This window comes from Phosphitispora fastidiosa (assembly GCF_019008365.1).
GTDB classification, from domain to species: Bacteria; Bacillota; Thermincolia; order Thermincolales; family UBA2595; genus Phosphitispora; species Phosphitispora fastidiosa.
The window spans coordinates 115,343-173,013 of record NZ_JAHHUL010000004.1; the positions used below are offsets into that span (position 1 = coordinate 115,343).

At 47.0% G+C, this 57,671-nt stretch carries 49 protein-coding genes (1 of these 49 cut by a window edge); 4 read left to right on the forward strand and 45 right to left on the reverse strand.

Annotated features, from left to right (window positions below):
- The 10 genes from Ga0451573_RS05880 to Ga0451573_RS05925 all read right to left on the reverse strand — a co-directional run.
- Nucleotides 1-57, reverse strand: partial view of a bifunctional phosphoglucose/phosphomannose isomerase gene (locus tag Ga0451573_RS05880; protein WP_231682954.1) — the beginning only. It extends 1,017 nt beyond the left edge of the window; 57 of the gene's 1,074 nt are visible here — the first part of the coding sequence; the start codon lies at nucleotides 55-57; the stop codon falls past the left edge of the window.
- Nucleotides 54-2,045, reverse strand: a complete 1,992-nt coding sequence (locus tag Ga0451573_RS05885) for an amylo-alpha-1,6-glucosidase (protein ID WP_231682955.1) — start codon at nucleotides 2,043-2,045, stop codon at nucleotides 54-56. Before Ga0451573_RS05885 ends, Ga0451573_RS05880 begins: the two co-directional genes overlap by 4 nt.
- A gap of 42 nt (nucleotides 2,046-2,087) precedes the next feature.
- Nucleotides 2,088-4,040 carry a glycoside hydrolase family 15 protein gene (locus tag Ga0451573_RS20005; protein WP_231682956.1) on the reverse strand — a complete coding sequence of 651 codons (1,953 nt, stop codon included), beginning with the start codon at nucleotides 4,038-4,040 and terminating at the stop codon, nucleotides 2,088-2,090.
- Between the two features lie 13 nt (nucleotides 4,041-4,053).
- Complete coding sequence (locus Ga0451573_RS05895; RefSeq protein ID WP_231682957.1) at nucleotides 4,054-4,953, reverse strand: glucodextranase DOMON-like domain-containing protein; 900 nt, start codon at nucleotides 4,951-4,953, stop codon at nucleotides 4,054-4,056.
- Nucleotides 4,954-5,257: 304 nt separating this feature from the next.
- Complete coding sequence (locus tag Ga0451573_RS05900) at nucleotides 5,258-6,067, reverse strand: Cof-type HAD-IIB family hydrolase (RefSeq protein ID WP_231682958.1); 810 nt, start codon at nucleotides 6,065-6,067, stop codon at nucleotides 5,258-5,260.
- 53 nt (nucleotides 6,068-6,120) lie between these two features.
- Nucleotides 6,121-6,489, reverse strand: coding sequence for a phage holin family protein (locus Ga0451573_RS05905; protein WP_231682959.1), 369 nt, complete (start codon nucleotides 6,487-6,489; stop codon nucleotides 6,121-6,123).
- 279 nt (nucleotides 6,490-6,768) lie between these two features.
- On the reverse strand, nucleotides 6,769-8,682 hold the full coding sequence (uvrC, locus tag Ga0451573_RS05910) for an excinuclease ABC subunit UvrC (RefSeq protein ID WP_269438133.1): 1,914 nt from the start codon (nucleotides 8,680-8,682) through the stop codon (nucleotides 6,769-6,771).
- Entirely contained in the window at nucleotides 8,672-11,515 is a 2,844-nt protein-coding gene (gene uvrA / locus Ga0451573_RS05915) for an excinuclease ABC subunit UvrA (RefSeq protein WP_231682961.1), read from the reverse strand. Before uvrA ends, uvrC begins: the two co-directional genes overlap by 11 nt.
- Nucleotides 11,516-11,517: 2 nt before the next feature.
- Entirely contained in the window at nucleotides 11,518-13,506 is a 1,989-nt protein-coding gene (gene uvrB / locus Ga0451573_RS05920; protein WP_231682962.1) for an excinuclease ABC subunit UvrB, read from the reverse strand.
- Between the two features lie 192 nt (nucleotides 13,507-13,698).
- Nucleotides 13,699-14,646, reverse strand: coding sequence for a magnesium transporter CorA family protein (locus Ga0451573_RS05925; protein WP_231682963.1), 948 nt, complete (start codon nucleotides 14,644-14,646; stop codon nucleotides 13,699-13,701).
- 149 nt (nucleotides 14,647-14,795) lie between these two features.
- Here Ga0451573_RS05925 and mgtE point away from each other — a divergent pair, with 149 nt between their 5' ends.
- Nucleotides 14,796-16,154, forward strand: a complete 1,359-nt coding sequence (mgtE, locus tag Ga0451573_RS05930) for a magnesium transporter (protein WP_231682964.1) — start codon at nucleotides 14,796-14,798, stop codon at nucleotides 16,152-16,154.
- A gap of 525 nt (nucleotides 16,155-16,679) precedes the next feature.
- Nucleotides 16,680-17,369 (forward strand): diadenylate cyclase, encoded by a 690-nt coding sequence (locus Ga0451573_RS05935; protein ID WP_231682965.1) that lies wholly within the window; start codon nucleotides 16,680-16,682, stop codon nucleotides 17,367-17,369.
- 24 nt (nucleotides 17,370-17,393) lie between these two features.
- Here Ga0451573_RS05935 and Ga0451573_RS05940 read toward each other — a convergent pair whose 3' ends face one another.
- From Ga0451573_RS05940 to Ga0451573_RS05985, 10 genes are all read right to left on the reverse strand, one after another.
- Nucleotides 17,394-17,987 (reverse strand): uracil-DNA glycosylase, encoded by a 594-nt coding sequence (locus Ga0451573_RS05940; protein WP_231682966.1) that lies wholly within the window; start codon nucleotides 17,985-17,987, stop codon nucleotides 17,394-17,396.
- A 105-nt stretch (nucleotides 17,988-18,092) separates the two neighbouring features.
- Entirely contained in the window at nucleotides 18,093-18,275 is a 183-nt protein-coding gene (locus Ga0451573_RS05945; protein WP_231682967.1) for a YrzR-like zinc ribbon domain, read from the reverse strand.
- Between the two features lie 131 nt (nucleotides 18,276-18,406).
- A complete protein-coding gene (locus Ga0451573_RS05950) occupies nucleotides 18,407-19,645 on the reverse strand; it encodes a PDZ domain-containing protein (protein WP_231682968.1) in 1,239 nt (412 codons plus the stop codon).
- A 73-nt stretch (nucleotides 19,646-19,718) separates the two neighbouring features.
- Nucleotides 19,719-20,882 carry a S41 family peptidase gene (locus Ga0451573_RS05955; RefSeq protein WP_231682969.1) on the reverse strand — a complete coding sequence of 388 codons (1,164 nt, stop codon included), beginning with the start codon at nucleotides 20,880-20,882 and terminating at the stop codon, nucleotides 19,719-19,721.
- A gap of 341 nt (nucleotides 20,883-21,223) precedes the next feature.
- Complete coding sequence (locus Ga0451573_RS05960) at nucleotides 21,224-21,544, reverse strand: hypothetical protein (RefSeq protein ID WP_231682970.1); 321 nt, start codon at nucleotides 21,542-21,544, stop codon at nucleotides 21,224-21,226.
- Entirely contained in the window at nucleotides 21,541-22,197 is a 657-nt protein-coding gene (locus Ga0451573_RS05965) for a hypothetical protein (RefSeq protein ID WP_231682971.1), read from the reverse strand. The genes Ga0451573_RS05960 and Ga0451573_RS05965 overlap by 4 nt, the downstream gene beginning before the upstream one ends.
- A complete protein-coding gene (locus Ga0451573_RS05970; RefSeq protein ID WP_231682972.1) occupies nucleotides 22,163-23,287 on the reverse strand; it encodes an FtsK/SpoIIIE domain-containing protein in 1,125 nt (374 codons plus the stop codon). The genes Ga0451573_RS05965 and Ga0451573_RS05970 overlap by 35 nt, the downstream gene beginning before the upstream one ends.
- A gap of 289 nt (nucleotides 23,288-23,576) precedes the next feature.
- On the reverse strand, nucleotides 23,577-23,864 hold the full coding sequence (locus Ga0451573_RS05975) for a hypothetical protein (protein WP_231682973.1): 288 nt from the start codon (nucleotides 23,862-23,864) through the stop codon (nucleotides 23,577-23,579).
- A 117-nt stretch (nucleotides 23,865-23,981) separates the two neighbouring features.
- On the reverse strand, nucleotides 23,982-25,271 hold the full coding sequence (locus tag Ga0451573_RS05980) for an N-acetylmuramoyl-L-alanine amidase (protein WP_231682974.1): 1,290 nt from the start codon (nucleotides 25,269-25,271) through the stop codon (nucleotides 23,982-23,984).
- An 18-nt stretch (nucleotides 25,272-25,289) separates the two neighbouring features.
- Nucleotides 25,290-25,517, reverse strand: coding sequence for a hypothetical protein (locus Ga0451573_RS05985; RefSeq protein WP_231682975.1), 228 nt, complete (start codon nucleotides 25,515-25,517; stop codon nucleotides 25,290-25,292).
- Nucleotides 25,518-25,638: 121 nt separating this feature from the next.
- On the opposite strand from Ga0451573_RS05985, the gene Ga0451573_RS05990 reads away from it, so the two are divergent.
- Complete coding sequence (locus Ga0451573_RS05990; protein ID WP_231682976.1) at nucleotides 25,639-25,902, forward strand: hypothetical protein; 264 nt, start codon at nucleotides 25,639-25,641, stop codon at nucleotides 25,900-25,902.
- A 44-nt stretch (nucleotides 25,903-25,946) separates the two neighbouring features.
- On the opposite strand, the gene Ga0451573_RS05995 is transcribed toward Ga0451573_RS05990, so the two are convergent.
- The 11 genes from Ga0451573_RS05995 to Ga0451573_RS06040 all read right to left on the reverse strand — a co-directional run bounded on the left by Ga0451573_RS05995 (nucleotide 25,947) and on the right by Ga0451573_RS06040 (nucleotide 45,134).
- The gene (locus Ga0451573_RS05995) at nucleotides 25,947-36,947 is read right to left on the reverse strand and encodes a strawberry notch-like NTP hydrolase domain-containing protein (protein WP_231682977.1); all 11,001 of its coding nucleotides are present in this window, start codon (nucleotides 36,945-36,947) and stop codon (nucleotides 25,947-25,949) included.
- 18 nt (nucleotides 36,948-36,965) lie between these two features.
- Nucleotides 36,966-37,244: an aggregation-promoting factor C-terminal-like domain-containing protein gene (locus Ga0451573_RS20235; protein ID WP_353740065.1), complete on the reverse strand. Its 279-nt coding sequence runs from the start codon at nucleotides 37,242-37,244 to the stop codon at nucleotides 36,966-36,968.
- Between the two features lie 65 nt (nucleotides 37,245-37,309).
- On the reverse strand, nucleotides 37,310-38,104 hold the full coding sequence (locus Ga0451573_RS06000) for a hypothetical protein (protein ID WP_231682978.1): 795 nt from the start codon (nucleotides 38,102-38,104) through the stop codon (nucleotides 37,310-37,312).
- A 14-nt stretch (nucleotides 38,105-38,118) separates the two neighbouring features.
- Nucleotides 38,119-39,210, reverse strand: coding sequence for a hypothetical protein (locus tag Ga0451573_RS06005; protein WP_231682979.1), 1,092 nt, complete (start codon nucleotides 39,208-39,210; stop codon nucleotides 38,119-38,121).
- Nucleotides 39,211-39,561 carry a hypothetical protein gene (locus Ga0451573_RS06010; protein WP_231682980.1) on the reverse strand — a complete coding sequence of 117 codons (351 nt, stop codon included), beginning with the start codon at nucleotides 39,559-39,561 and terminating at the stop codon, nucleotides 39,211-39,213.
- A 1-nt stretch (nucleotide 39,562) separates the two neighbouring features.
- On the reverse strand, nucleotides 39,563-40,024 hold the full coding sequence (locus Ga0451573_RS06015) for a hypothetical protein (RefSeq protein ID WP_231682981.1): 462 nt from the start codon (nucleotides 40,022-40,024) through the stop codon (nucleotides 39,563-39,565).
- A gap of 18 nt (nucleotides 40,025-40,042) precedes the next feature.
- On the reverse strand, nucleotides 40,043-40,891 hold the full coding sequence (locus Ga0451573_RS06020) for a hypothetical protein (RefSeq protein ID WP_231682982.1): 849 nt from the start codon (nucleotides 40,889-40,891) through the stop codon (nucleotides 40,043-40,045).
- A gap of 52 nt (nucleotides 40,892-40,943) precedes the next feature.
- Nucleotides 40,944-42,731 carry a right-handed parallel beta-helix repeat-containing protein gene (locus Ga0451573_RS06025; RefSeq protein WP_231682983.1) on the reverse strand — a complete coding sequence of 596 codons (1,788 nt, stop codon included), beginning with the start codon at nucleotides 42,729-42,731 and terminating at the stop codon, nucleotides 40,944-40,946.
- A 13-nt stretch (nucleotides 42,732-42,744) separates the two neighbouring features.
- Nucleotides 42,745-44,142 carry a hypothetical protein gene (locus Ga0451573_RS06030; RefSeq protein WP_231682984.1) on the reverse strand — a complete coding sequence of 466 codons (1,398 nt, stop codon included), beginning with the start codon at nucleotides 44,140-44,142 and terminating at the stop codon, nucleotides 42,745-42,747.
- Complete coding sequence (locus Ga0451573_RS06035) at nucleotides 44,142-44,711, reverse strand: phage adaptor protein (protein WP_231682985.1); 570 nt, start codon at nucleotides 44,709-44,711, stop codon at nucleotides 44,142-44,144. Before Ga0451573_RS06035 ends, Ga0451573_RS06030 begins: the two co-directional genes overlap by 1 nt.
- 18 nt (nucleotides 44,712-44,729) lie before the next feature.
- Entirely contained in the window at nucleotides 44,730-45,134 is a 405-nt protein-coding gene (locus Ga0451573_RS06040; protein ID WP_231682986.1) for a hypothetical protein, read from the reverse strand.
- Nucleotides 45,135-45,265: 131 nt separating this feature from the next.
- Between Ga0451573_RS06040 and Ga0451573_RS06045 the strand changes: the two genes are divergently transcribed.
- Nucleotides 45,266-45,844, forward strand: coding sequence for an acyltransferase (locus Ga0451573_RS06045; protein WP_231682987.1), 579 nt, complete (start codon nucleotides 45,266-45,268; stop codon nucleotides 45,842-45,844).
- Here the strand turns inward: Ga0451573_RS06045 and Ga0451573_RS06050 are convergent, their stop codons facing one another.
- From Ga0451573_RS06050 to Ga0451573_RS06110, 14 genes are all read right to left on the reverse strand, one after another.
- On the reverse strand, nucleotides 45,845-46,999 hold the full coding sequence (locus tag Ga0451573_RS06050; protein WP_231682988.1) for a hypothetical protein: 1,155 nt from the start codon (nucleotides 46,997-46,999) through the stop codon (nucleotides 45,845-45,847).
- 98 nt (nucleotides 47,000-47,097) lie between these two features.
- Nucleotides 47,098-47,220, reverse strand: a complete 123-nt coding sequence (locus Ga0451573_RS19720) for a hypothetical protein (RefSeq protein ID WP_269438134.1) — start codon at nucleotides 47,218-47,220, stop codon at nucleotides 47,098-47,100.
- Entirely contained in the window at nucleotides 47,220-48,503 is a 1,284-nt protein-coding gene (locus Ga0451573_RS06055) for a hypothetical protein (protein WP_231682989.1), read from the reverse strand. Before Ga0451573_RS06055 ends, Ga0451573_RS19720 begins: the two co-directional genes overlap by 1 nt.
- Before the next feature lie 215 nt (nucleotides 48,504-48,718).
- Nucleotides 48,719-49,723: a hypothetical protein gene (locus Ga0451573_RS06060; protein ID WP_231682990.1), complete on the reverse strand. Its 1,005-nt coding sequence runs from the start codon at nucleotides 49,721-49,723 to the stop codon at nucleotides 48,719-48,721.
- An 87-nt stretch (nucleotides 49,724-49,810) separates the two neighbouring features.
- Complete coding sequence (locus Ga0451573_RS06065) at nucleotides 49,811-50,986, reverse strand: phage major capsid protein (RefSeq protein ID WP_231682991.1); 1,176 nt, start codon at nucleotides 50,984-50,986, stop codon at nucleotides 49,811-49,813.
- A gap of 29 nt (nucleotides 50,987-51,015) precedes the next feature.
- Complete coding sequence (locus Ga0451573_RS06070) at nucleotides 51,016-52,278, reverse strand: hypothetical protein (protein ID WP_231682992.1); 1,263 nt, start codon at nucleotides 52,276-52,278, stop codon at nucleotides 51,016-51,018.
- An 87-nt stretch (nucleotides 52,279-52,365) separates the two neighbouring features.
- The gene (locus tag Ga0451573_RS06075; protein WP_231682993.1) at nucleotides 52,366-54,468 is read right to left on the reverse strand and encodes a portal protein; all 2,103 of its coding nucleotides are present in this window, start codon (nucleotides 54,466-54,468) and stop codon (nucleotides 52,366-52,368) included.
- A complete protein-coding gene (locus tag Ga0451573_RS06080) occupies nucleotides 54,465-54,701 on the reverse strand; it encodes a hypothetical protein (RefSeq protein ID WP_231682994.1) in 237 nt (78 codons plus the stop codon). Before Ga0451573_RS06080 ends, Ga0451573_RS06075 begins: the two co-directional genes overlap by 4 nt.
- Nucleotides 54,702-54,707: 6 nt before the next feature.
- Nucleotides 54,708-55,241, reverse strand: coding sequence for a hypothetical protein (locus tag Ga0451573_RS06085; RefSeq protein ID WP_231682995.1), 534 nt, complete (start codon nucleotides 55,239-55,241; stop codon nucleotides 54,708-54,710).
- Nucleotides 55,241-55,678, reverse strand: coding sequence for a DUF2829 domain-containing protein (locus Ga0451573_RS06090; protein ID WP_231682996.1), 438 nt, complete (start codon nucleotides 55,676-55,678; stop codon nucleotides 55,241-55,243). Before Ga0451573_RS06090 ends, Ga0451573_RS06085 begins: the two co-directional genes overlap by 1 nt.
- Nucleotides 55,679-56,090: 412 nt before the next feature.
- Nucleotides 56,091-56,453 (reverse strand): hypothetical protein, encoded by a 363-nt coding sequence (locus tag Ga0451573_RS06095; protein ID WP_231682997.1) that lies wholly within the window; start codon nucleotides 56,451-56,453, stop codon nucleotides 56,091-56,093.
- A gap of 2 nt (nucleotides 56,454-56,455) precedes the next feature.
- Complete coding sequence (locus Ga0451573_RS06100; protein ID WP_231682998.1) at nucleotides 56,456-56,833, reverse strand: hypothetical protein; 378 nt, start codon at nucleotides 56,831-56,833, stop codon at nucleotides 56,456-56,458.
- Nucleotides 56,834-56,842: 9 nt separating this feature from the next.
- Complete coding sequence (locus tag Ga0451573_RS06105) at nucleotides 56,843-57,094, reverse strand: hypothetical protein (RefSeq protein WP_231682999.1); 252 nt, start codon at nucleotides 57,092-57,094, stop codon at nucleotides 56,843-56,845.
- Between the two features lie 395 nt (nucleotides 57,095-57,489).
- Nucleotides 57,490-57,663, reverse strand: coding sequence for a hypothetical protein (locus Ga0451573_RS06110; RefSeq protein ID WP_231683000.1), 174 nt, complete (start codon nucleotides 57,661-57,663; stop codon nucleotides 57,490-57,492).
- Nucleotides 57,664-57,671 lie beyond the last annotated feature (8 nt).

Sequence of the window (57,671 nt, forward strand, 5' to 3'; positions counted from 1 at the left end):
ACCGGGGTCATTGGCTTTAATCTGTTCCAGCCTGTTCAGGTCATTCAGGTTGTTCATAAAATTCGTCCCCCTTCATTCGGTAACTTCATCAATATATCCTCAACATAAGCACGCAGCACCTCAGCAACACTCCATGCCTGGGAAAAACAGCCCCTGGGGTGATGCGGCGGGTCGCCGTCAAACACTTCTGATATCGTGCCAACCCCATGTTCCCTAAGGTGTGCCTTAAAGGGCACAATAAACCGTTCTGCAATCACCTTGCTCTCGGGTGAATAATCATGAACCTTTCGGAAGGCAGTTATAAATGGGCCGGCCAGCCAGCCCCATCCCGTTCCCCGGTGATACGCCGAATCCCTCTGGACGACATCACCCTGGTATTTTCCATGGTACTCGCCATCAGCAGCTGACAGACTCCTCAAGCCATAGGAGAAATACAGCTCGCGCCATACAGTGTTCACCACATGAACCTGTTTCCCGTGGTCCAGCGGCGAAAAAGGCAGGGAAACCGCAAAAATCTGATTGGGCCGGATTGACTCATCTTTATTGCTGCCGGTAATCACATCATAAAGACACTTTTTCTCCGGATTCCAGAACCGGTTTACAAAACTGTTCCTCACCCTGGCAGCCAATGAGTCAAAATCGACATCGTTATCACGATATTCACCGGCCAGACGAAGTAGTACTTCAAGGGCGTTATACCAAAGGGCATTAATCTCAACCGGTTTCCCGTGTCTTGGGGTCACTACCCAGTCACCAACCTTGGCATCCATCCAGGTTAGCTGAATACCATGCTCCCCGGCATAAATCAGGCCGTCATCATCCATACCAATATTAAAGGCCATACCCTGGCGGTAATTTATGATTATTTCCTTGAGTACCGGGTAAATCTCTTTTTTTATAAACTCATGATCACCTGTATATTGGAGGTACTTGTAAACAGAGTTAAAAAACCAAAGTGAAGCATCAACCGTATTGTATAGCGGCTCTCCCCCCTGATCAGGAAACATATTGGGAATCAGGCCATCTGCGCAGTATTTGGCAAAGGTCTGCAGGATCTCCCTGGCCTCGGCAAACCTGCGGGTCACCAGGGTCAGTCCCGGTAGAGCTATCATTGTATCCCGGCCCCAGTCGGTGAACCACGGGTATCCGGCGATAACTGTCCCGGCCCCGGTTGACTCCCTCCGGACAATAAATGTATCTGCAGCCAGGACCAGCCGGTTAACGAACTCCTCCTGAAATCCCAGCTCTTCAACAATTCCGGCCAGGCGGCGTTCGGCGCTCACCTGTTCCAGCAGTGGATTGGTAATACCTCTTTCTCCTGCCACGGAGGCGATGATGCTGAAGGATTCCCCGTCAGATACCGCCGTTTCAAAACTACCCGGCATAAAATGGTCTTCCCAGGGATCAAGGCCTCTGTCCTCCTCCTGGGCATAAAACATCCCTTCAAACCAATACCCGGAACCTCTGTTATATACAGCCCGGTCCGAATACAGATGCAGCTTCGGCGCTTCCGGATATGCCTCAATGACCACAGACCTCTGCTCTGTTTCCTGGCTGAAGGGCCAGTCATTTTTCCTTATGGTATGGTGGTAATGCCTGCAGTTTACCAAAGGAGTCACCCTTACCCTTACCGGGTTAGCGCTGCCGGAATAGACAGTATACCTGACAATGGTAATATTGGCCTCGCGAATCATAAAGACGGTTTTTTCCAGGATGACATTTTTGAATGCATAAGTATATGTCGGAAAAGGCCGCAGTTCAAAACTTTGCAGGTAAGTATACCCTTTGGGGTAAATACCTGTTCCCGTATGGTTACAGCCCAACAGATAAGTCTCGCCCTCAATCTCCACTTCTTCCTCAAGCTTAGCCAACAGCAGGGTCCGCTCCACAGGAGGCTTCAGTGATGCAAAAAGCAGCCCATGATATTTGCTGGTATTCGCACCAATCACAGTTGATGAGGCAAACCCCCCCAAACCGTTGGCAGCCAGCCACTGCCTGCCGGCATTATGTTCATACTCCCCCAGTTCATTACGGCCAAAAATCATCTTTCATCCTCCAATCAGAGTCAAAACCTGACCAGTGTTAATTTACCAGGCTAAATGCGAAGTCTGCCCGGCTTCGGCAAACATGTTCACCAGAAGTAAGAACATCGCATGGGACCATGCCAGAGGCACAACCCAGGCAGTCTGTCCCGTATTGCGGTCCACCTGTTCCGGAAGGAAACCAAGTGATGTTTGGTGTTCCAGAGCCCAACGGGCAAATCCGGCTGCTTTTTCCCAGTTCCCCCTGGATGCGTAATACATCCCCAGCCAGAGGGTCGTCAATACCCAGGGGTTCCCCCCGATATAACAATCCGCAGCATATCTTCGGATTCCGCCAATATCCGGGACAGCCAGGGCCGCCTCCAGGTGTTCCGCTGTTTTAATCATCTTGTCATCTTCCGGCAGTACTACTCCAAAAGGAACTGTCAGCCCCAAAAGACTGGCATCGGCAGTATCATCACCGAAGTACTCATAGGAAATATATCCCTTATGGCCGATGACCTCTCTCACCTGTAAACCGTTATCTCTCTTACAGGCAAATTCCTCCCAGCCGGCAGCCATCCATCCCGACCTGATAAATCTCTCCCGCTCCGAATCCCAGAAGTATTTCGCCATATTCTCTCCAAAGACCTTTGCCGCTTCCAGCCACCTGAGAGCGGTATCAAACTCTCCAAACGTTTTGGCCAGCAATCCTGCTGCCTTAAGTCCGCCATAGACCGCGGCACATGAATAGGCATGCTCGCCGAAGCGTTCTTCCCAAAGATCCCACGACATCCTGGATAAATCCGATTCTTCACTCACCCACTTCTGCAAAAAATCCCCTGACCGCATCACCGCAGGCCAGGCTTCCCCCAAAAAATCATTATCCCATGTTTCCTTACAGTACTGGTAGATACCCCAGATTACCGCCCCGGTGGAATCAATCTGGTCTCCCCAGCCCGGAGCCAAACTCCCGGAGGTATATTGTCTCTGGGGCCATTCACCTGTCGGTAACTGGTTCCTGACGGCCCAGCGGTAAAAATCCCTGGCATAACCGGGGTATCCGGCCTTCAGCATGGCATGTGCAATCATGGCGGCATCCCGCCCCCATACATACGCATAACCGCCGCACCGGGTATAACACTCGTCAAATTCGGGTGCTGCTATAATGCCCCCGGTATCCCGGTTCATTAAAAGCCGACACACCATAACTGAGCGCTGGTACAATTTTATCACTTCAGGGCCTGCACCTGCCGGTATATATGCCTGCCCCAGATAATGTTCCCAAAACCCGGTCGTTTCTTGCAGCAAATTGTGCCACCCGGCTTCCCGGGCATATCTTATATTATCCTCTGCTTCCTGCCTGTTATGCCCTGCCGCGATAAAAACAGCCAGATTTCTCGTCTCTCCCGGCTCCAGCGCTCTCAGGTTCCATGCCTGGCCCCCGTCGGGAGACATGGCCACACTGTTGCCGTCAAAATTGCCGGACAAGGCATATTCGCTGCCGATGCCGCACTGATAGTCATCTGTTTCCCGGTCACCGGCAATAGCAAACCACGTGTCCTGGCGGTAATGAAATAAAATATCCCTTTCATTATCAAACCTGGTGGAGTTATACTGTGTGCTCTCATTAATGTGCATTGAAGCATAAAAAAGAAACACTACCGGCAGCGGCCTGTCGGAACAGTTTTTAATCTCGAAGCAGCGGCAGACAAGATCCCGGTCCGGGCAGGCAAAGTCAAGGGTAGTAACCTGCAGTCCGCCCCGTTTCGACCCTGCTGTTGTTTGCAAAACTCCGATATTATTCACATAATCCTGAGAGTAAACCCAGCTCCCCTCATCATCAAGCCTGACCGCCCGGTCACCAAACGCCGGGGTTAAAAGCGCCGCCCAGGTATGGTTAAGATGCTGGGCATTATCTATCTGCGGCCAGAAGAACCGGTGCAGTCCGCCTTTGGAACTGAGCGCCGCCAGTATTCTCCCATTTCCGATAATTGCTGTGTTGATTAGTGGTTTCACGTTCCGCCCCCTTTTAGAGCTTTACCTTCATTTTTTGCAAAAATACTATAACCTTATCCAAGATGTTTTCCCACCTGGTTGGCACGATTTTTGAGGGCCCCACAGGTTCTATTACCGCTAGCTGCCGCCGGGAGGCATCATATGAGCCCAGCAGCTTCTGCTGTTTACCCGGGGATGCCAGCAGGTCAATAACATTAGGGTCATAATCAGTATCCGTGCCGCCGCCAAATACCCAGCGATTGGCAGTGGCATTAACTTTCCTGAAATTGTCCGGCCCCAGGCCGTCCTGAGCACCTACGAGAACATAATACCGCCAGTTGGACGGGTCACCGGGCAGCAGGGCTTTGGGTATAGTTACCTTCACTGTGCTTCCGTCTGGCTGAAGCCGGGCCGCAACGCCGCTGTCTCTGCCCTCAGCTCCCTCATAATCGTCAGCGTAATATACAGCAGTCTTGTTAAAACTGACTACCTTGATAAAATAATGCCACGGATGGCGGGGGTCAAAAATAACATTGGCTCCCTCTCTGAAGGTCTCGATTCTGCCTCTGTCCGGGTCATCGGATATGTATACCTGGACCATGGCATGGCTAAACCCTTCCGATGCGCCCCAGGGATTGGTTACCCTGGGAAAAACCAGATCAAAATAATATGTATTTCTCAGTGCGGAAACCGAAAATTCATGCAGATCAAAATGTTCTTTTTTGGGGTCAAAAATTGAATCCGTAGGATACTCATAGGTCCCCGGTCCAAAATCATCACCGGCAGGGTCTTCCATAGCAAAAATGACCCGCTCCCGGTTAAACCTTTCTTTGGCCTGACCGGCGGTAAAAGCGGCTGTCCCCAAACCTGCCAGGACAAAAAAAAGCAGCAATGTCCCTGTGATGACCAGTATTCTGTGCTTTCCTCCGCTCACTTCGGTATCCCCCTAAATTAGTTAGTTTTTTGTTTTGGGTTGGCTCCGGAAATGACCGTGGAATATGGTGAGGTGTTGTACAAGATTTTCCTGGCACTGACGCCGTGAGAAATATTACCGCAGTTCCGCTTAGCGAAGTCCGGGACGCGGGCCACGGACGGCCCGCGCCGCCACTGAGGCAGGAAGCCGAATTGGCGGTGTTCCCGGGCTTCGCCAGGAACAAGGTTAGATTTCCCCGGCGTCAGTGCGGAAAATTGGTACAATGGCTCACCATGTTACATTCCCGGTCATTTCCGAGAGCCAACTAATACTCCAAAAACCGCTCCAAAGCCTTGGCCACCCCGTCCCTGTTATTGGTATCTGTCACATAATCAGCTTTTCCCCTAACCTCGGCAGGGGCATTCCTCATAGCCACACCCATACCCGCCCACTCTATCATGTCCAGGTCGTTGTAGCTGTCACCAAAAACGATAATTTCTTCCCGGGAAATATCAAAACTTCGGGCCAGGTTTTCAAGGGCATGTTTCTTAGTTGCCAGTGGGTGCATAAATTCCAGGTAGTTTGGTTTTGACTTGGTAATATAGAGGCTGTCGCCAAATTTTGCCTCCAGGTCACCCTTCAGCGAATCCAGCAGTTCCGGTTCGGCAATATACAGAATCTTGGTTGGATCGACCCGTGCTGCCCCAAGGTATTGAACCAGGCTGCCCACCGGATGCTGCTTAACTCCGGCCAGCAGCGCATAGCCCGTACCTGCTGCGGTCAGACTGTCCACATAGAGACAGTCATCAAAATAAAGGTTCATGTGAACACTGGCCCGGTATCCTTCAGCCAGCACCTCTCCTGCCAGACTTAAAGGCAGCGGTGTTTCTGCCAGCACCTCTCCGGAACAGGCGTTTTTCACCAAAGCGCCCTGGTAGGTGATAATAGGGACCTCGATTCCCAGGTCAAGGGCCACCGGACAGGCTGAACGGTACATCCTTCCGGTGGCTATGGTAACCACACTTCCCTTTTCAGCCGCTATATTTAGTACCCTTCTGGTCCTGGATGAAATCTGCAGGTTATCATCAAGAAGAGTATCATCAAGATCTGTTGCAATGAGTCTGAATCTCCCCACAATAGCCGGAACCCCCGTTACAGTTATCTTATATCTCTGTTTACCGGTTACAGTTATCTATTTCTCTTTTTACCGTTGTTGTCATCAATAACGGCACGGCTTAAAACACCACTGATGATGGTGATGATAATTGAGCCAAAAAATGCTGCCCAGAAGCCGGAAACTGAAAAGCCGTCAACTGCAGATGCAGTTATCAGGAGCATTACCGCATTTATTACCAGCGTAAACAGCCCAAGAGTCACAATGGTCAGAGGCAGGGTGAAAAACAGGATTACCGGTCGAATGATGGCATTCACAATACCCAGCACCAGGGCAGTAATTAAGGCCGCTCCAAAGCCATCCAACCCAATTCCCGGCATCAGCCACGCCGTCGCCAGCAGCGCCAGCGCATTCAACACCCAGCGTATAATCAGGCCCCTCATTTGATAACCCCCTTCCCTTTATCTATATAATACCATAGCGCGGCTTACAGCCGCAACCAAAGTAGTCAGGAGTCAGAATTCAGAATTCAGAATGCTCTTAGAATATGCTTCCAGCAATTTACTTACCTCTTGCAAAAGGAGCTTAGTTTCAGTAGTATCATGATGACTGACGCTATGAAAAAGACTTCATAATTGTCTGCTAACAGGCTGTTTTTGAGACAATAAACTTAGCTCTCATTCTGACTCCTGACTACTGAATTCTGACTCCCACTAAAAAAGTCATTCCTCTTCCTGCTGAAAAAACTCATATACGGCTTCGGCCACCGGACGCGTTATCCCCGGCGCCTCTGCCAGTTGGTCAACAGTCGCATTTTTCAGGCGGGCCATGGACCTGAAGTGTTCCACCAGGGCCTTGCGCCTTTTGGCCCCTACTCCGGGGATATCATCCAGGACAGATTTTAGGGAACGTTTGCCCCTCAGCTTACGGTGATAGGTGATGGCAAACCGGTGGGCCTCATCTCGAATGCGCTGGACCAGATAAAGGCTCTCCGAATTGCGCGGCAGTATCACCGGTTCCGGGCTGCCCTCGCCAAACAGGTGCTCCTGCTCCTTAGCAAGGCCGTATGTGGCAATAGGGTCCACCTGCAGTTCTTTCATAATCTCCCGGGCTGCGCTCAGCTGTCCCTTACCCCCGTCAATAATGACCAGATCCGGCATTTCGGCAAATTTCGCCTTTTCTCCGTCCAGCTTCCCTAATGCAATTTCATCGAGCTCACGAAGCCCCCGGGTAAACCTCCGTTTGAGGACCTCCTGCATACTGGCGAAGTCATTGGGGCCCTCGACAGTTTTAATGCGGAAACGCCGGTAAAGGTCATTGCGCGGCTTGCCGCCCACAAAAACCACCATAGACCCAACCGACTCCGTTCCCTGGATATTAGAAATATCATAACACTCTATCCGCCTAGGAATCCTGGTTAGTTCCAGGTAATCCTTTAACCCCAGCAGCGCCCCCTCCAGCTTAGCCCGGGCTTGTTCCTCCCGGGCCCGGTGCTGGGCCAGTTCCTCTGCGGCATTTTTCTGAGCCATTTCCACCAGTTTAGCCTTTTCTCCCCGCCGGGGGACCCTGAGATAGACCCGGGCGCCTCTCTTCTCCTCCAGCCACGTATTAATAACCTCAGTTTCTGTCAGTTCCAGAGGAAGCAGGATATCCCTCGGGACATACTCCACCTTGAAATAATACTGCTCCACAAAAGAGGTCAGAATCTCACCGTCATCCATTTCCGAGGTCTCATCAATGATAAAGTTTTCCCGGCCCATTAACTTACCGCCCCTGACGAAAAACACTACTACACCTGAAAGCTCACCCTCCCTGGCCAAGGCAATAACATCCTGGTCTGTGGGGTCAGCAGAAACAATCTTTTGTTTTTCGACGACCTTTTCGATATCCCTGATCCGATCCCTAAGCTCTGCCGCCTGTTCAAAGTCCAGGTTTTCCGAAGCTTTATCCATCCGGGCTGCCAGGGCTTTTACCAGTTCCTCATGCCTGCCCTCAAGAAACAGGCAGACACTTCTTATCATTTCAAGATATTTCATCCCGCTTACTTCCCCCTGACAGGGGGCCAGGCAGCGCCTGATATGGTAATTGAGGCAGGGCCGCTTCTGCCTGGCCACCGACCTCTGACGGCACTGCCTCAGGGGAAATACCTTTTTCAACAGCCTAAGGGTTTCCCTTAAGGCCCCGGCATCGGTGTACGGACCATAATAGCGAGCCCCGTCCCTAACTACATTTCTGGTCATAAAAACCCTGGGAAAGTCCTCATTCAGAGTTACCTTTACATAGGGGTAGCTCTTGTCATCAACCAATCTCACATTATACCTGGGGCGATGTTTCTTGATCAGGTTGCATTCCAGGATAAGTGCTTCTACCTCGGAATCGGTGAGGATATATTCAATATCCGCCACCTGGCTGACCAGGCTGATAACCTTGGGGCTGTGGTTCTTGGATGATTGAAAATAAGACCTGACCCGGTTCTTCAGAGACACGGCCTTACCCACATAGATTATTTCCCCGGAAGAGTTTTTCATAATATAAACTCCCGGTTGCTGAGGAAAATGCTTTAATTTTTCCGCCAGATCCAAACTATCCACGCTCCCCTGCTCACACCTCGTCAACCGGCCCTGTTCACGCCCCATTGACTACCAAGGCCTTTTCCCGCTCCAAAAGCTGTTTCAGATACTGTCCTGTATAGGATTCGGACACTGCAGCGACTTCTTCGGGAGTTCCCGAAGCTAACACCCTTCCTCCCCGGTCACCACCCTCAGGTCCCAGGTCAATCAGATAGTCCGCAGTTTTAATGACATCAAGATTATGCTCAATCACCAGAACCGTGTCCCCTGCCTCCACCAGGCGGTCGAGGACACCCAGGAGCTTGTGAATATCCGCTATGTGCAGCCCTGTGGTGGGCTCATCAAGGATATAGAGGGTTTTCCCATTGCTCCTGCGGCTCAGTTCGGTTGCCAGCTTGACCCGCTGGGCCTCCCCCCCTGACAGGGTGGTCGCCGGCTGGCCCAGCCTGATATAACCCAGCCCCACATCCTGAATGGTCTTCAGTTTGCGGTGTATCTTGGGAATGTTCTTAAAGAAATCGGCAGCCTCATCAACTATCATGTCCAGGACATCTGAAATTGTTTTACCCTTATATTTTACCTCCAGGGTCTCCCGGTTATATCGTTTGCTCTTACATACTTCACACGGGACATAGACATCAGGAAGGAAATGCATCTCTATTTTAATAATCCCGTCACCGCGACAGGCCTCACAGCGCCCGCCCCGAACATTAAAACTGAACCGCCCCGGCTTATACCCGCGCATCTTGGCTTCCGGGGTCTGGGAAAATATCTCCCGGATACCGTCAAAAAGCCCGGTATAAGTAGCCGGGTTGGACCGCGGGGTCCGTCCTATCGGTGACTGGTCAATATTGATAACCTTGTCCAGGAGGTGCAGTCCCCTGATTTCCCCGTGTTCCCCCGGTTTGGCCTTAGCCCGGTGCAGGTCATGGGCCAGTTTCTTGTACAATATTTCATTAACCAAAGTACTCTTCCCACTCCCGGAGACACCGGTGACACAAACAAATACCCCCATGGGAATGTGTACATTAATATTTTTCAGATTGTTCTCACTGGCATTAATAACCTCCAGCCAGTTGCCATTAGGCTTACTCCTGAAGGCAGGTACAGGTATCCTCTTGTTGCCGCTGAGGTACTGCCCGGTAATGGATTTTTTCTCAGCAATAATATCTTTCAGGGTTCCTTCAGCCACCACATGTCCCCCATGCTCACCGGCGCCGGGCCCGATATCAATGATATGGTCGGCAGCCAGCATGGTATCTTCATCATGCTCCACCACAATAAGGGTATTTCCCAGGTCACGCAAATGTTCCAGGGTCTGAATCAGTCTCCTGTTATCTCTCTGGTGCAGGCCGATACTAGGCTCGTCAAGGATGTAGAGTACCCCAACCAGGCTGGAACCAATCTGGGTTGCCAGCCTGATACGCTGTGATTCCCCGCCTGACAATGTGCCGGCGGCTCTGTCCAGGGTCAGGTAGTCCAGTCCCACATTGACCAGAAAACCGAGCCGCTCCCTGATTTCTTTCATCACCTGGCGGCTGATGGTATTTTCACGTTCGGAAAGTACCAATCTCTCAAAAAACTTCAGGGATTTCTGTACCGTCAGTCTGGTGACCTCATAAATAGACTTGTCTCCAACTTTTACCGCAAGGGTTTCCGGTTTCAGCCTGGCCCCATTACATTTGGGGCAGGGATGTGTACTCATATATGACTCAATTTCCTCTCTCATCCACTCGGAGTTGGTCTCCTTGTGCCTACGGGAGAGGTTGTTGACAACTCCCTCAAAGGGCGCATCAAAAATATGGCTTCGGCCCTCTTTCTCGAAACGGTAATTTATCTTGGTATTTCCCGTGCCATACAGAATGGCTTTTAACTGCTTATCAGTCAACTGCCCGACAGGTGTATGGACATCAAATCCGTATGCCTTCCCCAGGCTCTCCAGGGACTGGAAGTACCAGGCAGCATTGGAACTCCAGGGTACCAGAGCCCCCTGGGCAATGGATTTACTCTTGTCAGGAATAACCAGATCAGGGTCGATTTCCATTTTGTTCCCCAGTCCGCTGCACTCGGGACAGGCTCCGTAAGGATTGTTAAAGGAAAACATCCTGGGGGATATCTCCTCCATACTGATGCCGCATTCGGCACAGGCAAAGTTCTGGCTGAAGACCAGTTCTTCGCTGTCGATAACATCTACCAGGACCGTGCCTCCCGAGAGATTCAAAGCCAGTTCCAGCGAATCAGCCAAACGGCCCCCGCCGTCAGGACGGATTACAATCCGGTCCACAACCGCCTCAATGGAGTGCTTTTTATTCTTGTCCAGCATAATCTCATCAGTAACCTCTAACATTTCCCCATTTACGCGCACCCGTACATAACCGTTTTTGCGGATATCTTCAAAGACCTTGGCATGCTCACCCTTACGTCCTTTGACCAATGGCGCCAGGACTTGGATTTTGGTCCCCTCAGGCAGACCCAGAAGGTTATCAACAATCTGTTCCACCGTCTGCTGTGATACCGGCCTGCCGCACTCCGGACAGTGAGGATGGCCAATCCTGGCAAAGAGCAGCCTCAGGTAATCATAAACCTCGGTCACCGTACCCACCGTGGAGCGGGGGTTGCGGCTGGTAGTCTTCTGGTCAATGGAAATTGCCGGGGACAGTCCTTCAATGTATTCCACATCAGGTTTGTCCATCTGGCCCAGGAACTGCCTGGCATAGGCCGAGAGAGACTCCACATACCTTCTCTGTCCTTCTGCATATATGGTATCAAAAGCCAGGGAGGATTTCCCGGAACCGCTGAGACCGGTAATGACCACAAACTTGTCCCTGGGAATAGCTACATCAATATTCTTCAGGTTGTGTACCCTGGCGCCCTTTACAATTATTTTGTCCTTTGCCATATTTACTGTTTCCCCCTTGCTTGGGCTCTTAATTCAATAAGCAGGTCCCTCAGCTGTGCCGCTTTCTCAAATTCGAGATGCTTGGCCGCTTCCCGCATGTCTTTCTCCAGCCCGGCGATAAACTTATTCATATCGCGGCGTGACATTTTCTCTGTCCTGGGACCGGCTGTCCGGTAAACCGCTTCCGCCTCAGCCACCCTGGTAGCTTCTATGACATCCCGTACCGCCTTCTTAATGGTCTGTGGCGTGATATGGTGTTTTTTGTTATGCTCCATCTGTATCTGGCGGCGGCGGTTGGTCTCATTGAGGGCCTTGGCCATGGAATCTGTGATTTTATCACCATACATGATCACCTGGCCTCCGGCATTCCTCGCCGCCCGGCCGATGGTCTGGATCAGGGAGCGCTCTGACCTCAGGAACCCCTCCTTGTCGGCATCAAGAATAGTTACCAGAGATACCTCCGGAATATCCAAGCCCTCCCGGAGCAGGTTAATTCCCACCAAGACATCAAAAATACCCAGGCGCAGTTCCCTGATGATTTCCATCCGCTCCAGTGTTTTGATATCTGAATGCAGGTATCTTACCTTGATTCCAGTTTCCTTGAGATAATCTGTCAGGTCTTCTGCCATTTTCTTGGTCAGGGTTGTTACCAGTACCCGCTCACCCTTTTCCACCCGAATCCTGACCTCATCGAGAAGGTCATCAATCTGGCCTTTGACCGGCCTGACATGAATCTCGGGGTCCAGAAGCCCGGTAGGTCTGATAATCTGTTCGACAACCTGCCGGCTGTGCTCCTGCTCATATGCCCCCGGAGTTGCCGAAGTATAGATAATCTGACTCATATGTTCCTCAAACTCCCCAAACCTCAGGGGTCTGTTGTCCAGGGCTGATGGCAGCCGGAACCCGTGCTCAATGAGAGCGCTCTTTCGCGAACGGTCACCTTCATACATGCCCCGGACCTGAGGCAGGGTCACATGTGATTCATCAACAATAATCAGGTAATCCTCAGGGAAATAGTCCATCAGGGTATAGGGGGGTTCCCCCTGGTTCCTCCCGGTGATGTGCCGCGAATAGTTTTCTATTCCGGAACAGTAACCCATTTCCCGCATCATTTCGATATCAAAATTTGTCCTCTGTTCCAGGCGCTGCGCTTCCAGGAGTTTTCCCTGCTCCCTAAGTTCAGCCAGCCGCCATTCCAGCTCTTGCTCTATATTGGCGACAGCCCGGTCCAGCTTTTCCTTTGAAGTGGCGAAGTGGCTGGCAGGGAAAACAGAAACATGGCTCCTTTCTCCCAGTACCTCTCCCGTGAGGGTGTCAATTTCCATTATCCGCTCAACCTCATCGCCAAAGAAATCCACCCTGATGGCCTGTTCACCATGGGAAGCCGGAAATATTTCCACAACATCCCCTCTTACCCTGAAAGTCCCCCGGATAAAATTCATATCATTCCTGCTGTACTGAATATCCACCAATTTCCGCAGCATGGCATCCCTGCCGATTTCCGCGCCCTTACGCAAAGAAAGGACCAAGTCACGGTATTCTGTGGGGTCACCCAGGCCGTAAATACAGGATACACTGGCCACAATGATAACATCACGGCGCTCAAACAGGGCAGCTGTGGCCGAGTGCCTCAGCTTGTCTATCTCCTCATTAATGGAAGCATCTTTTTCGATATACGTATCAGTCTGCGGGATATAAGCCTCCGGCTGGTAATAGTCATAATAGCTCACAAAGTATTCCACCGCATTGTCAGGGAAAAACTCCTTGAACTCCCCGCACAACTGGGCAGCCAGTGTCTTGTTATGGGCTATGACAAGGGTGGGCTTCTTTACCTGTGCAATCACATTAGCCATGGTAAAGGTCTTGCCGGAACCGGTAACTCCCAGCAGAGTCTGGTGTTTCAGACCTTCTCCCAATCCCCTGACCAGCTTTTCTATAGCCAGCGGCTGATCCCCGGCAGGTCCGTATTCTGATTGCAGTTTAAAGTCCATATTGCTCCTCCACCATTGGCGCGGAAAAATTTTCCATCCCCGGCCATTTCCGAGCCAACGAACAAAAGTAATATTTAAATTTTGTAACATTATATTATAACACATTTACGCCTAATGAAAAACAGCCGGGACTGCCTGAAAAATACTCCAGGACAGCCCCGGCTTTAATCCATGCAATCAGCTCTCTGCTGATCAAAACATTCTCCGCTTAGCCAGCAGCAGAGTGGCAAAAAATGATCCGCCCAGGGAAATGAGAATAATCAGCGGGAAAGCGTAAGGGTTCGCCGTGTCAAAGCCAAAGGGCAGCCTGACATTCATCCCGAAAAAGCTGGCTACCATAGTCGGTATAGAGAGGACAATAGTGATTGAAGTAAGGAATTTCATCACAATGTTCAGGTTGTTAGAAATAACTGAAGCAAAGGCATTCATCATACCACTGAGGATGTTGCTGTATATATGGGCCATTTCGATGGCCTGTTTGTTTTCGATAATGGCATCCTCCATAATATCCTCATCCTCCGGATACATTTTCAGCCATCTGGATTTCAGGAGTTTCTCCATTACAGCTTCATTTGACCTCAGGGAAGTGGTAAAGTACACCAAACTCTTTTCCATGCTCAGCAGGGAAAAGAGTTCCTGGTTTTTCATTGACTTGTGCAGCCTTCTCTCAATCTGGTCAGTCTTCCTGTCAATCTGTTTCAGATATCTCAGGTAGTAAACAGCTATCCGATAGAGAAGCTGCAGAATAAACCGGGTCTTCTTAAAAGTAAAGAAACCCTTTACCCTTTTACTGGCGAAATCATTTATAATAGGATTTTCTTTAAGGCAGACCGTGACAAAGTAGTTGTCTTCTACAACAATCATACCAAGAGGAATGGTGTCAAAAGTGGAGGTCTCCTCATCAGTGCTGAAAATCGGAATGTCTATAATTATTAAAAGGGTCCCATCTTCCCTCTCAATCCTGGATTTTTCCTCCTCATCAAGGGGGTCCCTGATATAGTCGGATTCAATACCCAATTTCTCGGAAATAAGCTGTATTTCTGATTCGGTGGGGTCTACCAGGTTTACCCAGCATCCCCGTGTAATTGTATCTGTCTCAAAAAATTTTCCGGAAAAATCCGAATTATATATCTTGATCACCACTCTCACTCCTTTCTGTTTCTGCTTACTAAGGCTTACTTTCCTATCTGTCAAAAAAAGGTTATGACTGCAAAGTAGTAAAATAATAATTTTTAGGGGTACACTAATCTTGGTAATTCCAAAATACTCTTGCGAACGGTGATAATACTATGCAGCATGAAACATCGGAAACCCGGATCCGGAATAACCTGTTCAAGTGCATCACCGGTAACAACCGCCAGGGGTTCCGGGATATTATAAAGGAACTGCAGCCCTACGATGTGGCGGAAGCTTACCAAAATACACCGGAAAATTTACGGAATGAATTTCTTTCCTACCTGGACCTGAAGGAGACCGCAATTCTAATTCAGGAACTGGAAATCCCGGTACAGCTGGACATTCTTAACCGTCTGGGAACCGGGGTATCATCCATGGTCATGAACCTGATGGAAAATGACGACCTGGCAGATCTGCTTAATGAACTGTCCCTTAATAAAAGCCAGGAATTCCTCGCTTCCATGGGTCTTGAGGAGTCACAAAACGTCAAGACTCTGATGCAGTACCCTCCTGAAACCGCAGGCGGTATTATGACCAACCGTTATGTCTGGATTCGCAGTGCCTATACAGTAAGACAGGCAGTTGATAAGCTAAAAGACTTTGCGGAATTAGCAGAAAACCTATACTACCTTTACGTACTTGATGAAGGCAGCAGGTTAACCGGTGTTGTCTCATACCGCGACCTGCTTCTGGCTAACCTTAATGATAAAATTGGTGATATTATGTTCAGCCGGGTTATTTCTGTTACCGCTGATACCGATCAGGAAGAAGTCGCCCGCTTATTTGAAAAATATGACTTCGTTGCCCTTCCTGTCACTAATGGGCAGGACCAGCTCCTAGGAATAGTTACTGTTGATGATGTGCTTGATGTGCTCATCCAGGAAGCCAATGAGGATATCGGCAAACTCTCTGCTTCAGGCAACGCAATAGATTTTGATACCCGGGCAGTGAGAGCATCCTTGCTAAGGCTGCCATGGCTGATAATGCTCCTGTTTATCGGGCTAATCTCAGGAAGTATTATCAGCAAATTTGAAGCCACCCTGCAAAAGGTTGTTTCTCTTGCGTTTTTTATGCCTATGATTGCCGGAATGACAGGAAACACCGGAACTCAGTCACTGGCCGTGGTGGTCCGTGGACTTGCAGCCAGTGATATTAACCGCAAAGCAGTGATCAGACTGGTGACACGTGAGCTGGGAGTAGGGATTACAATCGGAGCCATCTGTGGGCTGCTGATTGCAGCATTGGCATATACCTGGCAGAGAAATCTCATGCTTGGTTTTGTAGTTGGAATATCCCTGTTCCTGACCCTGATTATCGGAACACTTGCCGGGACGGTGATCCCCCTGCTGCTTTATTACTTCAGGGTAGACCCGGCTATAGCTTCAGGTCCCCTGATCACAACCCTCAATGATATTTTTTCCCTAAGTGTTTATTTCGGTACAGCCTCTGCATTTATCCTATACTTAGAGTAGCAGAAAGTAAAAATCCTCCCCTGAAAAATCACCCGGGAGGACCCTAATATTAACCGCTGATATTCACGTTAATACAAAATGAATATAAACAGGAATACCCGTCTCAATTAAAAAGACATAAAGACCCCCTGGCAGGATTTCCTTGCATTAAATTTTGGATGCCGGTTTTTAATTGGTTCTTTGAGCCGCAACTAGGCGCAGCATCCATAAAAATCACCCCAGATGAAAAAATTTTGACCAAAACTACAATAAAAAGTAAAAGTTTTTTATTTGACCTCCTTTATTTTACACCTTTCAATAACAAAAAACAAGTAAGAAGTACTGTGAACCAGATAATATAGATATGAATGACTAGATAAAAAACAATTGTCCATTTTGGTCATTTTAGGCTGAATATGCTTCAATTCGGGATGTCAATACTCAAGCAAGGTAGTCGGAGGAGGGTGACTTCCTGCTGTTGGAGGTTAAAATTTCAGAATATGTAAACAATATTGTGGTAAAATATATCTCACGGAGGGGCACGTAATGAAGATTCCACAATCGGTCAGTACGGAAGCCAAAGAAAAAATAATTGCCCACCTGTCTAGGATTGTTGAAGCCGCAAAGGCTACTGAAAAGCTGCTGGACAAGAAGGCATCATGTGAAGAAATTTTCCGCAGCTTTACTAACCTCAAAGAAACCACCGATGAGGTAGAAAGCCTGCTTCTTACTTATCAGTTAGAGAACTGTCTCCTTCCCAGCCTGGGGCACTTTGAGGGAGTTGTGGAAGCGCTTAACAGGCTTGTTAAGCGAAAATATGGGGCTCTTTTAGTAATCGAGCGGATTAGTGACCTGTCTCCTTATATACGTACCGGCACACCTATTGATGCACTTATTACAGCCCCATTAATCGAAAGCATCTTTTACCCGGGAAACCCGCTTCACGACGGGGCTGTAATAATCAGAGAAAACCGGCTTGCCGCAGCAGGGTGTGTACTCCCGCTTTCCCAGAAGACCTTATTTGAACATGGTCAGCCAATGGGCATGCGGCACAGGTCTGCATTGGGACTGACAGAACTCACAGATGCTCTGATTATCGTGGTTTCTGAAGAGACCCAAAGAATTTCCCTGGCCCTGGGAAGCCATCTCTACCGCCTGAAGAAAACTGCAAACCTTTGGGCTAACATCCACGGGGCCACCCAGGGAAAACCCCCGGCATCCCCTCTGTTGGTCTAGTCCGGCGCCGGAATTCCAGGCAGTTCAGCTCTGTCCGCCAAACAACCGCCGGTAGCGGTCCCTGACCTGTTTAATGTCTTCCCAGACAGGCCTCTTTTTGGTGGCATCTCGAAGCAGTGCGGCCGGGTGATAAGTGGCCATACAGTAAATACCCTGCTTTAATATCCATTTGCCGCGCTCCCGGGTTATCCGTGCCTGTGGGTTAATCATGTTCTGCAAGGCCACTGACCCCAAAAGGACAATTATGGCCGGATTAATCAGCTCTATCTGCTTTAACAGCCAGGGCCGGCAGGCGGCGGCTTCCTCAGGGGAAGGGTTTCTGTTGCCGGGCGGCCGGCACTTCACTATATTGGCAATGTAAACCTCGTTCATGGTAAACCCGGCTGCAGCTATTATCTTATCCAGAAGCTGCCCCGCAGCGCCAACAAAAGGCAGGCCCTGCCGGTCCTCATCAGCGCCTGGGCCTTCTCCGATAAACATCAGCTTTGCTTTCGGGCTGCCTTTCCCAAATACAACACCGCGGCATCCTTCCCGCAGCCCACAGCTACGACAGTCACGGGCCAGAACAGCCAGGTCTGCTATAGAACTACATCCGTCGAGCCCTTCCTTAGGCGACATCCAAACCACCTCAACGTTTTAGTTAATCTGCTTATTAATGAGTCATATTTAACCCCGCCACCAAAGTGACGGGGTTAAATATGACGAAAAGACTGGTTATTTGGTTTAACTTATCTGCAGCAGTCTTCCATTGGCCAAAACCCTGTATACCCCTGAAATTCTGCCATTACGCAGCACGAATTCTATATAACAGTTTTTACAGAAATACGTTTCCAAAGTACAGTCTTTTCTGTGGATAGTATGAAGCACACCAATCCACCTGTCACTTTGGCATCTAGGACATTTCACCGGCATCGTCTCCCATTGATTTTTTCGGGGACATTTCTTAAAAGCATTTTATAAAACCCCTGATTAACATTATATAGGCTAAATGTGAACAAAATGTGGCAGAAAAGTTAACATTCTATAACATTGCAGTTTCAGCTTTTTTTGGTTCCCAGGAATTTCCCCGCGATACGGGAAATAATACTCTGGCTGGCAAACTCGGTATATGTATATTCATCACCTTCCGGAACAGCAATTATCCCCGTTGGCTGGTGTCGTTTCAGTTCCAGGATGACTCTCTGCCACTTCTTTTTGCGATGGGTAATATACTCTATTTCCAGCAGGCGCGTCCCGCTGACCAGCACCGTCTCAATATCACGCTTACTGTTAACCGGCTGTCCGTTTATGGTATAGATAATATCTCCTGAACGAATACCAGCTGCCTGTACTGCCGTGTTGGGCACAGCTTCCAGCACCCGGACCCCTCTCAGGGGAGGTACAAAAACGGGTCTGCCCTTGAACTCAATGTGCTGCCCAATATAGATTACTATCTCGTGCCCCAGGGGAGCAAAAAGCGCAGCCAGGTACTCAAAGACCTGAAAACGTGACGCTAATAGGGCCAGGCCCAGTAAAACAAAGCTGTATATCCCCAGATTACGTGCCGACAGCTTGCTTTTCTCAACAGGAGTATGGGCTAAAGCCAGGTCGCCATATCCCAGGCCGGCCACAAAAGGAAAGAGTACTCCCGACATGCCCAGGATAAAGCCGTTTCCAGACTGGATCAAAGGCCACCAGTCAGGCATTTGCGGCAGTATGGTAAGTCCCGAGGCCTCAGGCAAAAAGGCAACCGCCACTATCGGTAGAGGCCAAAATTTCTGCAGGGTGAACCCTCCGACCATGTGCCCGGACGGTTTTTTCAGGTACATCGGCGAAGCGCCTGCATGACCACTGAAATATATGAGCACACTTTCGACCAAGTGCAGGATGGCCACCAACCCCATCAACTGGGGCACATCCACCGCCGGAACTCCCAGCAGGAGATTGCTTAAAGCAACTATGCCCCCGGCATACGAAAAACAGAGGAACCGTGGATTTATCAGCATCAGAAACAAGGCCAGAGGCCAGATGTAGTTTATAGCCAGACCTGTCAGGTTGATTCCTGTCAAAACCAGGAGGATGCTTCCCAGGATTCCACCGATGAAACCATACCACGTAGCAGTCAGCGTATCCCGGAGTACGGTATTGCCCCTGATACCAAAAAGGCTTTCCCTGGCTTTGGCAATCCTGCGATATTGAAAAGCCACCAGGACCATGACTACCCAAAATAGCAGGTTCTGCAGCACCCCGATTAATTCTCCGGCTATCAGTTTGGCAAAATAAAGTATTTCACTCATAAATCTGCCCCTTACCTGAATTTGCGGCAATATTAATCAAAAAGCCACGAAGTCTCCATCGTGGCCTTAAAGTCTACTTTATCTTCTGCTCAAGAATTTCAATTGCCTTTTCAAGTTGGACATCCGTTTCAGCATCTTCAGCCAGTTCAATTTTCACATTTGGTTCAATACCCTTTTTATTTATATCATTTCGTTTGGGGGTGAGATACTTACCTGTAGTCAGTTTAAGACCTGCGTCGTTCTGCAGTTCATAAAGTGACTGGACAACACCCTTCCCAAATGTCTTAGTGCCAACCAAAGTACCGGCCTGGGTATCTTTAATGGCGCCGGCCACAATTTCGGAAGCGCTGGCGCTGTTTCCGTCCACCAGGACGACAAGGGGTAAATTGAGATACCGGCTGTCAGCCTTATACATTTCTTCGTCAGCCGAGCGATAAGTAATGAAAACTATTGGTCCTTCAGGGACAAACATATCGGCGACATTAACTGCAGCCTCCAATTCACCGCCAGGGTTTCCTCTCATATCGAGAATTATCCCTTTTACTTTTCCGGCATCTTGATTTTCTATAGAAACCTCCAGGTCAGCCAAGGTTTTCTGAAGCTCAGCCGCAGTATTCAAGGTGAACTGCATTATGCTGACATAGGCGATATCCGTCTCTGGGAGTATCTCTCCTTCAACAGTGGGAACCCTGATAATTTCCCGCGCAATTGTAAAATCATGCATCTTGTTATCTGACTTCCGAAATACAGTCACCTTAACCTCAGTGCCCACCGGACCCCGCATCATGTTAACAGCCGAATCCATATCCATATCCTTGGTATCTTTCCCATCAATCTTAAAAATAACATCTCCTGCCTTAATACCCTCCTTGTAAGCAGGAGTATCCTTAATAGGCTTTACTACCACCAGGTGTTCTGCCTGCTGGCCTACCAGGATGCCGATTCCGCCAAAACTTCCCCTCACCTGATCGGTCAGTTCCTTGTACATTTTGGGCGGCATGTAAACCGAGTATGGGTCACCCAATGAATCAACAACCCCTTTAATTGCCCCATCAACCATCTCAGCAGATTCTGCCGTTTCCAGGTAGTGCTCCCGGACCAAAGAAATAACCCGGGTTAGTGTGCCCAGGTTATCGTAATCTGTTATCAAGGCACCGGTCACAAATCCGCCCGAAAGAACCGCAAGCACAAGCAATACCCCTACAACACCAACCAGTACCCTGCGCCGTTCTGACAACAATACCACCTACCCAACTACATTTTATACACACTTAAATATATGTACTATACTACAATAAATTTACCGTAAAGGATTACATACGTTTCTGTTTGTTCCATATATTTGTTAAAACATATGCCTGCTTTTTAACTATTATAACCGGAGGGGTCCGGTTTTGCAACATGAAGCCCGCCCTTCTCCCCCTGCTTCCCGGACCCATCATCTCCCTCAACCCCTCTTATTCAAGCAAAAATTTCAGCTATATCAGGCGCTGGACAAGGATAACTCATTCATCAAAAGCAACCACCACGTATTAAAACACGAACGAGTTTCAACTCCGTGACGTATGGGGGAACGTCTTAGACGCCCAAAAAGTTACCGATAGCTGCCAGGGCGCCCCAAATTTGAGCCATGGCAATACTTAAGCAGGAAAACGCAGCCACTATCTTGATCAGCTTTGAAATGTTCCCGCCGCCTAACACGTTAGATATCTGCATGGCAATGTAGGCAACTGTGGCAATCAACATTAATTGCAAAATAGCTTCCCCGGGGCCCCCGACAAAAGTTTTTTGCATTACCATTCGCAGCCCTTTATCCTTGACGGCTGCACAAGCATAATCAGGTTGGCACAATAACAAAAAAATAGGTAAAGGTAATGAAGCATACTTAAGAAACCTCATTTTAAACACCTCCGCAATTCTTCAAGGAGTTTGACGCTGAACCTTAACCCGTTCGCATTGTCCTCCTGAATTTTGCGGAGGATTTTTTCTTTTCGGTTCTCTGTCTGACATACTATTAATACCGGAGGGAACTTATCTGTAAGCGTAACCCACCACCTCTTGTAACCACGGTTTATCTGTTCAAACAGCTTGTTGTATAATCTGACCTTGTTGAAATCATTTCTATCACTATGATTTTCCCCCTCAATAAACATGAATCGAAACCTCTCAGTAACAGTGTTTTTTATGGCGCAGAACCCGTCGGGCCGGAGGAAAGAGTAATCCGGTTCATACTTAAAACAGTGGGTTTTTTCCCAACACGCTTTTTGAAGTTCGATATAAACACGAACCCAATTCAATAATATCCGGTGCTGCCAGTGTGCGGTTTTTTCACCATATACATATCCTTCGTTGCTGGCCCATCGCTCTACCATGCCTTTACGGTGGAGCTTCAACATGCGTTCCTGGGCCTTGCGTTTGGCAACCTCATAAGTTTTAAACTCGGTTAACGTAAAGTGCAAGAAAATGATCTGCTGTATATTAAGTGTTTTGTAATCCTCAAGAGTAGCTAATATGGAATTATCCCGGCAGTAGCCTCTTTGCACAAGGTTCAATGTCCCACCTCCTAGCCTCCATATTATTTACTATTTTCTTTGCTTTTTCTATGGGAAGGTACATGGTTTGAACCTCACTCAGCTTCATTCCAAACTTGAAAATTCCGCGGCCCTTTATTGCCGGCAACCAGGCAGCCATACTGTTCTCTTCACCCAGGACCATCCTCGAATCTATCTCTGACGGCACAAGATAACAGAGCCTTGCTGAATAAAGCATCCTGGCATCACCAGCGGCCTCACCAAAAGCCTTTACGGAAGGTCTTTGAGTGCCAGTCACGATGTGCAATCCAACAGCCCTTGACATTCTAAGTAAACGGTGGAGCATGACATGAGTATCTTTATCGCGGATCTCTGCTAATTCATCAATCACAATAATAATAAGCGGCATGTCACCTCCCTCATACTGCTGAATCTTAACGCAGCCCGCCTTTTTGAGAATCTTAACCCGCCTATCATGTTCTTTGTTCAATCCCTCGAGTAAATTGTAAATTTGTTCATCTTCTTCGGCCAGCACAACATGTTTGGACAAGTATCCAAAATCTAATTGTTTCGGGTCAATGATAAATATCCGAGCGAAAGGCAATAGTGACAATATTGCCTGGTGCAGGAAGTTTGATTTTCCGAAACCGCTCTCCCCGGCAACTAACATGTGTGGCGCATCGGCTAAGTCTAACCATTCAACCCCTTTGGGGGTATAACCTATTGGTATCGGCAATAACATTTTGGGCGGTTCCAAGGCTTTATAGGGTATCTTAGAGGGCAAGTTGTTAACTTGAATATCCATCTGTAAAACACCATCAAATGTCATAACTATAAACGAATTTACCGCATCAGAGAAATAGTTTTTCTTCCTGAGCACTGACTGAAAACTAATCCCAGGCGGGAGCCTTACTACCAAATGCCAGCCATATTCTGTTTTCTTTCGGTTAATTATTACCGGCTTCCGGTGATCCTTTGTAATAAAACCAAGATTATCAAATGTTTCAAGAACCTTAATTGGAATATCATGGTCCTTAAACGTGGGAACATATCTCCACCAATGATATTTCAGCATTTTTAGATCAAGGACAGGTTCCTGCTTTTTGGGCAAACAACCACCTCCTTTCCATGCTTGCTTATTTTTTGTGAGTATGTTGGTTACTAAAAATATATATTGCGAACGTTCGCAGGATAGACCGTGAAAATTTTGACAAAAAAAGACCCTGGAACAGTTCCAGGGTCTTAACAAAACCACCAAAACTCTGTGACGGTGGCCAGATGCCTGCGCATCAAGCGAAACACACCAGACAGGTATAAACACCTTCGGAGAAAATTACAAGGCCCTTACAGGGCAAATAAAAAGCCCCTTCAAAACGAAGGGGCTAAAAATAAGGAAACCCTTATTGGGGATTATTTTTCTCGGACTTCTCGAACATTTTCTGTCCGATGCTCACTATACCAAATGCACTAACAACTGCAACCATGGCCCCCCGGATACCGAATAAGGCCAAAGGCGGCAGCCATACCGGAAGGTATACGTTAAGCAGCCCAAGAGGTATTGCTAAAAAAATTGCAATAAGTGGGTACACTGGGCCAGGAACCTTCCATTTCAACTTAACCACCTGGATTATGGTCACTATCAGACCGATCACCGCTGCCCACTCCATCATCATTTGAAATTCTGCCATCTTTTTCACCCTCTTTCAAATAATCTCTTAATTCCGGATAATTCCGGACACAGCTATCGCACTTAGTGAGTAAATTAGGCCAAAACGGACACTTTTTAAAATCCTTGCATGACAGCATCAACCTATCCTCTTATCAATAACATTGGAACACTTGTCCAACACCCTTGCAACGACTATGGCAAATTCCCGCCATGTCACTTTATCATCAAAATCGTGGTCGTTTAGCACGATCCCCGCATCCATGAGCTTCTTCATGGCCCGTTCTTCTTCTGTTATGGGCTGCGGCAGTTTGGGAGCCGGTGTTTCCTTAAGCGGCTCCAGATATCCTTCGACAATGGACTTGCCGTAATCCGGATTAGGAGCCCACTTACCGCCTAACGCTTCAACGGTTGCGGCCCTGCCCCGGATAAATGAAAAGTGCCGGGGATCCGGAGTATCTGCTTTGGGGTATCCTGGGGCCCCTGCATAAAGGGCTAAATGGTCAATATGGGCCTGCACCCCTTCTTCTGGAGTGGCAAACTTTTTATGGGCATTCGGGTCTTTGTCGCTGCCACCTTGGGGTATCTTGAGCCCGCAGGGATTGTTCCACCGTTCGTCTATTTTTGCATTGCTCATTCCGTGACGATACCCGCCGTCAGTCTCTTTAAAGCTTTGGGCATATGGCACTGCCGGGTCCATCCCAACCTTGGGGGCTAATCTCCAATAGATAGGGGCCAGACTAATAAACCATGGCGTAGCATCCTTGGCCCTTGCCCATGCAATGGCCTGTTCAAATGTAGCAGACGGAGGCCCGATAATTGGAACACCTACACTGACATTCGGGGGAATATAGGGTATCCCGAGATATTTACAGGTTCCTTCTGCCGCCTGCTCTGCCTGTTCTATCTGGAACTCAGGATTAAGCATTAATTTTGCTTCTTCGCTGACGTCCATAAAACCGTTTTCAATTAATGCGGCAGGCATATCAGGTTCGCGTAACACATAGAAGTTAGATGCCTTGACCCCCCTATTAACCTGGGGAGTGCCTTTGATTATTTCCTGTTGTATGCACTGAGCAAGTTTTTCCCCCTCAGCACTGTTAGGGTGATGATGTGTTTCGCTGCCGCCTTTTGTCTGATCCCATATGCCCCTGAATGCGTTAAAGTGCCAACTCACGAAAAGAGTTGCTTTGGCATCATTGGCCCTATCAACCCGGACACCTAAGGGGGCATCAGTATCCTCCGGGGCCACAAACATTATTCTTGCGCCGCACCTTTGCATGGCGGCGGCATAGGCTTCTGAAGCGGGCTTATTGAACTGGTTTTCCTTTATCCTTGTCCCGTCCGGAAATGCAGGAGTCTGTTTCCCTGGTGTTTCCATCCCATGGCCGTCATCAATAGCAATCAGGATATCTTTAGGATTAGACATAAGGTTTCATCTCCCATGTTAAAAAAATTTGCTCAACAAAAATCCAATAACGGTTAGTGTTGAACCCAGAAGAAAAGTCAATAAGCTAATTATCGCCGTTGCCCCCACTGGCCACCGTTTTGACAACATGTCATAAAGTTCGGTAAACTTTGCCCACATCTTATTGTGCTGGCAGTCATTGTCCATTTTCAGGTCCTTAATATCGTCCTCTACGGCTTTAAACCTGGTTGCCACAACTTCATCCAACAAAACCGCCTCCTTTGTGTTAAAAGTAGAATGCCAAGACATGATATTTTTACATTGTTGTCAAAACATGTTAACACTGGTAATATAATAGGTAAAACTGAATAACCGGAGGTGAATAGAATTGATACCTTTTTTAATCGCCATCATTCTTGGTTGGTTCGTTTTTGGCAAGAATATTGAAAAAGAACAAAGGTTTACGCCAACTATTGCTATCGCTTTTATATCGTTATTTGTTTTTAAACTGCTTTCCCGCACAGTTGTTGGTTCAGGAGGAACATCTACAGATGCACTGTTAGCTGGCTCGATGTTTGGAGCAATTGCCATACTGGTTTGCTGGGGAGCAAGATGGCTGTTCTTGTACGGCAAAAGAAACGCTTCACAGTAAAAGATGTAGAACAGTCCAGAACTTAATCCTGGACTGTTCTTTTTTTATAATGGTCCACCTTTAGTCCTTAGGGCATTGGTTATTGCCTTCTGAACCTTGTAATCATAGTACTTTAACATGTCCTGCACCTGCACATCACTTAATTGTGCTTCAAAAGGAACATCAGGTATTGGGCTCTGATAAATATATCCCGCTGCCAATTTTTGCAAATAACTCATCCTAAGGTTGAATATCTTTTTCTGTTCCGGTGAAATGTCAGCGCGTTTTGCAATATCCCTTTGGGCGGCTCGCATATCCGACATTTCCCTGGCAAACATATTGCGAACCGGAATAGAGAGAATTAACCGGACATCTGATTCTTTCAGCTTTTTACGAAGGTTTTCATTAACATATGTTGCGGTATCTTCTGCAGATAAGCCTCTTGCCCGGGCCTGCTCTTCCCATTGCTTTTGCCATAACCCAGACGATTTATAGATCTGTTCTGCTCTTGCCTTGTCTTCGTAGAACTTATCAACTATCCGGCTACCACCCTCACCGGGACCGTAAATCAATGAACCAATAACCGGCCAGTATTCAACCCCTGGCCTATCGTCACCCTTCAGCCACTTAAGCGGGTTTAACGGATTGCTCAAAATGTTGGTCACGGTCTTACCAATGCCGCCGAATGAGTTTTTCATAAAGTAGTCAATCATTCTTGGGCTTGGTCCTTTATCAGTAAACACCGCAACAGCCTTCGCCATATTAATGGCAAATTTGGATGTGCCGGTACTAAACCTGTCCTGTGGCAGCAAGTTTTGTTCCCGTTCCGGTTCAATCGGATTCCCGAAGGAGTCTTTGCCTGAATAAAGGCTAATTATTGTATCTATCAACATAGATGTCATGGGAACCCCAAAAGATGTTTTAACAGCTGATTTAAAATCGGTCAACGGTTTCCTTTTGTTGGGTTCATCAGTCATGGCCCAATCCAGGAACCTTTCCAGCATATTTGCCGGCAGCGCATATTCGTACGGCTTCGCCAGCGCAATCCGGTAATCTTTGGTCCCCGGTATCGGGAACCACCAGTACCGGTCCCGTGACTCCGAAGGCATGTCCTTGTACTTATCATCATCACTTGACAGTGCCCACGCCAGCAGGGTCAATGGCACCATATATATTGCCATTCTCATTAAAGTAGTATATGGTTTATCCTTGACTTGGCGGCTGAACCGGTAAATACCTTGAATACTGCCCTGCATAAACTGAACCGTCCTGGCATACTTCCTAAAACCTTCATGGATACCGTGAAGCCCAAAGTTAACCAGGATTTCACGCGAAGCATAAGCGGCTTCAAGGAGAGCCTTTTCCACATCCGGGGCAAGTTCATCCGAAACTTCTCCTGCCATAAACTCTTCATAGGACACTCCCAATGGTTTAAGCTCTCTTTTGAGTACAGCTTCAAACTCAGCCAGCCTTGGCATTTCTTCAAGAATTCGGAGAGCTTCCAAAGGCGAAGTAACCACCCGAACCAGTGCCCCGGTTGCTGTCCGTTTCCACCCCGGTACTGGAGTTGCCATCAGACCATCAGTTACCGATGCCCTCAATGCCCCGTTAATAACTTCCTGTGGTGCAGAACCATAGCCACCGGATTGAACATACATATCCATGACTTCTTGGTTCATCCCAATAGCCGTACCAACGCCTTTGATAAAATCAGCTATTAAGGACCGTTCGCCCATGCCGGCCTTAGACTGTACTTTAGACACAATAACATCACGCATGATAGCGTTTGTTACATACCGGACGTTGGCCAGGGCACCAAACCGGCCTATCTGGGTCAGGTAAGCAAGAGTTTTGGCAACAATATCAACGGTTATCGGTTTCATGGAAAGAGCCGCCCGGTAAATGTCCGGAGCCACCCTCATATAAACATGCCGCCCGCCGTGACGTGCCATAAGGATGGTTTCCCGCTGACCAATGTCGCGCAGACCGCCAGGCATGAACATCCTGATAACCCGTTCTTCATCCTCAATATTTATTTCTCCATCAAAATGTCTGGCCATATCCTCTACGGACACAGAAACACTTTTAATGGGTGCCTGGATGAAGTCACCGAACAAACCCATGTTAGGCTGCCTAATGGACCCTTCTATGGCCTGCATAATCTTTTCGATTTCTACCGCCAGGACTGTATCGTTGAGCCTGGTAATGGAGGCCTCAATAAAATTCATTGTCTGCCCTTCATGGCCCTTAAACCGGCGCACACCCTCACCGGCTGCCCGCCTATTATTTCCCGAACCATGATACTCCTGCTCACCGACATGATACAAGGGCAGGTAAATATTTGAACCGGCCCGGATATGTTCCGCATCTTCTTCGCTTATCACTTCACCACGGACCAGCAGGCGCAGGTTAATCTCGCTGAGGATCTCAGCATATTCTTCAATGAGTTCAACCATTTCCGGATACCTTTCGCGGGCCAAATCAACCACCGTATCAAAATAAGCCTTTGTTTTTGGCAGCTCAAATTGCTTGGCGCCCTCCGATTCTTCCATCACATTGTACCGTTCCTGGTATCTCATGGCATGGTATATCCAGTCCATCAATTGAACACCGTGAGGGATTTGCGCCGCCTCTTCGACTATCTCCTGGAGTGAACGTTTCCCAGGAAGAAGAAATCTCCCGGCTTCATCCCTGGCAGAGCCCGAGAACAGATTAGCAGCTTTTTCCCTGGCTGAACCTGAAACTGCCGCCAACTTAGCTGGGTCAAGTCCTTCATATCCCTGCTCGACAGCTGCCCGGTACAGGTCTTTTAGGGGTATAGTAAAGTCTGCTAACTGGAACTGTAGTTTCTTAAACCATGGGATACGGTATTCCTCGCCCACATTAACCTTAACACGTTCGCCCGGTTTAGCTATAAGATTGGCCATTTGAGCCAGGGGATCTCCTTCAAGGTCAAGCTCTGCAATAGCAAGGATAGCATCAAACTGTCCACCAATTTCAGGGTTATTGTCCAGAAATTCATCAAACATTTCAGAAGTAACCGGCGCCATTTCGCGGGCCGTTTTGTTATCAGAGAACCACAGCATCAGATATTCGGCAAGCCCCTCCTGAGTTTTCTTGCCTTCCGGAATATCGCCAGGGTACATCTCTTCAGCAATGTCCCACATCTCAGACTTTTTGGGTTTAAAATTGGCTGCATCCAGAAGGATAAAAGCAATACCGTGACCATGTTCATGGCCCATAACTCGCCAGTTTTCAGTTTTCTGTTTTTTGATTTTACCGGTTTTGCTATATTTACTGAACGAACCTTCGGTCCCTCTGATATGCCTGCCGGAACGAAGTACCGTATTAAGGAGTTGAGATAGTTTTTCGCCCATTTCACGGGCCGCTTTAGGCGAAATATTCTCTGCCCTGGCCGTTAATTCGCTGGGATCAGTAAGCTCTTTTTCGATGGTAGGTGCAGGTTTTTTAGCCTTTTTCTTCTTTTTAACTTTATGTTTCTTGGCGAAGGCAAATTCTTCATCCTGTAGGTCTTCTTCAATAATCTCTGGTGATTTAGTAGACATTTGGGCCTTTGTTACGACATACATTCCTGCCTTCTTCTCAATTGTCGCGTCTTCCGGAAACGCTTCCCGGATTTCGTTTTCATAGTCAGCAAAATTCCTGTTTTCCTGCCATGTAGATGTACCATCAGCAAATTCTAATTGTGCACCCTTGCCAGACCCATTCCCTTTGTAAACCGTTATTATGGCTTTGCTTCCTGGTTTTAACAGAGAATACAGGAAGTCAATTACACTCTTACGTTCTTCAGCAGTAGGAATAACATTTAATACATTATTAAGAGCTACACCGTCAGCACCTTTGTTTTTTTCAATTCTGGCAAGAACTGATTCATTGTGCTCCGTATCCATGGCATAAGGATCATAAACAAGGTTTTCAATTCCATGTTGAGCCATGAATTGAGTTCCTTTTTCATATTTTCCTCCGCCGACATCTGCCACAAGCATTCCCTTTGTAAATATTTTCATTGCAACTGCCTTTTTTAATCCTGCAGCCACCTGGTTTAAAGAAGTTTTTTGTGGAGAATGAACAAGAGAATATTCATTGGAGGAAGAATTAATGTTTTTGAGTACAGAGTCCGCTTTTTTTCGCACAGATTTGCTTGGCAGCGAAAACTCTTCATTCACACCTGGCGAAACCATGTCTACCACGGGCCTGTACTTAATTACCTTCTCAATAACCTGGGCTGACATTGCCCCCGTAGGAACGAAAAACCTAGTTTCCCAATCAATCCGTTCAATAAAAATCCCTTCATTTTTAAGCTGTCCCATATGGGGATAAAGATCCCTGCCAATTAACTCAATTCGGTTTTCTCCTGAAACCCTGCGCCGTACCATTCTCCACTCGTTAGACAGGTAAATAGTGTAATTCTCTTTAAGTATCTTGTCAGACAACTCAGTCGGGCTTAAGGTTTGTTTGGTCCTGTCAGCGCCGAGTTTTTTTAGTGTCAGGTCAATAGCCTTTTCAGGAACGATACGTCCCAGTAGCATCCGGCCATCTTCTGTTTTGACACGAATTACCCTAACGTGACCTGTCGGCAGCCTATCCCAGATAGGAAGCAGTGCGCCGCTTATCAGGTTAACTTTTTCAACACGAAACTCCGAAACCTTTCCCAGGGCTTCGTTCCATGCTGTTTCGGCTTCTGATTCAGGGATTTCTCCCCAGTTGCCTTTTTCAAAATCAGCCTTAGATATGTTGTGGCTGCTTGATTTAACCTGACCTTGAACCTGATAGATTTCTACCACGCTTCCATTTGACAGTGTTCTGTGACCATATCGCTTAACCGCATAAACCCGCTCACTTTTGGTGTTCCTGTAAAAACCCTTCAGCTTTGGTAATCGTGAAGCATTTTCAAAAGAAACCTTTTTGTTTTTGTGATGTGCCTCCAGTGCAAAATATTTAGTTTCAGCTCCGGACGATTCATCAATAAACACGGACTTCTCTTCAGATACAACAACCTTGTCTGCCCGGTAATTCTCTAAACCAACATCAAGGGTCCCATCTGCAATGGCTTTTTCTACTTTAGCATCAAGTCTTTTTATGAATTCTTCAAAGATTTTGTTTTGCAGTGTAGATTCAAGAGCCAGAATGCGGTTAAGGAATTTGGTAATGTCTCTCAAATCAGGGTTTTCGTTACTGACGTTTCTATTTTCGTCAAGCATGTTACTAAGGCCCATCTTCGACAGCAACTCTTTAGCGGTAATCCCTTCTATTTGTCCACCGGCCAAATTCTCATAGAACTGCTGCAGAGCATCCCTGGCTAAATCACTTTCAAGGTTATCCTTGGCACTAAAAAGCCCCTGGCTGCCGGTTTGCCTCTGTCCCTTTGTCAATGCCCCCAACTGGTCTAATCGCCTGGCAATAGATGAAATAAAACGTTTCTGCCCTTTAAGATTAGTTGTAACCAATACATAATGAGGGGCATTGGCTTGGTTGGTCCGGTGAGTCCTTCCAAACCCCTGGACAGCGTTATCCGCTCTCCAGCCAGCCTGAATCAAATAGTGAACCCTGCGCCGCTGATTTTTCTCTTTAAGGGAAGCATGGTAACTGCGCCCAGTTCCACCGGCATCAGAGAACACCAGTATCTTTTTCTTATCGTCAAGAAAAGCCTGAGCGTCAGCGGAAGCATGTTTTGGTGTTCTTGATTCAAGTTTTGCCTTCATGCGCCCATCATCCGACTCACGAACAACCCTGCGGGTACGTCCGGTAATTTCGGCAACCATTTCAGTCCCAAACTCATTCAAAATAATCTCCAGCGGGCCTTCCGGCACTTTTAACGCACCCAGTTTTGACAGAAGTTCTTCCTTCATTTCCATTGCTTCCTGGTTTACAACCGGATTCCCATGACTATCAACCACCGGCCTAGAACGAATATTGCCGTTATCATCTTCATACTCTTCATATTGTTGAATAGGAAAACTCTTGTCAAGATACTGCATCAACATATCACGGGGAGTGAGATCTAAATCTTCCAAACTGTCTTCTTCGTTCATTTTGGCAATGGCACGATTCTGAGCTGCCTCATTAGTGTTAACCAATTGCATTACAACAGCGTTTCCGTTTGCCAAGTCTTTTTTTACCTGCTCTACCACTGAAGGCATCTGGACGGAAGTTAGTACCTGATTAAAGAATCTCTGCTGAGCCACCCAAAACTGACCTATGGCCCTGCCCTTGGAGTAACCGTCTTTGCCCTGACCGGTTTCCTCTAATGCTTTATTAACGTTCTGCAGGACAATCTGCCATGCTTTAGCCATTTCATCATATATTTCCGTCTGTTCAGGGGTAAGATTATGTTCAAGCGTACCATAGGTTACTCCGTCATAGCTCAGGTTACGGGCAATATAAGCGCCCATGGCCTTCATATCGCGGGCAACCAGCTCCATTGCCGCTAACCCACCGGCCTGAACCTTGTCGATGAAATCAAGCTTGTTGGCAAACGGAGTGCCTTCCCCCCAGAGACCCAACCGGTCAGCATAAGCTAAATTAGAAACCTCAGTGGCGCCGGTTGCTGAAGCATATACAATCCTGGCATCAGGTAAGCGTTTTTGCAATTCTATGCCGGCAAGTGCCCTGGTAGAAGGTTTTTTTGCCCCACGTTTTCTTTTTTGGGTTATGCTGTTCTGCATTTGATGAGCTTCGTCGAAAACAATAACCCCATCGAAATCCTTACCCAACCAGTTTATTACCTGGTCAATCCTTGCAGATTTACCTTCCTTAACAATCAGTTCACCGGTTTTAGAAGAACTTAGGCCTTGACCAAGAGTATCATAAGTTGTAAATAAAACCCCGTCCTTTTGTTTGACTGGGGTGCCCATTTTAACATTGCCTAGCTCAAACAACAGTTTCTTGTCGCCGCCAGTAGCCTCAAAGTGTTCAAGAGAATCATTAAAAAGTGGAGCGTTCTTACTTATCCAGACAGCTTTCTTGCGTCCCTGTCTGATATTATCCAAGATAATACCGGAAATTTCCCGGCCCTTACCAACTCCCGTACCGTCCCCAATAAAGAAACCCCTCCTTGTTCCGTCTGGAAGGGTTTGTTGATGAGCTTGCCCGGCATACACAACAGATTCTAACTGTGCTATTGACAACTTACCTTCACTAACTGTTTCCTTGGGTAAGTTAGGTGTATATGTAGGTGTTGGAGGTTCTACGGCAGCCATAGCTGCGCTTTGGGCAAGTGCGCCGGGGTGTTGTTTTGCGCCCGGAATCTTTAGTTTTTGAGGCATATAATCAGTAAAAACAGCATCAGACAATTCCTGATCGGTTTGTTGTACTGCCTCTGACTCTGACTCAACCTTAATCTCCGTTTTTGCGGTTTTGGCAGGTTTTACTGTTCCGCTTCCCGGCTCCTTGGCTGTTTCTCCTGGAGTGCGTACATCAGTCTTTCCGTCAGGTACTCCGCTGCTTCCAGTGGTGTCTTCCTGGCCAGTTTCTTTGGATTGACCCACGTTCCCTGCTGGTTCCCCTGGTCCGGGCCCTCCCTGGTCAGAAGGTTCATTGCCTGTTCCGGGTTCCCGTGGTACAGGAGTTTTTCCACTTGTTGTCTCAGGTCGTGGTGTTCGTTCCTGTTTTCCGGGTTGTTGGGTATTATCTTCCCGCTCTGCAGCCCCCAACTTATCAGTTGGTACAGGTACAGTAGGCTCGGGTCCGGTTTCTGGCCCGCCCTGTTCAGTAGGTTTTTCGCTAGCAGGTTTACCGGCTGCCTGTTGAGTCGGTCTATTCTCTGATGTAATCCGGTCATTCTTAATCGCCTCCAATAAAGGAAGTGCATCTTCCAACGTATCTACACTATTAACAACTGTGCTGTTAATTCCTTTAGGCAATGGACCTGTTTTGTCAATAACCACCAATTGAACGCCGAAATTAGTGCCATACTTGCTATAATTCTTCCCATTTATGCCTATGTTTGCACGGATATTGTAAGTTTCCCGTAGTTTATTCCACCAGCCCTTGAAGTTTGCGGCATTGTCAGACATCCCCTGTCCAACAATCGCCACCAGTCTGCCTCCTGGAGCCAGCTTCTTTAATGCCTGTTCCATGTGCATGATTGCATTTTTAGTATCATTCTTACTTCTTATTCTTGCGGTCGATGAAAACGGTGGATTCATTATAATAACGGTAGGTTTGATATCCTTTGGTAAGACATTGTTTAATTGTTCGGCATTCTCAGTGAATACCTGATCAAATCCCATTTCTTTTAGCACTTCAGCGCGTCTGGGAGAAAACTCGTTAACGATGACCTCTCTTGCTCCGGCCGATTTTGCAAATACCGCTAACCCACCAATTCCGGCACTGGGCTCCAACACAATATCGTTATGGGAAATGTTTGCTACCCATGCGGCAATATACGCTATATTGGGTGGAGTAGAAAATTGCTGCAACCTGTCCTGTTCTTCTGTCCTCTTGGTTTGAGTGGGGATTGCCTCCAATATTTCCTGCCTGATAGATTCTAAGATGCGTTTAGCCTGCTCAGCACTAACCATCGGGCCAACACTCTTTTTATGTTCCAACAGGTAGAGGTTAACTCCCAACTCCAAAGCGTCATAAGCATCTTTGGAAGTGTATTTCTTTTCTGCCTGAGTACCCTCAAAGAACCGATCGGCAATCTTAAATAGCTCAGCGGAAGTGAATTTTTGGCCTTGTACCAGCATATCCTTAACAGCAACAGCCACTTTTCTGCTTGGAGTAGCCCGTTCTTCTGGCTTTGGTTCCTCAGTAACAGGTTCTTCTTGCTTTGATTGTACCTCATTTTCCCCAGTTTTGGCAACTTCTTCTTGTCTGTCAATTTTTCCCTCTTCTTTTTGTGGCTGCACCTTCGCATCTGCCTTGCCAGCCTGATAAAACAATTGTGTTAGAAAATGTGGAAATTGTGAATCTATTTCCTGGTCAAAAGGAACATCAATTGTCCTGATGCCCTCTTTGCCAGCCTGATACCATTTTTCAAAAAACTGCCTATATGCCTGCACATATGGGTCTTCTGGCTTGTTTAAGTCAGCCATAACATGTTCGTTATTGGCCCATTTTTTAAAGACATTGTTACCGGTTCTGCCGTAAACAAGAAGTTTTTTGGGTTCCAGTTGTTTTGGTTTTTCTCCGTCAACAGGCTCCTTTGCAGGTTCTACTGTAGACTCCTTGCCAGATTCCGTTGAAGCCTCTGTTAAAGATTCTTTTGCAGGTTCTGTTGAAATCTCCGCTAATGATTCCGGTTCGGTCTTTGCCTGTTCCTCTGCGGAGCTAATAGATGGCTGTTGCATAGGTTCAACAGGCTGCTCTACCGGCTGTACAGGAGGCTCTGCTGGCGGTTCTACTGGTTGATCTGTTGGTTGTTCTACCGGCTGTGGTACAGGCTGCTGTGGTTCAATAGGTTGCTGTACCGGAGTTTCCCCTGGTTGCTGTATGGACTGCCCCGCAGGTTGCACCGGCTGAATAGGCTCCGGTTGCTCAGCCGGTTGAGCCTGTTCGCTCTTTTGTTTTTCGACCGCCTCTTTTTCCACATCTGCAACGTCCTGGATTACTTCTTGCATTGAGTCGCCGACAACCTTATCGCCTTCCTCGGTCCCGGCAAACTCATCGAACACCTGTTTAACTGCTTCTTCTACAGGTGTGCCGGCATCAACTTTTTCCTGAACAGCAGTTTCCAGAGACTTTCTGGCTTCTTTTGAAGCCTTATTGTATGCTCTGGTCTGCATTTCATGCTGCAAGGCACCAATAATACCGGGGCCACCGCCAAGGACCAACCCCTGTGCAATAGATTCCTGCATAGCCGGGTCAAAATTAACTTCGTCACCCAAGGAACTGCGCTGGATTACTTCCTGTGCGCCTTCTTCCAGTCCTTCAGATGCTCCTGCCATACCAACCCTGCCCGCACCTACAGCTGCTCTTCCCAACTTAGAATCTGCTGCCGCACCAAGCATTCCCCCTAACCACTTAGGGGCCGGACTAAACATGGCAGCCAATTCCGGCACGTTGGTAACGGATAACAGGGCAGCGTTTTTCAGAAAAGCATCATCAGCAGCCTGCATTGCCTCTTCTTCCGATAGGCCCCTGTTTTTTGCCTCGGTGTAAACTCCCCCGGCCTCCAGTGCAGCTTCTAACGGTACACCGCTCGAGAGCCCTCCCAATGTCTTTAATAATTTTGTTCCCCAGTTCCCCAGTGAACCCAGTTTGCCCCATCCGGCAGCTCCGGCTACAACCCCCCCGGCCTCGGCACCCAAAATTGTTGGGATAAGGAGGGATGCCATTAGGGGAACGTTTCTCATGACGTTTCTGGTATAAAAACGCGGGTCAGCAAGAGTTTTCCATCCCTCAAACTTAATAGGCGGCGACCAATCTGGACTAGTATATAAATCTGCGGTATATTCGCCAAACTCACGCATTCCTTTACCGGTTTCACTCAAGCCCTCGATGCCAAACTTGTCACCAGCCCATTCCATACCGCCACCATAAGACATGGGAATGTTTGAATACATCCCTGCAACAAGTGACTTAAAGGCATCGGTATTGCCAATTGTCACAAGAGGTTTTTCAATAAAATCTGGCACTGTTTCACCTTGCAGGGACTTATGCAATGCTGTCGGGTTCTCCAGTGTTGGAATCAAAGGGTCTTGGGCATGAACAACATCAGAAACCGTTGGAACAGTATTCCCCAGGAAGTCAGGCATAACAGGAGAAGATGGCTTAAATGGCACCGTGCCCTGTGGGACAGAACCTTCTCCGGGCAATGCCTCAGGTGGAAGGGCAGGCGTTACTGCTTTCTTTTTGAAATAATCAAACCCTCCTGCCGGAACCAAAACAGGGTTGCCGTTTGCGTCCTGAGTCCACCCGCCTATTTCTTCACTGGGTATGCTGCCAGGGATATTGCCCGGTACGCCCCCTGGAACACCACCGGAAACACCAAAAGCGCTCCCACTTGGAGTAGGAACGCTTCCACTGTTCTTTTTAAAATAATCAAAACCACCTTCCGGCACCAATATGTCTCTTCCGTATTCATCCTTGATCCAGGGCATTTTTAAACCCCCTCTTGGTTAATACCACCCGTTTTGCTGGTGAAATGCCACAGCTTTTTGAGGCGTACCATACCTTTTTTTGATATAATCTATACCCGCCACAACCTGCTTTACCGGGTCAGACGTTTTCTGATAACCATAATTCCCCCATGTGCTGTCAAGAAACTGCATCAATCCGTAGGCAGTGGATTTCGGGTTTTGTGCTGTTGGATTTCCGCTTGATTCTTCACCAATAATCCAAGCTAATGGTTCGGCCCAATCAGCCCCTACACCGGCAATTTTTATTGCATCATTTATCCATGAAGTAACGTTTCCACCCTTGGTGTTTCCGTTGCCAGTGCTATTTCCCTTCGGTGTAGGGGTTACGGCTCCCCCTGGGGAGGGTACATGTTCATGTAAGGGTTTGGTACGCCACCGGAAGAGTCCAGGCTGCCGCTATATTTAGCAAAGTATTCAGGCCACTTCATTGCCATAGCTTTAAGAATAGATGCTACGTCTGCACCCTGGCCAGCAATTTGCGAACCAAACTTACTCAAATAATCAAAAGCGGCTTCCGGACCATCGGCACCAAGCACCTGGTTGATGTAAGTGTTGGTTGCTATGTAATTTTTGTTTTGAAGCTGATTCTGATCATCCATCATATTGTGATATCTTGACTGTTCATTAATTCCAGCCATGCTTGTACTGTATTGGTTTTGAAGCCCCTGACGTTCCAGGTTTAACCCTTCATTTTGTACATGTGCCGGCCATGTTAACCCACCCTCAAACATTCCCGTTACACCGGCCCTCTGTGCCTTTTGTCCCATGCTCCAGTTATCACCGGCATACCCCGGCGCAAACTGCCCTGCTCCGGTCTGGAAGCCTTTATTCGGGTCAGATCCCCACAACTCCTGCGGCATGTCAATTGGGCTGCCACCGGAAGCAAGATAATCGCCCCTTACTTTGCTGGCCTGCATATTGATATCGTTTTGCTGTTCCGGATTTGCAGTTGCCCATTGGTCACCCAATGTTTTCAGGGCTTCCATGAACGGAGTTGCCCGCTGCTCTTTTTGGTATCCGGTGATAGCATTTGCCAGCAAAGGAGCAGCCTGATAAGGGTCCAATCTCTGCTGTCCACCGTTTGGAGATAATTGTGCCAGTATTTCAGCTAAATCCATTCAAGACCCCTCCTTTAACCGTACATAAACTGACTTAGAAGCTGAGTTAACATGGTCTGGTCGATAGACTTGTCCTGCAGGGCCATGTTTGCTATTCCCATTGCCTGTTGCCACTTCTGCTGCTGTGCTTGCTGTTCCATGGCCCGTGACATCTGTTCCAGCTCCGAAAGCCGCTGAGATTCCAATGTACCGCGCCTGGCCTCTGTGTCGGTCATCATTCTGTTTGCAGATGCTTCAGCTGCAGCCAATTCTTCTGCCAATCCGGCCAATTTCGCAGCCTTCTCCCCCTCTTTTTCCTGAGACCACTGGATAACAGGGGTTGTTCGCTTCTCTGTTTCCCAGTTCACAACACCACTCCTGCCCATGCCGCGGGCAATAGCGTTTTCCAGGGCATAATTCCTAGCTTCTCCAAGCATGGCCTGAGTACGCTCCGGGACACCGGAATAAGCGGCTTCTGTTTCTGTCTTTGCTTTGCCGTAACCAGTAGTCGCCTTTTGAATCATGTCAGTGATTGAAGACAGGACAGGATCAACCTGTAAGGTTGCATACTCACTGGCTTGGGATTTCATCTCATTAGCAGACGGCGGCGTATACGCGGAAGGCTGGTTAAGTATGCCCAACAAGAGTTGTTCATAATATGGCCAGTTATTGGCATTTGTTTGTTGTGGCTGTTGCTGTTGAACTGGCTGCTGCTGGGTTTGTTGACTAGGTTGATTGGTTTGATTTGAAAAGTACTGCGGATATGCCTTCATAAACGCTGCAGCCTGGTCAGGGTGCGAAAGATTCCCCTGTCCCTTGCTGGTTATTTCGTTTGCATATGATTGAGGATCTCCCTTGAAATAGTTATTCAAAATCTCTGTATATGATGGAACATAGGATGACCCGGAAGAACCCGAACTGCTCTTAGAACTACTGGAGCCAGACGAACTCCCAGATGACCCCGAACCTGAACTGGACGAACCGCCACTTGGAGCCTTTTCACTTTTATAACTGCCATCAGCGTTAACGCTTGTTATTCTGTAGTTGCCGCCGGCAGTTTTTACAATGTCACCAGACTTCAGTCCTTTTGGAGCCTTGCCATCAGGGTTTACTTGTACTATTGCCACTTAGAACCCTCCCCTCAAACGATACTGTGCCAACAACTGCAGTAACTGTTCAAGGCCCATGTTGCCAGATTTACTTCGCCAGCGGTCTTGCATTTGCCTACGTGGGTCTTGCTGATTCGGCATCTCGTTAAAATTAGGGTTACCACCGGTGTGAAGCGGCCTCTGTTGTGGGGCTTCCGGCCCATGACCCGGTAAATACTGCCCGGTCTGCTCATTAAAAAACGGCGTACCACCGGTGTACATCATCCCCGGCTGCGGTCCCTGTGGTCTTGTTACAGGTTCTGGCCTTTTCTGCCTCATCAGCCGCTCAGTTGAAAGCTTTGCGAATCGCTCTGCAATAGGATTAATCACTTTACAACCCTCCCTTATTGATTCTTTTCTCAATGACCGAGAACTTACTTTCTAACGCGTTTAGCCGTATGTCTTTTTCGGCTAATTTAGCCTCTGCTTCGGCAAGCTGCTTTTTCAACCGGGGAATTATCTCCGATTCCGGTTCAGCATTTTCCGCAAGGTGTTTTATTGCCTCTGTACGGCTGGCATATTTAATACCGCTTGCCTTTGATTTATATACTTCATAATCCAAGGGTTCAATCTGGTATAAAACATCCATTTCCTGCAGCATTGCTTCTGCAAACGGCACATCACCAGCAGAATATACTACTATGCCGTCATTCTCCAATTGGAAAGGAGTCAGTTTTTGCCTGACTCCTTTGTCTTTTGTATCAAGTTTTTTCGGTGTAACCTGTCCTGGGAAACTTGTTCTAATAAAATGAGTAGCGAACACAACTACTCCGTCATTTACTTGAACATACAATTTTTACCCCCCTTTCTCTTATTGGAGAGGCAGGCCCATGGCACCCCTTATTTGGTCAGCCCAAACATGAGCCGCTTTTGCACCGTCAATATCTTTGTGCTTACTCTTTTCATCCCAGACCTTTTTGCATCTGTTTATTTCTTTAACCCCTTCTTCTTTATCTATCTTGTACCATTCAAGCCTTTCTGTGCATGTCAATGGATATTCTTTTATTAATTCGGTTTTTGTTAGTATCCAAACCTTTTCCTCAGGTCCTGGCCGTGAATAACATGGTTTAAATACAACCCTTCTTGCTAACTCTGACCCAAAAACACTTCTAAAGTCTTCAGCAAATAATTCTTCCGGATTATTATAATATTCATCATATCCGTCACGGTGTTCCTTTTTGTCTGGTTGGCGAATTTTATTAACATAATCGCGTAAATCCTTATCAGATAAATACCTAAACCTAACTAGATGCCCTATGCCATGAGAAACAAAGTAACGATTCAGGGAAGCATTATAAGGGATTTCGATGCCGTTCACGGTGATTCTTACATTAGGTCTTTGAAAAGCAAAAAGATACAAAATACCGTCTCGGGTAGCAAAATCACCAAGGGAGCCGTACTTTTTATGGGTGAATCTTTTGTGGACCACATTAATTGGTATTTGTGTTTCTTTTAAGAGTGGAAAGCTATTTTCAAGAAAAGACAGTTCATATACCACATCAGCAACAGAGAACATTTCTTCATCACTTTTTATGGGATGTGTACTGCCATAACCCAAAGAAATGTCTCGAAATTCTGTTATGGTTACTTCGGCTAAAGCGGTAGAAGAATTTAGCAACATAACAAGTACTAGCAATATAGAAATTAAATATTTACGCATTATTAAACACCTCACGCTCTAATTTAACCACTTATTGCCTTTGTTGTCAACATTACACTCTGTTTCCAGCCACAGTTATGGTGCCAGTACCCGAATCTGAAAGGCTGCCAGTTACCCCGCTTGTTAAAAGGTCGTTATTTGTCACAACATTATCTTCGCAATCTATATTGGCAATACTAATCCCGTATCGCGGTTGATTGGCAAGAGAGCCTTTTCTGCAGAGATTCAATTGCATGTTGTTTCTACTGGACCCTGAGTAAACGCAAATATTATCATAGGTATTATTGGTCTTCTGGCTGTTTTCTGAGCATGTATTACTTGTTATACTGTTATCAGAAGAACCGTATGCTACATAAATACCTTGTTCTCTGTTTAACCTGCACGTATTACCGACAACATCATTGTTGGTGCCACCACTCAGGTAAATTCCTTTAGTACTCTCAAAACAGGTGTTGCCATTTATTGTATTGTGATGAGAAAGAACATATATCCCAAAAATTGCTCCTCGGCACGAATTTCCCATGACTGTATTATTGTCTGCAGATATACTAATTGTTGCACTGTCAATACCTCCGACAGATTCTAATACGTTCCCATTAATAATGTTCCCTTCAGAATTAACATATAAACGAATTCCATGTGCGGTTCCGGTCGTGATACCAATGTCTCTTATCGTGTTTTGAGAAACAATATTGTTAGTGGACTCGTTTAAATAAACACCGTAAGTCCGAAAGTTTTTCACCTGACAATCTGTTATGTTACAATTTACCGCCTTTGCAAAATATATTCCAGTTGCCCCGCCTTTTAATTGGGCAATATTTTTGTTGCCATCAACTAAAATGTCCTTTACGCATATATTAATATTCCCATTTACCGTATCTGAGTTTGTAATTGCGATGGGCACACTTTGGGTATATATTGCCTTGATTACAGTTGAGTTGCCCTGCCCTTGTAATGTTACGTTTGAAGGCAAAACTATACTTCCGCTTACCATAAAAGTACCATCTAGCAATTCAATTTTCCCGCCAACAGCACCCAAAGCATTTATTGCTTGGTTTATCGTATCCTGGGCACTAGTAGACCCTGTAGGCACAACATAATCAGCGCGTTTTATATTTGTCGATGTATCCGTATCACCTACGATAAACGTTGCCCCAACCTTGGAAATTTGATCCCCTGGAACACCGGCAACCGTTCCGGTAACATCACCTGCAAAGGCCACGCTGGCAGAAGGCAGGTAAGAGTTTTCTTCTGCGATAGATGGCTGTATAATAGCCGACTTCAATATCCCATCAGCATTTATATCCTGATCGACCATCCGGTAGGCCTGCACCCCAAAGGTATAATATTTGTTTGCGGGTTTCCCCTGGAAAATGATAGCCCTTTTTTCTGCACCTACATAGTGATCTGTTTCCTCTGCGGGATTAGTGCCAAAAGCATAAGCACCTGAGGTATCCCCGGACCGCACCCACACAACAAACCCGTCAACATTGTAAGCGTCTCCCAAACCATCAAAGCTCCATTCAACACTTATATCTGCCGAACCATTAGTGTTAATGGTATGGTCAATTGCCGAGCCATCAGCAGCAATAACCGGGTCTGCCGGAACAGTGCTTATCCGGTCATTCCTGGTATCAAAATTCGTTGCTACCGCAGACCAGGAGTCCTTGTTTACCTCAACCAGTTCATTTGTCGGCACTCCGATACCGTTCTCATAAACCTGCAATTGGTTCACATAAAAGGTTAAACCTTCCATTATTGCATTAATTTTGCGCGCCAGGGTAGATAAATCTTCGTCACCTGTTATTCTGTAAGGCATTTGAAAAGGTTGGTAAGCCAAAGATCATCACCCCTTACTTAACAAGTCCCTTGTCGTAGTATGATTTTAGCCCGGACAAACAAAAATCTTTGTCAATCGTGCCATGTTCGAACCTGGGCTGATACTGCCGGCCCTTGGCACCTATCAACCGATACCGGCGAACAGCATCAATATCGGTCTTTACTGTGGGGGTTATCCATGAACCAAGGTTAAGCCGGTATTTGAACACGGCTGTATTTAGTCCGGACACATCTGTAGCAAACACATCCATGAAATTCTTAACCCGTACAGGGTCTTTATCGTCAAAATTGGGACCTACCCAGTATGCTTCAATGGCTGAACCGATATCGTTATAACCGGTGTTCTGCTTAACAATAAATCCTGAAGCATTGTGCCCGGTATAAAGCTCTTCTCCGGTCCCACTGTCAAATTCGATCGCGCAGCTAGGAGTAATTCCCCGGAATATCCACCAGCCTTGAAGTTTTACGTCATAAGCCAAAACCAGGTTTGGTACAGTACTAGCCCCTTCCGGCACTGCGAAACAAAGAATGTTGTAGTAAGGATTATAATAAGCAACTGATTTTTCAAGATATTGCTGATTCACGTTGGCCCACGTGCGGGGAAGCTTGGTTTCTATGATATTTCTTGACTGTAATGTATCGAAAAACATCGGGCCCTGATAAGAGATATAATAAAAATAGGGCTCCATTACGAACCCTGCCCTTGGTCCCACCACTCCGTAATTCTGTTCAGGGCAACTGCTCCTGAAATCATCAAGGCTGGTGCCCATGAGGTTGAATATGCGCCGTTTTTTACAACATAAAACCTGCTGCCCATACCTGGCCAACATTGTCAGGCTATCACCGTCACCCTGGTCAAATTTTTTCTCATTTACACCGGGCCAAGTCTCCGGAGCAAATGAATCAGACCACCGGATTGTGTCCGGGTCAGTAATCACGAACAATTTTTCATGCTGCAGGACCGGGCATTGACCCACCGGCGCATTTGCAAGCGCTGAAACCGGATTTGTCCCATCATACTTAAACGGGGCATTTGCACCGTCAAAACCGACCATGTAATTTACGCATGTTTCAAACATGATCGGATTGGTTGTAGATAATCCGGTTTTTATCTGCACAAAAGCACTGGTACCGGAATCCCAGTAATAAACCTTGCCGTTTGCTGCGGCAATCAGTTTCCGGTTAATCGGACCGCCATAATAAAAAGCATGAAGGCCTTGTATGGCGGCAGCCAGTGCAGAAGAATTAAGTTTGGTTTGTCCTTTGCGTTTCTGAAGCCGCCCAGGGGTGATACAAATGCAGTTCTGCACATCAGTACATTCGTTGGCGGCCACAAGCCCATCTTCCACAAAGTCATTCATGCCACCGGAAAAATCTATGACCGGCCATGCCGGAGTATTGGAAGTAATCATTATGACCAACTCCCTGCTTTAACCCGGTGTGACTGCCGGTTTTGCTTCTTATCTAGGTCTAACCAGTCTTCAGCTTCGCTGAGCCATTCATCTGACCAATACTTAGCCTGGGCAATATCCTCATTGTCTTTGTATCGTTTGTGAATAGCAAAAGCGATAAGAGCCTCTTCACAACCGGAAAACTCAGGCGTGTCAGTATCTAAGGACATTGTTGCAGGTTTCGGTACATAAATAATAGTCCCTGAACCGGTATACTTGGTTTCAAGGACTATCGTGCCGTTACTGATCTGATATTCTTCCGGGGTGGTATTAGATTCATACTTGGGAAAAACAAATTCACTTTCCGGCGCCAGATTACAGGGATACCCGCTAAAAGCCAGCTTCTTTAATATCAAACATGTTGCCGGAATGGTTGCTTCCCCGGAAACAAAGGCCAAGGTTGCCCTGGCCCTCCGTTTTGACATTTGAGCCAGCTTTTCCTGTCCTTTGTTTAGCAGGACATCGTTATCGTCACTGGTTCCAACTCTGTTTGCTACTCTGGTTCGCATCTGCAAAAGTGTTAGTGCCAATAAGTCCACCCCCTTGGATTAGATTCCTTCCCATGCAAGCCTGGAAAAATAGGGCTTCATTTCTTCTCCTACGCCTCGCAGTTCATTTCTCCTATCCTTTTCGGCAATCCGTTCAATCTTTTCGTTATGTTCATCTATTTCCCGAAGCAGGTTTTTACGATATCGGAGATCACTTGCCCTGGTGATATACAGTGTCCGGTAATCAAGCTCATCATAATAAATGGTAATCCCATAGGTGTTTCCTTTGTGGGCTAGGTTATGGACCTCATATTTCTGTGTTTTGGTGTTTAGCACCAGGAAGTAATTTGGGTCCATTTCCCGGAGCCGTTCCGGGATGCCTAAAGCTGACGTAAAGATAGGCTGCAGGTGTTGTTTGCCCTGCAGCCTATCATGGATCTGAGTTTCATATGAAGCTTTGCTCATTCGTGTTTTCACCTCTATTAGAAATATGGTTATCGTGCTAACGCTCTTCGTTAGTTGAATAGATATTTTCACCCAAACTGTGAAAAAATGGTATAATGTTCTCACAAACAATTTAAAAGGTAGGCGAAAATATGAAACGCATATTAAGTTTTCTGTATAAAAAAATCGTCTTGTTTTGGTTAAAATTCAGAAACCGTAATTTGAAAATACTAGGTTCTGTTCATATCAGTGGATATCCTGAAATATCGATTGGCAAAGACTCTAAATTAATCATTGGCGATAATGTTACATTAAATTCTAGCAACCATGATTATCACGTCAACATGTTTGCCCCCGTTAAATTACTCGCAAAGCGTAAAGGTGCTACAATAATTGTCGGGGCAAACACAAGGATTCACGGCAGTTGCATCCACGCCTTTGAAAAAATCTCAATCGGTAAAAATTGCTTGATAGCCGCGAACTGCCAGATATTTGATGAAAGCGGACACAGTATTTCATTTGATGATACCACCAACAGACTTAAAACCAGAGGAAAAACCAAACCAATAGTGATAAGGGATAATGTTTGGATTGGAACCGGATGTATAATCCTTCCCGGAGTAACCATTAAAGAAGGTAGCGTAATAGCCGCTGGAAGTGTGGTTACAAAAGATGTGCCAGCCTACTGTTTAGCCGGGGGAAATCCCGCCAAGATTATACGGCAACAATAACTATAAACTTAGTGTGGTTATCTCGTTATCTGTTTCAATAAGTCCTTCACAAGCTATTGAGTAATCAGGATTAACTCCAGCTATCTTGTTGTATCCGCAAAAAGCATTATCCGCACTAATAGATACTCTAAAACTAAGCTGGTGTTCAACGTAAATGTCATTGCCTTCAAAAATCATTTCAGGCATAAGCACGTATGGAAATTCTATCACCCTGTAAATCGTATTTATTTCTGCTCCCATCATAATCACGGCTTTATTTATATACTCTTTACTGACATACGCCTTGTTGTTTTTTATCACCCTAACACTGTCTGGAACAATGCCTTTTACCTTGAATATAATATTATCGCAGGACAATGGGTCAGTTGAGTCAATTGCCAGTTTTACATTGTTACGGTAGACATTATTTTCGCAATATACCTTCTGTCCTGTCAAATACGCAGAATAAACCATTGCATGCTCATGGTTAGTTTTAATTCCTTCCACCCAATTATAGGTGTAATGGATTTCTTTTGCTTCGGACAACACCATGCAATTGTAAACGGCTCCATCTCCATCAAGATACCAGTCATCATCATTAACCATTATATTGCCCGAAACCATAAGCATTTCTTTGTTATTTGTTCTCTCGCTTGTTAAGCCATCATACAAAAAACAACTTGAATTTTTAATTATGTTGTCTTGAATCGTGCATAAACCATAACTGTAATTCTCTATATTGATAAACTGAGCGGCATATATGACGGCATAGTCAAGGGCAGTCGGATTAATTATTTTGTTATCTGTGATGTTGATACTTCTGAAAACTGAATCAGATTCTACGGGGCAGGTGGCTCTAAATCCAACCATGTAGCCACTTGTTTTGTTGTTTTTAAATGTAAATTCTTCGATATCAAAAACATTTTGTTCGGTATCTGTGTACCCGGCCATAATTCTTGGCTGAAACAATGTACTTTCATTTATGAATTGAATATTTTTAATTAAAACTGTTTTCGTGTCCTGTGTCAGTCTGAACAAAACAGGGCGAACATCAGTAATAACAGTATTACAGTAAAATATCAAGGAACCATTATCGCCACAAAGCAATAAATCACCGACTGCATTGTCTTCCGTCATATTAATAGGGTCAATATAATAAGTATCATCAATATACACTTCTTGTCCCGTCTTTGTTGCTAAAATCAATGCGTCACAATTTACTGCGGCTTTAGTGCTATCATTGGGAACAGCGCCAAATTCCTTGATATCTATAACTACTTTTTTTTGGAAATGGTAATTACTGCTCCATTCGTCAGCGTTTTTTGCTCGACCACTTCCATATCGACATTACCTTCTTCATATGTATCACCAACATTTAAAACAGAAACATCAGTCATTATACCACACCTTCTTCCTCAACAAGTAGCACTATTTTACGCTTATTGGTTTGGGTAACATCTGAGGAGTTTTTGTAATAAATTTTTAGCGGAGTGTCATTGTCGAACGAGACTGCAAATAATTTTGTTAAAAAGTCGGCTAAATCAGACGGACTTGAAGTTACTCCGGTCCCTGCCTGATTAGAAAATATCAAATTACTGCTGTATGTAGTTGTAATTATTCCGATGCTAACATCTAGTGTAGTATGTGGTATAAACATAGCAATATAATGTGTGCCGGTAGTGCCGCCAGGAGCAGTGACGCTTGCAGAAAAACCTATTATTTTATATTTTTTCCCCGTTGGTGGAGTGACAGTTATTGTTTCACTCGAACCTGCTGCTATCGCAGCATCTGACGAAGCGTCGATAACTGATACTGCAATATTTCTTCCCGTTACTTCGACAGGCTGGGAGCCGGTCACCGTTGTCGTCACGTTCTTTTCCGCCACCGCTATTTCATACTGAGTCCCGGCTACAACAGATATTCCATCTGCTCCAAGCGTAAACGGTATGGCGGCCCCACCTATGGGTATGTTTCCTGCAACAAAAACAGCATCGACAATAAACTTATCTGACACACCAACAGTATTAGCAATTAAATTTTGCATATCACCTGCTGCCAAGAGCCGCGGGTCACCCAAGCCGTCCAAGTTGACAGTGATGGTCAGCACTGTACCTTCCAGAGAGGCAATTGTATCCCCAGTTGTATCTACACCCTGCACAATCTCAACCGAGTAGGCATTACCTGCTTCACCATCAAGGTCTCCCTGGCAGCGGATGGTAACCTGGCCTTCCGCGTCCTGGCCGGAACCAATCACAGCCGATGCCGCTACCGGGTCAAGAATAGCTGGGAAGATAAAGGAATTTGCCACGCTTCCAGTAATTCTTCGGAAATAGTCTACCCCATCGATGGTGATTTTGACTACCTTGCCGATAAGTACATCAGCTTCGAAGTCTTTTGTAGAGTCGATTACCATTGTTTCTGTTCCGTCCGTAGCGGTTCCCCGAATAGTACTTACTTCCGCCGGAAGCGAACCTGCGCCGCCACCCTGAAGCTGTTTAATAATACCTTTAAGCAATGCTGTAACGCTTGCACTTGCTGTCGGATCAGTTACAGCTGCAGCATTTAATGCTCCTGTTAAGGTTTCCAGATCAGGGCAATCTGCCGCAAATCCATAACTGCCATCACCCAAGTCAACCAGCTTGATTTTGTTTCCACCTATATTGAGATAATCATCAGCCAATTCATTTTCCTCCCTTCATCGAAAATCCGGTACTTGCGCATTGCACCGGATTTCACAGAGAAAATTTCAAATCAAAAACAGAACAGGGAGGGGAGAACCCCTCTCCCGTCTGCTCTTAATGGTTTATACACTAATTATCCCGTTTCGTATACTAGTTATCCTGTTTCGTATACCAGTTCCAATATATTAATCAACCCGATTAATATATTAGAACACTAATAACCGATTGCCAAAACCCTGGCAGTTACGGCAGAAAGGTTAGATTCATTTACAACCTCTGCGGCAGCATCAGCTGATATAGCCCCACCCGTTACATTGCTGATTGCAACCCCGGTCAACGCGGCTACACCTTCATAAACAATCTCAAAATCATCGTTATCGGCCAAAGCCCCAAGATTAACCGTCATATTAGTGACATCAACGGTCCCGGCGACAGCCAAGTCAGCAGCATTTTTGGTTATCTTAACCACATCTGCTTCAGACGGAGTCTTTAAGTCAGTCGGTAAACCAATCTTAGAGCCGATACCAACAGCAATTTTAATGGCGTTATCACAAATATTGTCTACGGTTACATCGGTCACGGTGTCAAACTGCTTAACACCGTACTTATACCGGTATTTAGCAGTTGCCATGGCTTTGTTCCCAGCATCCGATGTAAAAGTAATATCCTCAGTTTGTGCAGCTCCCCTATAAGTACCGGTCACGGTAAAGGTCATAACTCCTTCAAACAGGTTTAAGGGACCGCCTGAATCGTTGTGGAATACGATACATACGTTTCTGCCCATATCGGGATTAGCCGTAGCAGGAAATGCATAAGCAGCATCAGCAACGGCAGTTTCAGCACCAACGAGAGCCCCATTTGTGGGCAATGCATCGGCGTCAGCGTTTTCAGAATCGGTATTAGCCGAACCCTTAATATCCGCTCCGGCATGTACCAATCGCAGTGTCTTGGCAGTGGGGGTAAGAGTATTTACATGACTATGCGCGGCCTGAGCTTTTACGGGTGTAAAAGCCTTTAATTTGCTGTTGTCATGGTCAAATTCAAAAATATATCCGGCAGCGGGTGAAGGAAGAATAAAATTGAGCACCGCCAATCCAAACTGTTTTGCTGTCAAAGCTTCTCCACCGGTCGGGTAACTGTCATCCAGAGTAACATCAGCGGTAACAGCATAACCGTTACCAAACTTATTCCTCTTTTTTACAACTACACTTGCAGCCATAACAATCAAACTCCTTTCTGACTAAGGTTAGATTAATAAAAAGAGAGGGAGAACCCTCCCTCTCTTTCCTGCGAATATTGCTTCAAATTAGTGTTCGGTGATCCCGGACATTTTGACTTGGCCCTTAGGCTTCTGGCAGCCGAGGTCACAATATTTGGCCATGGTTGCTTCCCAAACCGGCTTATTGGCCACACGGTTTAAGACTGCACCGTCTTCATTAAGCCACTCATAGTCGCTCATTTCATAAACCTTCCAGTCGGACAGGTCAAGGAAATAGAGTTCCCCTGGGGCAATGAATTTATCGGCTACAAAGGGCAGTCCATTGAAACTGATAGCCTTGAAACCGCCCTTCAGTTCCATGGTGTTGACAAGCTGCTTCTGAGCGTTGAGCAGGTTCAGGTATCCCCGGCGAACACCGTGAGAACCAAGCATGAAATTAATCTCAGACCCGGCCTCAATATCAGCATCGTCAATACCTTGCTGCATTTTAATCTCAGAGATTTCACCAACAGTGGCAATTTTGGTTGCGTTGAACCATGTTTCGGTTGACCGGATAACATCATAAAGAGTGGTGTTTTCAAAAACACCCTTAAGGCCGGTTATTTCCAAGTCCTTGTTGCCATTGACATATAATACGTCACCATTGCCAATTGAAGCATCGAGGGCAGACAGAACTGCCGTTTTGTTAGCACGGTCAACAGCAGTAACTTCGACACCGGCATTGTCAATTGTCTCGGCATCAACATCGTACACATCAACCAGCATACCAACAGCAAGGTACTGTACTCCAATGTCATTGTTACAGGTAATGGTCTTGGTCCCGGCATTGATACTGGTAATAGTACAAAGAACACCAGTACCGTCACCAACTGCCTGCCTGGACAGGTCACGTTTGCAGTCAATCTCACAATCACTGATTTCGGTTTCCAGCATCCTGGCAAAAGCCCCAACGCTGGACCGGCTGGCCTTGATGGTCTTATCACTGAGCTGAATACGGGCAAACAGGTTCTTGGTTTCCCATTCAGCCTGCTTGGTTTTACGGCTGTTAGAAGTCGGCAAGGTTCCATTGTCTGCCCTATTCCCGATTCCACCCTGCACCCCGTAACGCAGGGCCATAATGATTTTCTTACCTTCAACATGCTCACTAGTGCGCTCGATCTGAGTCAGGAACGCACTCGCTTTTTCGTTCATCTGATAGCGGAGCCCTTCGAGATACCAGAGCTTCAGAGCTTCAGCAATGGCGCTCATGGTGAGTTCAGCCATTATAAATCACTCTCCTTAGGATAAAAAAATTAAGACCCCCCTCCAATAAACCTGGAGAAGAATCCTGCAGCTGCTTTTGTGGCTTCTTTTGCGTTTGTAATCGGGGTAGACGGTGCGGCGGGCGGTGTTCCTCCCGGCTGAGAAGCCATAACAACCGGAGGGGCGCCATTTTGTATTTGTGCTGCCGTCTGCGACAGAATCATTTGTTGAACCTGTGGATTTTGGACAATTTTTTCAATATTGTCCGGATTAGCCAGCATTTCTTCAAGAGTAGGCGGCGGCTGTGGCGTGAAATTCTGCGCCTTACGGCCTTTGGCCATGTCATACGCTGCCTGCAGCGGGTCAGGCATGGTTGCCAGATACGGACCCATTTCGTTGATTATCTGGGTCATATCTGCCTCTAAGTCCGCAAAATCAGACGTATTTGCCTTAAACGCATCCACCTTTTGATTCCACTCAGCAAGCCTGTCCTGGTACTGAATCTTTTCCTGTACCGGGGCAACCATGGGCGTAACCACGTCCTTGATAATCTGAGACAGCGCCTGAACCGGGTTCTTTTCCGGGTCAAGAAGGCTCTCAACAAATTTCTCGTTGATTTCCTTAACCTGTTCCGGGGTGATTTGCGGCTCTGACGGTTGCTGTGGCTGTTGTTGCCATGGTTGTTGTCCCGGCATCTGCTGCGGGTCCTGACCGGGCTGAAACTGTTGTGGTTGCTGGCTGAACGATTGAACCTTATTGGTTAATTCACTGATTGTCCGGCCCTGTTCGGTTAGTTTTGGTTCAAGGTGAGTATAGCTCTTAACAAGGGCCTCGACATTCACGCTCCCATCCGGGTTTTTGAACTTGTCCGGGACTTGGCTTGTCCAGTCCTGGGGTCCAGGTGTTGCCGGTGAGGAAGGTGGTACTGCAGGCGGTTCAGTTTGCACTGGCTGCGCCGGTTGCGCCGGTTGTGCAGGCTGCACCACTGGTGCCTGCGGCTGAACTGATGCTGCCGGATTTGCTCCGGGTATCTTTGATGGGTCATATTGGCTGGCCCCTCCGCTTTTAAAGTAGTCAAGAAGCGGGTTACCGCTCCCGGACGGTTGACCTGGTTGGCTTGACGGTTCGCCGGTTGTAGGTTGACTGGTTACTACTCCTTCCGTGCTCGCTACGGGTGCAGGAGCAGGCGCAGGATCAGAGGAAGGTGAAGCAGGAGCAGCGGAACCAGGGTCACCTGCCGGTCCATCGCCAAACAGGGTCAGGTTAATCCTGAAGTCGCGCAAGGGGTTATCAGCTTTATTCTGTTTTTTCATAAAAAGTAATCCTCCTTAAATATAAAAGCCTTATGCGGCGCATGGTTCGCGTTATCGCATCAAGCCTTTTCGCTGTGTGAATAATCCTTAAACCATTCCTCCGGCAGCAGGCGGCAATAAACCAGGTGCCCCGGGTGGAGGCATTATCTGAGATACTAACTGCTGGGCATGGAGGCCGATATAAGCCATATGTACCTGCACATGCTGCTGGAACAGAACTTCTAACATCGGATTCTGGGCCTTCATAGCCTCATAATCAACGGTTAAGCGGTAATTATTATGCCTGGACATGTGCAGTACATGATCATCGTAAGTAACTGGCATTGGGAACATGCCTTGAACAATATCACGGTTTTCGCGTTCTGCCTTGTTGATATGAACCTCGTTATCATCATCCGTTGCCTCCCAATGGCCCAACTCTATCATTTCAAGCAGCTTTGACTGCATTTCTTTGGTCATTTTCCCTGTTTCCGGGTCCAAGACAAGCGGAGTGCCCATCAGGTCAAACACCATCTGTCTGCGCTGTGCCGGTGATTCTGCCAGTGCAGAGAACGATTCTACAACAACATCATCAGAACGCAAGTCCCCGGCTGTCCAGTCCATAACCTCAACAACATTGTTCCTGCCAATACTACGGAGGGTCCGTGGCAGTTTGACAAAGGCCTTGTGGAGCCGCAGCCATTGTTTCCCCGACTGTACTATAAATTGTTCAATATTTCCCGCTGTGGTAGACAGCCTGGTATCATCCTGTTCCAGTGCAATTGCCAAGCTAACACCTGAGCCTGAAGTGCCGGAAGGTGCCTGGCTTTGACGGCTGAGCTCACTAACCCCAGACAATATACTAATTTCGTTAAGCAGTGTGCGCTCTTCGGTGTCAAACGCTGCCGGCAGCTGGTCATTTTGCACATGTTCAGGCCTGTTAAAACCTTTTTTAAATGGAATAATGGCCCCTGGTGCCCCAGCATTGTCTTCCAGATATTCTTCATCAACGGAATTTTCCTCATATGTCCACTGGCCAATACTGCAGCGGTTGAGGTATTCCGCTTTGCGGTTACGCAGTGCGTTATATCGGCGCTGCGGAGGAATAAGCCGCTCACTGACTGTCTTGCCCCAGAAAATTCCTGGCCTGCGGATACAATCAACCTTGGTGAACGGAAGAGCTAACTGTCCATCTTCACCTACAGGGAACGGCAACGGGCCTTTATAAAGCACTCTGCCGCTGGCCACAATCAACAGCCTGCCTTGGGAAAACTTCTTGGTCGGGATCTCCCAGTATTCCATGACCACGGCATGGTTTTCAAGTTTGGTAGTGACAATATTGAAACCACCAAGACCATAACCAAGGCCACCAATACCGGTCATACTGCGCTGTAGTTGCATGGCTGTTGTCTGTTCTGCCGGTACACGGGTACCCCATATCTCTTCAATTTCGTCGAGATGGTACGTTTTGGCATGGATAATGGACCGGCAGTTAGTGACTTCTTGGTGATAACAGCTGTCAGGATATATTTCCGGCGTAGGTACAGCAACAACATCTAAATTCCCTTCCCGGATTTCTTCCGCTATCTCTTGCATCGTGTTCGGGTCTTGGGATATCATCTTGGCGAATATCTTGCCGGAGTTCCTGTTCCATGTGTTTTTAAAGAAACCGGTGCCGCAGGCTTCCATCCAGCAGATGACATCACCCAGTTTTAGCTGAATGCCTTCATCGTAATAGTTATTTTTCAATAGCTGGGTACCAACCTTAGCGCTGCGAACGTCCTGCTGCTCACCAGTACCGGGACGGCATTTCAGGATAGGCCGCATCCGACCAAGCTTTGCTGACCGCATTTCGATATTCGGAGCCACTATGTTAAACACTTCCCGTTCCTGCCACCAGAACATCTTTGGTATTTCGTCCAGGGCCATGGACACCGGGTTAATGTCAACATACTGGTTACCTTCCAGGAAAGCCTGGTTCAATCGCCACTGCAGTTCAAAGGGCCTGCGTTCATCCTGGCGGCGCTTAAACTCCTTCTGAATCATGGCAACAACAGCATCATCCTGAAATTCCATCTGTGCCTGCGGATCAAGAGAAGATATATACTTGTCCTGCTGTGACATTTGCGGTTGTTGTGCTTGCATCTGCGGCGGCTGCATAGGTGCATCGCGGCTATTACCGCCAAAAATGTTCAGGTTAAGTAAGCTCAATCATAATCAGCCTCCCCTCTTGGGTTCCCCAGTGCCTGGTACCCTTTTTTAATTCCCTTCTTAACAAAATTGCGCCCCCTGGGAGGCGCGGTTCCGTTCGCTGCATAATCATGCAAGTTCCCTGCCATGATCCGGTTGTATAAGTCCTTACGTTCAAGGTCAAACTGGTGTTCACGCCAAATAAGAACGGCAACCAGAACCATGCAGACAAGAGCCAGGGCCCACTCAGCCATCTATCATCACTCCTTGGGCTTAGGATGTTCCTTCTTGACATGTGCCGCCAGCTTTTGCGGCGTGTCAAACGGCTCAGCATCACAATGGGCACATTGATACTTCTTTGGTTCGGGTATGGGCTGTTTGGGTAGTTCAATCTCCAGGAGTTTACATATCCCTGTCTTAACTGCTTCGTCAATCTCAACTACATTGAGAAGCTCTACCACCGACTGTATCTTAGTCTTCATCTTAGCCTGCTGTTCTTTTTTCTCGGCCTCCCGGATGCTGCCAACAAGCTCCTGATAATCCTGGTCTGCCATGACAAGTTCCTTTATCCGGCCCATGTGCCTTTCGATAAGCTCAGGCGTAGCCAGGATTGATTCCACCAGCTTATCAGCACAATCGGAACAGAGGTTCCGCATCACTGACAATGGACCATCCGGCCTGCCGATGTGGTACTCTGACTGGGTGAGGCAGTTATATGTCTCGCACGGTATTTGATATGTGTGGGGGAATATCTGGCATTGATTAATCGGTAATGGGGTTTTGGGGTCTGCCATTATTCAACCACCATCCAATCTTCCATAAGCATGTCAGTCTGAGACGGAAACCAGGGAACACGTGAGCCGTTCGGATATGCCGGATGTCCCACCGGATACTCTATATACAGATAAGGTAAAGTCATTTTGCTGTGTTCATCCGGTGACTGCATCAGAATCCACATGTTTTTGCCATTCCAACCCTTACGGGCAAGTTTACAGCCTTTTTTCAGTGCTTCAATAGCCAGTCCAAAAGTTAATCGATCAGCCTTACGGTACGCTGCCTCAAACTGCGCCTTCGGTGACCAACTTATATACCCATCAGGATATCTCACCAGATAACCGTTGCCTTGTTCGTCTGCATTTGAGGTGTCGATGGGCCGTTGTAATGTGCGGCTAGCTTCCTCCGCTGTCATGCGTTTTGCCATAATGATTTTGGTTCCAATATGTTTTTTCATTATTTACCTCCTTAAAATAAAAAAGGGGTATGCAGGCTACAAAGCAGACAAATTCTGCTCTATAGTCTACATACCCCTATCTTCTTAGATTCGGGTTGTTATTTAGTTGTCGAATACTTGCTTACATGGACCCGCTTACCGCGGGGGGGGGTGCGTTTCCGCTGCTTGGGTCCATTTTTCTTCTTTTTGCCGGTGAAGTGTCTGCAGTTATTTGGTTGAGCCATTGGCTTCACCACACCTCTTGCTATCGGACATTATTTTAATCTCAAAATCACTCACTGGAATTTCCTCTGTATTGCATCCCGGACAGTAGGTATAATGTTTCCCGTTTACTTTTTTTGTGAGTCTGCTCTGTTGTATCTGTAACTCAGACTGTATGTAACCGCAATCAGGACACGCGTAAACAAAAACATCATCCATTGGCTTCACCCAACCTTGCCAACTTCTGCCGGATTCTCCGGGCCTCTTCCAGTAAATCATTCACTGGCTGATATTTGCCACCACTCTTCATGCTGTCCTTCCGGCGCGTTACCTCGGCCTTAACCCATTCCAGCCGCTGCCTTAGCCTGGCAACTTCTGCCTCCTGCCTAATCCGGCACCGCTGCATATATGCCTCGTGCCTGTCCAGGGCAGGGTTATGCAGTCTTTTAACAAGCCCCGCCTGGCGGGTCACATCGTGATAGGGTATATCGTTTACCTTGGCGAAGTCAGATACCACATTAGCCGGGTTATTACGACACTTCTTTGGTTTTGGAATCATCCCTATCCCACTCATTCTTATTCCCTCCGTCTTCGGTTTGGCCTGTCCTCCCGGATAAGTTTAATGTCCTTCTGCGGCTGCTTAATCATGGCCGGCAGTCCATATTTCACTTCGATAGTCAGATGCCCCCACTGCAGACCACGGATAAACCTGATTAGATCCTCTTCCTCTGGCTTGAGTGGCACGATGCTTGGCAGATTATTGGTGTTGGTACTGTTTGGGTTACTCATTTTGGCGGTTCCTCCTGGGACAGATATAGTCTTAAAAGCTTCTTTTATGTCCTGTCTATAAAAAACGCTAATATCAGTAAAGCCAAAACCTTCTTGTTTTTCAATGCTTTCAATACAGTTGTCAAAAATCTGTAAGACCGCATCTTTTAGTTTGTCTAGTTTCATGACTACACCTTACAGCCGGTCAGAGATGTTGATAAGAGCCTTTTCAATCAATTCCAAATTAGCGTTTGTTTCATCTACCACATACTCGACACAAGGATCCGGTGAATTGCATTGTTCGTCACACGCCGGAGATGAACCAAACAGTTTGCCGTTGATTGACCCAACAACATTCATTATTCGCTTACTTGTGTCCCTGGCGTTAATAACCCTGTCAAACATGACAGCTGCCTTTTGAATGGACATTCCTCCATTGGTAGGCATTGGAACACTTCCTTGACATAATTCTCTGTATTCTCTGTACATACAAAATCATCCTTTTTTGGTTTATTTTGGTCTAATTAATCATTACTGGCCCACCGTCAAGGCCCCTGCGGGCCACACGGGAGCCACGTCCCGCAGTCGCGGCGGGCCAAAGGGTTAACTGTGCCGTGCTAAACCTATAAGGTACAACCTGTCTATAGTAAAATATCTGTCGCCCTTCCGCACATAGCAAGGCGAACTCTTACCTTCCAACCTGTCACAGGATACAAAAACGAAGGTTTGTACATCATTCGTGTCTTCTAGATCAACAAGGTCAAGTAACGCTTTTCTGGCCTCTCCATCTATCTCGACCCTTTTCATTGGTGTGTACCGTTGTTTCACGGCGTCTTCGCCTCCTACTTGCCACTTTTAACCATTCCATTATAAACCCTGACCAGTTCATCTTTTAAAGAAAAATAATCCTTCTTTACCAGCAAAACTCCGGCGACTAAATTATCTGCTTCCTCTGTGCCCATTTTTTTAGCAAGCTTTTGAACAATTCCTACAAGTGTAATATTGCCGTTGCCCATTTCGCGTC

Coding starts and splice junctions, on each gene's coding strand:
- Ga0451573_RS05885 (WP_231682955.1), bottom strand. CDS start 2,045: ATGATTTTTGGCCGTAATGAACTGGGGGAGTATGAACATAATGCCGGC.
- Ga0451573_RS05905 (WP_231682959.1), bottom strand. CDS start 6,489: ATGAGGGGCCTGATTATACGCTGGGTGTTGAATGCGCTGGCGCTGCTG.
- uvrC (WP_269438133.1), bottom strand. CDS start 8,682: ATGGGGCGTGAACAGGGCCGGTTGACGAGGTGTGAGCAGGGGAGCGTG.
- uvrA (WP_231682961.1), bottom strand. CDS start 11,515: ATGGCAAAGGACAAAATAATTGTAAAGGGCGCCAGGGTACACAACCTG.
- uvrB (WP_231682962.1), bottom strand. CDS start 13,506: ATGGACTTTAAACTGCAATCAGAATACGGACCTGCCGGGGATCAGCCG.
- mgtE (WP_231682964.1), top strand. CDS start 14,796: ATGCAGCATGAAACATCGGAAACCCGGATCCGGAATAACCTGTTCAAG.
- Ga0451573_RS05935 (WP_231682965.1), top strand. CDS start 16,680: ATGAAGATTCCACAATCGGTCAGTACGGAAGCCAAAGAAAAAATAATT.
- Ga0451573_RS05940 (WP_231682966.1), bottom strand. CDS start 17,987: ATGTCGCCTAAGGAAGGGCTCGACGGATGTAGTTCTATAGCAGACCTG.
- Ga0451573_RS05950 (WP_231682968.1), bottom strand. CDS start 19,645: ATGAGTGAAATACTTTATTTTGCCAAACTGATAGCCGGAGAATTAATC.
- Ga0451573_RS05960 (WP_231682970.1), bottom strand. CDS start 21,544: ATGAGGTTTCTTAAGTATGCTTCATTACCTTTACCTATTTTTTTGTTA.
- Ga0451573_RS05975 (WP_231682973.1), bottom strand. CDS start 23,864: ATGGCAGAATTTCAAATGATGATGGAGTGGGCAGCGGTGATCGGTCTG.
- Ga0451573_RS05980 (WP_231682974.1), bottom strand. CDS start 25,271: ATGTCTAATCCTAAAGATATCCTGATTGCTATTGATGACGGCCATGGG.
- Ga0451573_RS05995 (WP_231682977.1), bottom strand. CDS start 36,947: ATGCCCTGGATCAAGGATGAATACGGAAGAGACATATTGGTGCCGGAA.
- Ga0451573_RS06000 (WP_231682978.1), bottom strand. CDS start 38,104: ATGGATTTAGCTGAAATACTGGCACAATTATCTCCAAACGGTGGACAG.
- Ga0451573_RS06020 (WP_231682982.1), bottom strand. CDS start 40,891: ATGCGTAAATATTTAATTTCTATATTGCTAGTACTTGTTATGTTGCTA.
- Ga0451573_RS06030 (WP_231682984.1), bottom strand. CDS start 44,142: ATGATTACTTCCAATACTCCGGCATGGCCGGTCATAGATTTTTCCGGT.
- Ga0451573_RS06040 (WP_231682986.1), bottom strand. CDS start 45,134: ATGAGCAAAGCTTCATATGAAACTCAGATCCATGATAGGCTGCAGGGC.
- Ga0451573_RS06045 (WP_231682987.1), top strand. CDS start 45,266: ATGAAACGCATATTAAGTTTTCTGTATAAAAAAATCGTCTTGTTTTGG.
- Ga0451573_RS19720 (WP_269438134.1), bottom strand. CDS start 47,220: ATGACTGATGTTTCTGTTTTAAATGTTGGTGATACATATGAAGAAGGT.
- Ga0451573_RS06060 (WP_231682990.1), bottom strand. CDS start 49,723: ATGGCTGCAAGTGTAGTTGTAAAAAAGAGGAATAAGTTTGGTAACGGT.
- Ga0451573_RS06065 (WP_231682991.1), bottom strand. CDS start 50,986: ATGGCTGAACTCACCATGAGCGCCATTGCTGAAGCTCTGAAGCTCTGG.
- Ga0451573_RS06070 (WP_231682992.1), bottom strand. CDS start 52,278: ATGAAAAAACAGAATAAAGCTGATAACCCCTTGCGCGACTTCAGGATT.
- Ga0451573_RS06080 (WP_231682994.1), bottom strand. CDS start 54,701: ATGGCTGAGTGGGCCCTGGCTCTTGTCTGCATGGTTCTGGTTGCCGTT.
- Ga0451573_RS06085 (WP_231682995.1), bottom strand. CDS start 55,241: ATGGCAGACCCCAAAACCCCATTACCGATTAATCAATGCCAGATATTC.
- Ga0451573_RS06090 (WP_231682996.1), bottom strand. CDS start 55,678: ATGAAAAAACATATTGGAACCAAAATCATTATGGCAAAACGCATGACA.
- Ga0451573_RS06095 (WP_231682997.1), bottom strand. CDS start 56,453: ATGAGTGGGATAGGGATGATTCCAAAACCAAAGAAGTGTCGTAATAAC.
- Ga0451573_RS06100 (WP_231682998.1), bottom strand. CDS start 56,833: ATGAAACTAGACAAACTAAAAGATGCGGTCTTACAGATTTTTGACAAC.
- Ga0451573_RS06105 (WP_231682999.1), bottom strand. CDS start 57,094: ATGCCTACCAATGGAGGAATGTCCATTCAAAAGGCAGCTGTCATGTTT.
- Ga0451573_RS06110 (WP_231683000.1), bottom strand. CDS start 57,663: ATGGGCAACGGCAATATTACACTTGTAGGAATTGTTCAAAAGCTTGCT.